The sequence below is a fragment of the Providencia burhodogranariea DSM 19968 genome (assembly GCF_000314855.2).
Lineage (GTDB): Bacteria > Pseudomonadota > Gammaproteobacteria > Enterobacterales > Enterobacteriaceae > Providencia > Providencia burhodogranariea.
Genome location: NZ_KB233224.1, coordinates 293,426 through 351,096, shown reverse-complemented (window position 1 = coordinate 351,096; position 57,671 = coordinate 293,426). Strand labels below are relative to the sequence as shown.

Annotated in this window: 48 protein-coding genes (1 of these 48 cut by a window edge); 18 read left to right on the top strand and 30 right to left on the bottom strand. The window is 39.2% G+C overall.

The features are described 5' to 3' along the window. A protein-coding gene (locus OOA_RS21305) for a glycosyltransferase family 2 protein (RefSeq protein WP_008913116.1) crosses the window boundary here: on the top strand, positions 1–817 show its 3' portion. The gene continues 98 nt to the left of window position 1, outside the view; 817 of the gene's 915 nt are visible here — the last part of the coding sequence; the start codon falls outside the window, past its left edge; its stop codon occupies positions 815–817. Positions 818–824: 7 nt separating this feature from the next. Next, entirely contained in the window at positions 825–1,607 is a 783-nt protein-coding gene (locus OOA_RS15530) for a glycosyltransferase family protein (protein WP_040691684.1), read from the top strand. 211 nt (positions 1,608–1,818) lie between these two features. Here OOA_RS15530 and OOA_RS15525 read toward each other — a convergent pair whose 3' ends face one another. Further along, complete coding sequence (locus tag OOA_RS15525; RefSeq protein ID WP_008913114.1) at positions 1,819–2,055, bottom strand: hypothetical protein; 237 nt, start codon at positions 2,053–2,055, stop codon at positions 1,819–1,821. Between the two features lie 142 nt (positions 2,056–2,197). On the opposite strand from OOA_RS15525, the gene OOA_RS15520 reads away from it, so the two are divergent. Next, positions 2,198–2,686, top strand: coding sequence for a cold-shock protein (locus OOA_RS15520; RefSeq protein ID WP_040691681.1), 489 nt, complete (start codon positions 2,198–2,200; stop codon positions 2,684–2,686). A 428-nt stretch (positions 2,687–3,114) separates the two neighbouring features. Here the strand turns inward: OOA_RS15520 and OOA_RS15515 are convergent, their stop codons facing one another. From OOA_RS15515 to OOA_RS15485, 7 genes are all read right to left on the bottom strand, one after another. After that, a complete protein-coding gene (locus tag OOA_RS15515) occupies positions 3,115–4,503 on the bottom strand; it encodes an amidohydrolase family protein (protein ID WP_008913112.1) in 1,389 nt (462 codons plus the stop codon). 93 nt (positions 4,504–4,596) lie between these two features. Further along, positions 4,597–5,547, bottom strand: a complete 951-nt coding sequence (locus OOA_RS15510; protein WP_008913111.1) for a carbamate kinase family protein — start codon at positions 5,545–5,547, stop codon at positions 4,597–4,599. A gap of 77 nt (positions 5,548–5,624) precedes the next feature. Then, positions 5,625–7,187, bottom strand: coding sequence for a hypothetical protein (locus tag OOA_RS15505; protein WP_008913110.1), 1,563 nt, complete (start codon positions 7,185–7,187; stop codon positions 5,625–5,627). Between the two features lie 245 nt (positions 7,188–7,432). After that, positions 7,433–8,848: a YlbE family protein gene (locus OOA_RS15500; protein WP_008913109.1), complete on the bottom strand. Its 1,416-nt coding sequence runs from the start codon at positions 8,846–8,848 to the stop codon at positions 7,433–7,435. Continuing rightward, the gene (gene fdrA / locus OOA_RS15495) at positions 8,848–10,398 is read right to left on the bottom strand and encodes an acyl-CoA synthetase FdrA (protein WP_008913108.1); all 1,551 of its coding nucleotides are present in this window, start codon (positions 10,396–10,398) and stop codon (positions 8,848–8,850) included. Before fdrA ends, OOA_RS15500 begins: the two co-directional genes overlap by 1 nt. Then, positions 10,388–11,311, bottom strand: a complete 924-nt coding sequence (locus OOA_RS15490) for an oxamate carbamoyltransferase subunit AllH family protein (protein ID WP_008913107.1) — start codon at positions 11,309–11,311, stop codon at positions 10,388–10,390. Before OOA_RS15490 ends, fdrA begins: the two co-directional genes overlap by 11 nt. A 134-nt stretch (positions 11,312–11,445) precedes the next feature. Further along, the gene (locus OOA_RS15485; RefSeq protein WP_008913106.1) at positions 11,446–12,051 is read right to left on the bottom strand and encodes an ankyrin repeat domain-containing protein; all 606 of its coding nucleotides are present in this window, start codon (positions 12,049–12,051) and stop codon (positions 11,446–11,448) included. A gap of 587 nt (positions 12,052–12,638) precedes the next feature. Here OOA_RS15485 and OOA_RS15480 point away from each other — a divergent pair. Further along, entirely contained in the window at positions 12,639–13,571 is a 933-nt protein-coding gene (locus tag OOA_RS15480) for a LysR substrate-binding domain-containing protein (RefSeq protein ID WP_008913105.1), read from the top strand. A 220-nt stretch (positions 13,572–13,791) separates the two neighbouring features. Here the strand turns inward: OOA_RS15480 and OOA_RS15475 are convergent, their stop codons facing one another. The 9 genes from OOA_RS15475 to OOA_RS15435 form a co-directional block, all read right to left on the bottom strand. After that, positions 13,792–14,877 (bottom strand): fimbrial protein, encoded by a 1,086-nt coding sequence (locus tag OOA_RS15475; RefSeq protein WP_008913104.1) that lies wholly within the window; start codon positions 14,875–14,877, stop codon positions 13,792–13,794. Between the two features lie 15 nt (positions 14,878–14,892). Further along, complete coding sequence (locus tag OOA_RS15470) at positions 14,893–15,537, bottom strand: fimbrial biogenesis chaperone (RefSeq protein WP_008913103.1); 645 nt, start codon at positions 15,535–15,537, stop codon at positions 14,893–14,895. Further along, entirely contained in the window at positions 15,530–16,051 is a 522-nt protein-coding gene (locus OOA_RS15465; protein ID WP_008913102.1) for a fimbrial protein, read from the bottom strand. Before OOA_RS15465 ends, OOA_RS15470 begins: the two co-directional genes overlap by 8 nt. Further along, positions 16,044–16,571 carry a fimbrial protein gene (locus OOA_RS15460; RefSeq protein ID WP_008913101.1) on the bottom strand — a complete coding sequence of 176 codons (528 nt, stop codon included), beginning with the start codon at positions 16,569–16,571 and terminating at the stop codon, positions 16,044–16,046. The genes OOA_RS15465 and OOA_RS15460 overlap by 8 nt, the downstream gene beginning before the upstream one ends. A 13-nt stretch (positions 16,572–16,584) precedes the next feature. Further along, positions 16,585–19,077 carry a fimbria/pilus outer membrane usher protein gene (locus OOA_RS15455; RefSeq protein WP_008913100.1) on the bottom strand — a complete coding sequence of 831 codons (2,493 nt, stop codon included), beginning with the start codon at positions 19,075–19,077 and terminating at the stop codon, positions 16,585–16,587. A 20-nt stretch (positions 19,078–19,097) separates the two neighbouring features. Further along, entirely contained in the window at positions 19,098–19,781 is a 684-nt protein-coding gene (locus tag OOA_RS15450; protein ID WP_008913099.1) for a fimbrial biogenesis chaperone, read from the bottom strand. 69 nt (positions 19,782–19,850) lie between these two features. Continuing rightward, positions 19,851–20,408 (bottom strand): fimbrial protein, encoded by a 558-nt coding sequence (locus tag OOA_RS15445; protein WP_008913098.1) that lies wholly within the window; start codon positions 20,406–20,408, stop codon positions 19,851–19,853. A gap of 126 nt (positions 20,409–20,534) precedes the next feature. Then, positions 20,535–20,786, bottom strand: coding sequence for a helix-turn-helix domain-containing protein (locus tag OOA_RS15440; RefSeq protein ID WP_008913097.1), 252 nt, complete (start codon positions 20,784–20,786; stop codon positions 20,535–20,537). A 1,263-nt stretch (positions 20,787–22,049) separates the two neighbouring features. Further along, positions 22,050–22,937, bottom strand: coding sequence for an aldose 1-epimerase (locus OOA_RS15435; RefSeq protein WP_008913096.1), 888 nt, complete (start codon positions 22,935–22,937; stop codon positions 22,050–22,052). A 68-nt stretch (positions 22,938–23,005) separates the two neighbouring features. Here OOA_RS15435 and OOA_RS15430 point away from each other — a divergent pair, with 68 nt between their 5' ends. Next, complete coding sequence (locus OOA_RS15430; protein ID WP_008913095.1) at positions 23,006–24,217, top strand: ROK family transcriptional regulator; 1,212 nt, start codon at positions 23,006–23,008, stop codon at positions 24,215–24,217. A 24-nt stretch (positions 24,218–24,241) separates the two neighbouring features. Here the strand turns inward: OOA_RS15430 and OOA_RS15425 are convergent, their stop codons facing one another. Beyond that, positions 24,242–25,645, bottom strand: coding sequence for a sugar porter family MFS transporter (locus tag OOA_RS15425; RefSeq protein ID WP_008913094.1), 1,404 nt, complete (start codon positions 25,643–25,645; stop codon positions 24,242–24,244). 381 nt (positions 25,646–26,026) lie between these two features. Between OOA_RS15425 and OOA_RS15420 the strand changes: the two genes are divergently transcribed. The 8 genes from OOA_RS15420 (at position 26,027) to OOA_RS15385 (ending at position 35,705) form a co-directional block, all read left to right on the top strand. After that, a complete protein-coding gene (locus OOA_RS15420; RefSeq protein WP_008913093.1) occupies positions 26,027–26,806 on the top strand; it encodes an SDR family oxidoreductase in 780 nt (259 codons plus the stop codon). A gap of 14 nt (positions 26,807–26,820) precedes the next feature. After that, positions 26,821–27,708, top strand: coding sequence for an SMP-30/gluconolactonase/LRE family protein (locus tag OOA_RS15415; protein ID WP_008913092.1), 888 nt, complete (start codon positions 26,821–26,823; stop codon positions 27,706–27,708). Beyond that, on the top strand, positions 27,705–28,607 hold the full coding sequence (locus OOA_RS15410; protein WP_008913091.1) for a 2-dehydro-3-deoxygalactonokinase: 903 nt from the start codon (positions 27,705–27,707) through the stop codon (positions 28,605–28,607). Before OOA_RS15415 ends, OOA_RS15410 begins: the two co-directional genes overlap by 4 nt. Next, positions 28,591–29,205 (top strand): 2-dehydro-3-deoxy-6-phosphogalactonate aldolase, encoded by a 615-nt coding sequence (locus OOA_RS20520; RefSeq protein WP_008913090.1) that lies wholly within the window; start codon positions 28,591–28,593, stop codon positions 29,203–29,205. Before OOA_RS15410 ends, OOA_RS20520 begins: the two co-directional genes overlap by 17 nt. Further along, a complete protein-coding gene (dgoD, locus tag OOA_RS15400) occupies positions 29,206–30,354 on the top strand; it encodes a galactonate dehydratase (protein ID WP_008913089.1) in 1,149 nt (382 codons plus the stop codon). It begins immediately after the preceding gene. Between the two features lie 772 nt (positions 30,355–31,126). Continuing rightward, positions 31,127–33,922, top strand: a complete 2,796-nt coding sequence (locus OOA_RS15395) for a xanthine dehydrogenase family protein molybdopterin-binding subunit (protein WP_008913088.1) — start codon at positions 31,127–31,129, stop codon at positions 33,920–33,922. Beyond that, positions 33,919–34,470 (top strand): (2Fe-2S)-binding protein, encoded by a 552-nt coding sequence (locus OOA_RS15390; RefSeq protein WP_008913087.1) that lies wholly within the window; start codon positions 33,919–33,921, stop codon positions 34,468–34,470. The genes OOA_RS15395 and OOA_RS15390 overlap by 4 nt, the downstream gene beginning before the upstream one ends. Then, positions 34,467–35,705, top strand: coding sequence for a c-type cytochrome (locus tag OOA_RS15385; RefSeq protein WP_008913086.1), 1,239 nt, complete (start codon positions 34,467–34,469; stop codon positions 35,703–35,705). Before OOA_RS15390 ends, OOA_RS15385 begins: the two co-directional genes overlap by 4 nt. Positions 35,706–36,109: 404 nt before the next feature. Here OOA_RS15385 and OOA_RS15380 read toward each other — a convergent pair whose 3' ends face one another. From OOA_RS15380 to OOA_RS15370, 3 genes are all read right to left on the bottom strand, one after another. After that, positions 36,110–36,304, bottom strand: coding sequence for a hypothetical protein (locus OOA_RS15380; RefSeq protein WP_008913085.1), 195 nt, complete (start codon positions 36,302–36,304; stop codon positions 36,110–36,112). A gap of 713 nt (positions 36,305–37,017) precedes the next feature. Beyond that, positions 37,018–37,911 carry an alpha/beta hydrolase gene (locus OOA_RS15375; protein ID WP_008913084.1) on the bottom strand — a complete coding sequence of 298 codons (894 nt, stop codon included), beginning with the start codon at positions 37,909–37,911 and terminating at the stop codon, positions 37,018–37,020. An 85-nt stretch (positions 37,912–37,996) separates the two neighbouring features. Continuing rightward, entirely contained in the window at positions 37,997–40,048 is a 2,052-nt protein-coding gene (locus OOA_RS15370; protein ID WP_008913083.1) for a TonB-dependent receptor domain-containing protein, read from the bottom strand. Between the two features lie 527 nt (positions 40,049–40,575). Here OOA_RS15370 and OOA_RS15365 point away from each other — a divergent pair. Continuing rightward, positions 40,576–40,839 (top strand): SemiSWEET family transporter, encoded by a 264-nt coding sequence (locus OOA_RS15365; protein WP_008913082.1) that lies wholly within the window; start codon positions 40,576–40,578, stop codon positions 40,837–40,839. A 53-nt stretch (positions 40,840–40,892) separates the two neighbouring features. Here OOA_RS15365 and hdeA read toward each other — a convergent pair whose 3' ends face one another. After that, a complete protein-coding gene (gene hdeA / locus OOA_RS15360; RefSeq protein WP_008913081.1) occupies positions 40,893–41,195 on the bottom strand; it encodes an acid-activated periplasmic chaperone HdeA in 303 nt (100 codons plus the stop codon). A 603-nt stretch (positions 41,196–41,798) separates the two neighbouring features. On the opposite strand from hdeA, the gene OOA_RS15355 reads away from it, so the two are divergent. From OOA_RS15355 to OOA_RS15340, 4 genes are read left to right on the top strand one after another with little or no spacing between them, the layout of a single operon-like run. Next, positions 41,799–42,509: an ROK family protein gene (locus tag OOA_RS15355; protein WP_008913080.1), complete on the top strand. Its 711-nt coding sequence runs from the start codon at positions 41,799–41,801 to the stop codon at positions 42,507–42,509. Then, the gene (gene gnd / locus OOA_RS15350; RefSeq protein ID WP_008913079.1) at positions 42,506–43,558 is read left to right on the top strand and encodes a phosphogluconate dehydrogenase (NAD(+)-dependent, decarboxylating); all 1,053 of its coding nucleotides are present in this window, start codon (positions 42,506–42,508) and stop codon (positions 43,556–43,558) included. Before OOA_RS15355 ends, gnd begins: the two co-directional genes overlap by 4 nt. Beyond that, positions 43,555–44,997, top strand: coding sequence for a glucose-6-phosphate dehydrogenase (gene zwf, locus OOA_RS15345; RefSeq protein ID WP_008913078.1), 1,443 nt, complete (start codon positions 43,555–43,557; stop codon positions 44,995–44,997). Before gnd ends, zwf begins: the two co-directional genes overlap by 4 nt. Continuing rightward, complete coding sequence (locus tag OOA_RS15340) at positions 44,997–47,306, top strand: glycoside hydrolase family 15 protein (protein ID WP_008913077.1); 2,310 nt, start codon at positions 44,997–44,999, stop codon at positions 47,304–47,306. Before zwf ends, OOA_RS15340 begins: the two co-directional genes overlap by 1 nt. A 297-nt stretch (positions 47,307–47,603) precedes the next feature. On the opposite strand, the gene OOA_RS15335 is transcribed toward OOA_RS15340, so the two are convergent. The 8 genes from OOA_RS15335 to OOA_RS15300 all read right to left on the bottom strand — a co-directional run. Beyond that, positions 47,604–48,257: a hypothetical protein gene (locus tag OOA_RS15335; RefSeq protein WP_008913076.1), complete on the bottom strand. Its 654-nt coding sequence runs from the start codon at positions 48,255–48,257 to the stop codon at positions 47,604–47,606. 163 nt (positions 48,258–48,420) lie between these two features. Continuing rightward, positions 48,421–49,794 carry a VasL domain-containing protein gene (locus OOA_RS15330; RefSeq protein WP_008913075.1) on the bottom strand — a complete coding sequence of 458 codons (1,374 nt, stop codon included), beginning with the start codon at positions 49,792–49,794 and terminating at the stop codon, positions 48,421–48,423. Positions 49,795–49,833: 39 nt separating this feature from the next. Next, complete coding sequence (gene tssE, locus OOA_RS15325) at positions 49,834–50,262, bottom strand: type VI secretion system baseplate subunit TssE (protein ID WP_008913074.1); 429 nt, start codon at positions 50,260–50,262, stop codon at positions 49,834–49,836. Between the two features lie 3 nt (positions 50,263–50,265). Next, complete coding sequence (gene tssJ, locus OOA_RS15320; protein ID WP_008913073.1) at positions 50,266–50,808, bottom strand: type VI secretion system lipoprotein TssJ; 543 nt, start codon at positions 50,806–50,808, stop codon at positions 50,266–50,268. Between the two features lie 16 nt (positions 50,809–50,824). Beyond that, positions 50,825–51,919, bottom strand: a complete 1,095-nt coding sequence (gene tssG, locus OOA_RS15315; protein ID WP_008913072.1) for a type VI secretion system baseplate subunit TssG — start codon at positions 51,917–51,919, stop codon at positions 50,825–50,827. After that, positions 51,883–53,646, bottom strand: a complete 1,764-nt coding sequence (tssF, locus tag OOA_RS15310) for a type VI secretion system baseplate subunit TssF (protein ID WP_008913071.1) — start codon at positions 53,644–53,646, stop codon at positions 51,883–51,885. Before tssF ends, tssG begins: the two co-directional genes overlap by 37 nt. A 28-nt stretch (positions 53,647–53,674) precedes the next feature. Further along, complete coding sequence (tssA, locus tag OOA_RS15305) at positions 53,675–55,291, bottom strand: type VI secretion system protein TssA (protein ID WP_008913070.1); 1,617 nt, start codon at positions 55,289–55,291, stop codon at positions 53,675–53,677. A 20-nt stretch (positions 55,292–55,311) separates the two neighbouring features. Next, a partial coding sequence (locus OOA_RS15300; RefSeq protein ID WP_008913069.1) for an ImcF-related family protein occupies positions 55,312–57,671 on the bottom strand: 2,360 nt, incomplete at its 5' end.

Genomic DNA, 57,671 nt, shown 5'->3' with positions numbered 1-57,671 from the left:
GATTATTGTTAGCGATGATGGATCTACGGATAACACGTTATCATTAATTGCTGATTTTGCGACAACTACGGAAATTCAGATCAATGTACAACAACGCACTACGGGTCTAAAGGGGCCTGCATATAACTTTTTGTATGCACTTTCTTTGACGACAGCTGCTAATGTTTTTTTGAGTGATCAAGATGATATTTGGGTAATAGACAAAATTGAGTATTATCAAAGGGAAGTAAATAGAATTGACGATGATTCTCAACCATTATTAATTTTTTCAGATGCTGAGTTGGTCGATAATGAGTTACGGCCTTTACACCCTTCTTTTTTACAACATGAATGCCTCAATCCGGAGCGGCAGATGGCATTTTTTCAATTAGTTTTCCAAAATTGTATTCAGGGAGCCACTGTGATGGTGAATCGTGCTCTGATTTGCCATCTGCGATCTAGTCAGCATATGTTGATGCATGATTGGTGGTTAGGTTTGATTGCTACGTCCTTTGGACGACTAGTTTTTATTCCTGAACGATTGATTAAATATCGCCAACATTCAAATAATGTGGTTGGTAGCCGTGGATACGGATTAAAACGAATTTTAACAAAATTTATGCTGTTATCTTCAGTTTCACGTCAAAATCGACTGGTAATTGAGCAAGCAGCAAGCTTTTATGAGCTATACAATGACTGTCTCAAAAAAGAGAATAAGAGATTTTTAGAGAAAATGTTAAAATCTCGACGATTTGTATTTTGGCAGCTTTTCTTGCTAAAATTCTCGGTTGCAAGAACAACTGTTATGAGAACCATCTCTTTGTATTTCTTATATTAGAGTTTTTATGCCTAAATCATCAGTAGATCAGTGTCATTGCTTTATTTCAGTTATATCACACGGTCATGGCGACATGATTATTGCAGGTGGATGCCTAGAACTACTGGTTTCACATAATTACACTGTTGTTTTGAAAGATAATAAACCGCAACGTGAGCTGCAAGAGTATTGCGCAAAATCTGGTATTCATTACCTTGTCGATCAACCTATGGGGTTTGGCGCGAACAATAATTGTGTTTTCAATTGGTGTCAGAAAGAACTTGGAATGCGAGACGAGGATCGTTTTCTGGTGTTAAACCCAGATGTTATCATCGAGCCTTCAGTGCTAGCTGCATTACTATTACACGCTGAGCTTCACGCATATCCATTGGTCGCGATTAATCTTTTTAATGATCGAGATTTTACTTTGTATGACAATGGAATACGTCGTTTCCCGACGATAAGTAATTTTGCTATTTCATTCTTATTGCAGAAAAACAATACAAACTATGATAAGTCGAAAATTACACAGGATACTGAGGTTGAATGGGCCGCAGGATCGTTTTTGTTATTTACTGCTAAGTATTATCGCGAGCTTGGTGGATTTGATACACGTTATTATATGTACTGTGAAGATCTTGATATTTGTTGGCGAGCAAGGCGAAAGTTGAAAGTAAACGTTGTTTATTTACCGCAATTTAAGGCATTACATCTTGCCCAAATGAGGAGTCGGTCACTTTTTTCTAAGCATTTTATCTGGCACGCTACCAGTGCTTTACGTTTTTGTTTGAAACAAGCATTGAATAAATAGAATTGTTTTTTAATCTTTAGTTGCTGTAAAAATAAATGGCGTTTTGATTGTAATAATTTAAGCTGTGGGAAAGCTGCAATTTCACAATTGAAATTTAATTTATCTTGTACGCTATAATCATTGAGTGAACTATTTTTGGATGTAAAATAGCAACGACGTTACTTTCATTAAAAAATGATTGGCACTTCAACTACCTGAATTAGTTGCAAATTTAGCATCCGGTTGTATGGTTTGGTACACAGGCACGATGATTAAGGAAAGTTACCGTGAAGATAGAAAGTGGACACACTTCTGGTGTTAACGCATTGACATCATTACGGCCAGTCTTTTGACTAAAATAAGCGTAACGGATACTCGTGAGTAAAAGAGTAAATCCAAAAGCAGGCGTAATAAATTCATAAACAATTTCAACTAGAATATAGGCAATAAAAATCAACAAACTCATCATTTCTAGCTATTCATCTCATATTTTCTTTCATACACCAGAAATTTATCATCTAGACTTAAATCAAAGACGTAGTCTGTTCAGGAATTGTGTTTTATACTGCGCGTTGCAAAAAGTGAGCAAATAATTAATTAAGTAGGCGGTAATAGCGATGAATGGAACGATCACAACGTGGTTTGACGATAAAGGTTTTGGATTTATCAAAGATGAAAACGGTGATAACCGTTATTTTCATGTGATTAAGGTCGCTAACCCTGATCTGATTAAGAAAGATGCAGCGGTGACTTTCGAACCTACTACGAATAACAAGGGTTTGTCCGCTTTTGCTGTGAAAGTCATACCAGATAGCAAATACATGTATATCGCGGGTGAGCGTCTTAAGCTTACATCGATCAAGTCTTTCTTGGTTTATAGCGAAGAAGTACCAGCCGATGCCCCTATTGATAAAGAAAATACCGTGCTATCTATCGGTATCCTGATGAACAGCATCAGGCCGAAATCGGCGGCTGAACCTAATGAAATGCGCTCGCTGAAAAAACTGGCGATCACCACCTTCCAAGGAACGACGTTAACTTTTTCGGAAGATGAGATAGATGTAGAAGCGACAGTGAAAAAGCTCCAAAGTCTAAAATAATTCGAATTGCTACTGTAACCTTGATAAGCATAATGTTATCACCGCATACTGACCTCAGTGCGCGGTGATATAGGGCTATTTCACCAATTCTGCCAGCAATTAAATCCGATAAAAGATAGGATATTTTCTCTTTTTGTTAGGTTCAAAGTAGCCAATATTAGAACTTAAATTCTTTCTTTTCTTTTAATAATAATATCATTACTCATCAAGAGTGACTTGCTTGATCGCTCAATCCATCTCGACTAACGTTAGCTTATTTTAATCTCAGTTGAAGCGCTAAATGGGGTGAGGATATTGTATCCAGAAATATAAATATTAGTAAGGTAAGCCATTGGATAAATCAGACAAGCTTTCTGCTTCAGGTGAAGCATTTATCAGGTTAGTCGCAATGGCTCTAAATATTGTTTTACTTATCAGTTAATTAAAAATCAAGCTACCTGTTTTTGAATTGTTCCATGAGCTAAATTACCTTTGTGGAACGTAGCATGTTTTGGTGAAATACGCGCTACGGCTTCCGCGGAACAAGATGCATCAAGCAGGACAAAACTGGCATCATCGCCTTTCACTGGCCACACCTGATTACCTTTATCATCAAGAGGTAACTTATTTCCTGTGGCGATAGCTAAAGAGCGGGACAACGATAATTCATCTGGGCGAATATAAAGCTGAGCATATAAATTCGCTTTTTCCAACATGTCACCTAGCCCAAATGGTGACCAATGGTCGATGACACTGTCGGTTCCGGTCATCACAAATACACCATTTTTATTGAGAGTTTTTAATGGCATATGCAGTGTGCCAATTGGAACGGTTGTCGCAATAGTAATCTGTTGCTCAGCAAGCCTTTTTGCCGTTTCATCTGCTTGTTCTGGGGTGAGTGTTGCCAAGGCAAATGCATGGCTAATAGTGACATTCCCCCGCAAACTTCTATTCTTATCGACGGTTTCTATCATATATTCAATCGCAGCTCGCCCCGCTGGGCTGGTTTCATGCAAATGAATATCAACACCTTTATTATAATCCAGCGCGATTTGGAACATGGTGTCGAGAGATTTTTCCATGGCACCATCCACGTTAGTTGGGTCTAACCCACCCACGTAATGAGCACCCAATTGCATGGCCTCACGCATTAACGGCTCTGATTTTGATAGTAATAATCCATGTTGTGGAAAAGCCACAATTTCACAGGTGAAATCTTGCTGATGTTCGCTTAGTACTTTTTGTAAGGCTTCTAAATTTTTTAAACCTGATACAGGTTCAATATTGCAATGGCTTCTCGCAATGGTTGATCCTTGTGATTGGATCAGTTTGATCAATGCATGTGCACGATCTTGAGTGTAGGGTTGAAGTTCAGGTAATATTTTTTGTTCGAGCGCGATCATATCCATAATCGTTTTACCTTCACGAGACTCCGGTGCTTGCCATGGACCACCGTAAAAGGTTTTATCTAAATGAATATGCATATCACGAAATGCAGGCAACATTAACTTACCTTGGGCGCTATAAGCCTTAAGTGAACTATTTAAGTGCTGTTTATTAGGTAAGATAGCAACGATTTTACCGTCATTAATCTCAATGGTCTGTAAGGCTGTTTTAGTACCAATTACCGTTGAGTCACGGTAATCAAAACCCGTTTCGAGCAAAGTATCATCCAGATAATAATGTTTGTCAGTGATGCTCGAAATACCTGTGTCTTGTGAAGTTTGGTTATCCGCTGACGCTATCCCTGACATCGCACCAAATAAGGTGCAAGCAGCGGCAACTTTAGCGCTAGTTGAAAGAAACTCTCTTCTGCCGGATGGTATATCTACCTTCATAGAAACTCCTTGTTATACTTTTGATACTTCAACTGGCATTAACAATGCATGTGGGTAACGTTACCGACATGCATCTTGGATGACCTTATATCTTTAACCTGAAATAATATGTGTTCCAGTTTCACCGCGTAGGGCTTCAGGAAGCTTTTCAGGGGTCGTGATGATCACTCGCTTGCCACCATGAGCAAGGAAAGACAAGCTAGCCTCAATTTTGGGTAACATGCTGCCCGCAGGGAAGTGACCTTCCTCCATATAGCGCTGCATATCCGTTGTATTTATTTCTCCAAGGGCTCTTTGTTCAGGTTTTCCAAAGTGAATACACACTTTTTCTACACCCGTCGTAATAATCAAAATATCAGCCTGTAGTTCTTTTGCGAGTAGTGTAGTGGATAAATCTTTATCAATGACGGCATCAACGCTTTGGTAGCCGCCATTACCATTACTAATTACTGGTATTCCACCACCACCAGCAGCCACCACAACATAATCATTTTCAGTTAAGGTGCGAATAGCGCTAGATTCAACAATGCGCTTTGGTTCAGGAGAAGCAACAACACGGCGATATCCGCGGCCTGAGTCTTCAATAAAATGCCAGTCTGGATTGGCTTGCTTCAACTCTTCAGCTTGTTCCTCAGTGAAGAATGCACCAATCGGTTTAGTTGGTGCGCTAAATTTAGGATCGTTTTTATCCACTTCAACCTGTGTAATCAGGGTTACTGCTTGGCGATGATGGCGTTTAGCCAGCGCGTTAGTGAGAGCCTGCTGGACTAAGTAACCAATCCCACCTTGGGTGTCTGCAACACAGTTGGCCAATGGCGTTAATGGTAAACCTTCTACAGAATGAGCAATTTCTGCGCGGCGTAGGTCAAGCCCGACTTGGGGGCCATTTCCATGAGTTAAAACAATGTTGTAATTTCCCTCAAGCATATCGCAAACATGTTGTGCGACTTCTTGCACCGCTTTTTCTTGAGCTTCAATAGACTGGCTGTTGTTATCTTTAATAATACCGTTGCCCCCGATGGCAACAACCACGAGTTCTTTCATTATGACTATTCCTGATACAAAGAATTTAGCTGAAGAGTAGGTATGCTGTGCATACCTACTCTTCAAGATTGACTTGATTATACGGACTTACTGATTTTTTCAGCATTTTCAGGTTGTTGTTGTTCTACCGATTTACGGCTATCCAAAAAGTATTTTAAAACAAAGACAGCAGTCATCATCAGGTAGGCATAAACAAACATCAATGCTGGGCCATGAGCAATGCCCACGACTGGTGAATGGATAATGCCAAAGAATACTAATAGCGCACCAACTGCCGCTGCAATCGCACCACGTAATGGTTGATTGAGGATGGCGAAGATTGCAATACAACCCCACAACATACTTGCCAGTGGTGCACCACTACCAAGATGAACAAGACCTTGATAATAAACACCTTTATGTAACAGTGTTTCTATACCGATTGCGCTTGCAGAGGTACCCGCTGCACCTATCACGCTATTAACCATTGTTAGTGCCCAGTTAGCAATCCACGGGAACAGACAGATAAAGATAACCGGTACTTCTATCTTCGGTGTTTCCCTCACCACTTGGTTTGCGGTCACGACACCGATAAACACCAGTATTGGAACGATGGCAGTCATTGGAATGATGGCTAACATAAATGCGCCCAAACCAAACAGTGGGACAATAAACATGGTGACACCTGATGCCAGTGTGTATCCAATGCTTGCGCCCATTGCTTTCCAGCCTGCGTGACCGACATAGACTGTCACAGGGAATGGGTTACCCAGAAAACAACCAATAGTAGAGGATAAACCGTTAGCTAACATAACATTACGAGTATTGTATTCATCACCTGCAGCGTGAGCACTTTCAATATTTTCAAGGTCAAAAATATAGTTAGCTAAACCTAAAGGTACCGCCGATGCTAAGTAAGGCAATGCATGAGGTAAACCTTGTAAAAAGCTATCAATATGAACGCCCGGAGGGTTGAACCCAAATGAAGACACAGAGGCTTGGATCGCCGCAGGACTTTGTAGACCGGATATCCATGCTAGCGCAGTACCGGCAATCAGTAACAATAAGCCAGTTGGAATACGCGCAAAGATAGGTTTTTTACCGAACCAGTTAATGAAGATTAACAATAATACGATAAAAGAAACTGTTGGAGCTTCAAAAGCTTGTAGCATTGGGTTCATTGCGAGTAACAGCAATCCAAGCCCAGATAGACAGGATAACAGTACGGTACGTGGGATCATCTTACGGATAGATTCACCGAGAAATGACCCGCCTACTAAGATCATGGATTCAACGAAACACCAAACCAGCGCAATTTGAATTGCAAACTCAGCATCCTGCGTTGTTTGGTACACAGGCATGATGACTAAGAACGTGACAGTAAAGATGGAAGGTGCGCTTGGTCCTGACGGTAAAGCGGTAACATCATTGCGGCCCGTTTTTTTCGCTAATTGTTGGCCAAAGTAGGCGTAACTAATACTTGCAAGTAAAACCGCAAACCCGAAAGCGGGGGCAATACGTCCATAAACAATTTCAATTGGGATACCGACAACAAAAATCAATAAACCCATCATTGTGAGTAGATTGGTTAAGTTATTGGTCATCAGCCCGAAATAAGCCGCCCAGTCACCACGTTTCCACTTTATATTTAGTACACTCATAGAATGCATCCTTCAAGGAAAGACTGCGAGGGCAGTCATATTTAAATTCTATTGCTCTGGTGAAATTATCCCCTGCATAGTTTGAGCTATAGCCTTGTTGGCTTCATTCCACTTCCCCGATGCATATACATCAGGATTGTGTCATCTTGTGCCTACGGGTGACTCAAATTATTTGGGGCGTCTGTTGCTTGTTTCTATTTTTATAGCCCAACCGAAGTTGGGCACTATTTTGTTATCATTGAAAACTAGGCATATTTTTCCGCGTAAGACAGCATTGCTTTTTCAAAGCACTCAAACGGTGGATGAACAATCCCGGCACCAATCATCCCGATCCCTGCATCTTTATGAGCAATAGCGGTATTAATGACAGGAAGAATGCCACTTGCAGCGACTTTAGTAATATCAATTGCAGTTGGTATTCCCATAAAACCAAGTAATGGAATAGTCACGTTCGGGTTTTCACCAAGCGTGATTTCACGCATTTGACGAGAGAAATCAACGGCTTCGTCAACCGTACCACCGACTAAGGCAACAATTGCGGGTGCGGTTGCCATCGCAAATCCACCGATACCGTAAGTTTCAGTAATTGCAGAGTCACCGATATCTAAGCCAGAATCTTCAGGCTTATAACCTGCAAACATCGGGCCGATAACTTGCTGAGCTGGACCTGTAAACCAATGACCCGGCAAGCCACTGATACGTAATCCAAATTCATAGCCGTTACGCGCCATTGTGGTGACGACAGTACTGTATTCAATACCATGAGCGGCATCCATCGAAGCTTTACACATTGCCATCCACGTGGGGCCTGAGAAGTAGTCACTACTTGCTACGAAATCGAACACTTCTTTTTGCTGTGCTACGGTGAAATTTGTTTGAATTAATCCTGTCGTCAACGCTTGGATCAATAATGTGGTTCCCGCATTGTTACGGTTATGGCACTCATCGCCCATATGTAGAGCTTGAGCAAGCATTAAACGTAGATCAATTTCACCGATGATTTTCATTGCATCGCGCAGCATTGGACCTAAAACATCGCGCATCCAATTTAGGCGGTCGATAACGCTTTGGTCGTTGGCACCCATACGCAGAATTTTTGCCATTTGCTCGCTGAGGTTAGTGAACGCACGGTTGCCATAAGTTTTGTTCTCAACGATGTGCATAAACATCGAGGCTGATGTCACCCCAGCCATTGAGCCAACGCAGTCGTGTTCGTGACATGGTGAAAAAATAATGTCACCAGAGGCAGCAACATGCTCAGCATCGGCCAAGTCTTTGGCTAAGCCTTCAAAAACTAGCGCACCTGTGACTGCGCCTCGCATAGCGCCACACATATTTTCCCAAGCAACAGGTGGACCTGCATGCAAAATGGTATTTTTAGTCATACCGGGAACGACATTGATAGCTTGGTCATAACCAATCAATACCGGTTGTGATTGAATAATGCGTTCTAGCGCTTGTACATTAGCAGCAACAATTTTTTCCTGTAGTTGCGCACTACCTTCGATTTGGTCGAGCGCACGAATGACCTCAATATTACCTTGGCCTGGTGGCGTCCAGCTTAAATGAGTGACTGGAACATGTTGTTTTTTCAGGTCATCACTGAACATTTCGATGCCAATATTAATAACATTTAATGGTTGCTTAAATAATGAAGTCATTATGCATTTTCTCCTTTCCAGACAAACTCACGACCTAATAAACCCGTATTGGTGCTACTACTTGCCCAAATCACGCCAGCATCCGTCAACATTTTGACCTGTGCATCCATAGATGGGGTATCTTGGTCGGTACCCAGTACGTAACCTAAAATTTCGAGTTCACGGCCATCTTGTTTAGCGATATTTTTTGCCTCTTTAATGGCATCAATCATTACGCCGACGGGATCTTCGTGAGAACCGTAACCAAGAACAAAATCCATCATGATGACACCGACTTCAGGGTCACGAGCTTCTTGCAATAAACGTTCAATACGGTTAGTTGGGTCGATCATTGGATGTGGCTTACCGTTGGTAAAGTCATCATCGCCAAAATCTAAGAAGGTATGAGCGATACTTTTGCTAACATCTTTTAAGCGATAGTCAGGATTTGGCTGAATATTGCTGTAAACATCATCATATTTTTCGAGGGTAGCAAACATCGCTTCGTCACACAGAGTTCCACCACAGAACAGCCCACGAATATATTTTTGCTCGGGTTTCAATTTGGCTCTAACTTCTTCAATCAATGGCCAATTGAGAGAATGTAAATTCAAATCTTCTTTTTTGATACCAGTGAGCAACACTGATTTCAATGCGGCTTCTTTAGTGCTTTGAGCAAAAGTCAGACCCGGTTTATCTTCTGGTAATGGTCCTCGACCCAAGAAGCAAACAACGACAGGTTTATGGCATTTTTCTGCTTGTTCTAATACTTTTTTGGCAACGGCTGGTGCTGGTGGCTTGGAGATAAGCGTAATAACCTGAGTTTCTTCATCGGCATCGAGCATTTTGAGTGCATCAATCATCATGATGCCGCCAATTTTTTCACTTAGGTCACGGCCGCCTGTACCAATCAACTGAGAAATCCCCGCACCAAATTCATGAATACGTACGCTGAGTTCTTGGCTACCGGTGCCTGATGCACCAATAATGCCGATATTGCCTCGGCGCACACTGTTTCCGAAACATAACGCAGTTCCATTGATGATGGCGGTGCCACAGTCAGGGCCCATCATTAATAAACCTTTACTGCTGGCGAGTTTTTTCAGTGCTAATTCATCTTCAATAGAAACGTTATCAGAGAACAACATCACGTTAAGATCGTTTTCTAATGCAATACGCGCTTCACGAGCCGCAAATTGACCATTAACGGAGATAATTGCTAAATTGCTATCGGGGATATGTGTTTTAGCGGAATTAATCGTGGCGTATTTCGCTTCATGCTGACCACCACCTTGATTTTTCTTATTAAATAAATCTTCAATAGCAGTTAAGATTTCTTCGTTTGCTTCATCGCTGGGGCCTTTAATTACAATCATTAAATCGCCATTTTTTGCGGCTTCTAACGCTGGGGTCAGTAATCCTAAATTTCTTAAAACGCCTTTATTCATCTCTGTTGCCATGGCGACAAAAGCTTGCTCCACATTATTGAGTTGGTTTGCTTTGGTCGAAATAGACATCAGTGAGACAGAATCAAAATAGGTATTCTTTTTTATGACAACTTTAGTCGACATACTTTTCTCCGAAATAATGGGTGAGATACAGGGCATCGCGAATACCGAATAGCATGTCGCTACCTGAACTGGACCCGATATTGAAAACCTCTAAAAACTGTGAATAAATTTCTGTTTCATTCGCTTCAACTAATGATTGGATTAATTGATGCATATTTTCGCGATATTCCTTTTTCAGTGCTTTTTCTAAGGTAATGGCACTGATGGGCGTTGTTCTGTCCTTGCTCTGTACTATCCCTTGGTAGAATTCAGGGTAAAATGAATGAGCAGGGTGATTTTCCAGCAGTAAAAATGCCATCAATCCAACAAGATAATCATCGCCTGAAGGTGTTAGCCCGATTCCTAGTCCAACAAGCTGGTTAATCACGCTAACCAAATTTTCATGTTGTTCCATCTTTAATAAATTAATTAAATGTGTACGTAGTTGAATTAATATCCTCGATGAGGATAAGTAAAATACGTTATCGCCCAGATAGTTAAAAAGAGAGCGTTTATCATTACTTAAAATCAAATCGACTGTATTTAATTGCGCTAATAAAAATGATTGATAACTTTTTTGTTTTATTTTATTAGGGCAAAAAATAATATTTGGTTGCTGCCATTTTTTACACAAAGAAAAAGACAGTGAATAACCCTCATTAATTAAAATTTCGTTATCTAATAAATAAAAGTCGTCACCGCTCTTTATCTGTAAAAGAGAAAAATCTTTATTTATTAATCGACAACTATTTGGCGCATTATCTAATTGAGAACTTAGTAAAGTAAAAAGGCTATTATTAATAGAAATATTAATTGCTTTATTAAATACTTGTTCCACTTTTCCTATCATATTGGGCTGATTTAAAAGATTAAGAAAATGAGAATCAGCCGTTAGCCCATATAATATTTGCCGATGAGATGTGGATATCTTCACAGGCCTCCTTATCAACGATGTTTCTTATGTTATAAATAAGGCGTTTTCACTTAGCTACCCGAATCACATATTGGTGAACATATCGGGATAGCTTTGCTTACTGCTGTCATTTCACTTAAATTATTTTAGGTACTTTATGCACCTGCTGCGATGAGGAGATCAGCAATTTCGTGGTAGCCTTTTTCTCTCGCGAGCTCTAATGGTTTTTTACCATATTTATCAGTCATATGTGGATTTGCACCATTATCGAGTAATAGCTTAACGATCTGCTGTTGTTTCTCGCCACCATCGTTAAGGACGATAGCTTCAAGTAGTGGAGTCCAGCCAACAAAGTTTGTATGATTGACGTTAATTTCTGTTTTTTCCAGTAATTCACGCACAATTTCTACATGGCCTTTTTCACTTGCTGGTGTAATACCAACGCCACCAAAACGGGTTAATAAATCTAAATCAGGTTTTGCAGGTAAAATAATACGCAGTAAAGTCAAATCATTATTTAGACAGCTAAGGAGAAAAGGGTTAAAACAAGTTTGATCTTGTTTATTAATATCAGCACCTGCACTAATTAAAAAAGAGACGCATTCATAATGTTTGTTGAGGCTTGCATTAACGATAGCAGTGCGTCCTTGACGGTTTGTAACATTAATATCAACGCCATTTTCTAGGCTATTTTTTAATATATCTAATTGACCTTTTTCTGCTGCATCTAAAAATTCTTTATTTAATGAATTTGCTGTCATGGGATTTTCCTTAATAGGTTATTTAAATTTATTTAAAAATAACCAAAATGGATAAAGACTATTTTTTATGGACTAAGCATACCAATTGTCACTAATAAAAAGAATCCATTTAAATTTAATTCATCAATAGGGCCATCAATTGTTGATTTAAATTCAATAATCCTGTGTTTATGTGCGCGTAAGCATTCTTTTTTGTTCTTTTACGCTACATTCTGTCTGTTTTATGAGCAATATTATGCGGTTTTTTTTATCAATCCTTAGAACGATAAATGATTTAATCAATTCCGTGACAGAGTTCAAATTGAAAGTTTGTAAAATGTTAATATTGTGATTTTTTTGTTCGTTAAGTGTAAGGGTGTTAATAATAGGTTGGCGTATTTAATTCAATAATATTAAGTATCTTGAAGATTCAACATTGTTATATCATCACATTAGTTTTACCTAATAGAATGGAGCACATTAAACATGTTACTCTGATGAATATGACGGTTAAGCGCTGCGAATAATGGTCGATAAATTAGGCTATTGAATATTATTCACATAACAGCTTAATTTGACTGATTTTTATCCAATGTGGAAAAAATAAGATGCACTCAATTTTTACAGAAGAAAACTTGCTCACTTATACAACAGCCGCTAAATTTGCGAGTTTTAGTAAAGCGGCAGAAGAATTGGGGATAACAACATCCGCGGTCAGTTATACAATCAAACGTATAGAAACCTATTTAGATGTGGCGTTATTTATTCGTGATACGCGAAATATGGAGCTAACGGAGGCTGGTTACTACTTTTATCGCAAAGCGACAGATTTGCTCAATAACTTTCATTTAATCAAAAAAAGTATTTACTCTATTGAGCAAGGGATTGAGGCAAGAGTGCGTATTTGTATTAACCAGCTATTGTATACCCCATACCACACCGCAAAATTGCTACAAATACTCAAAAAGCAATTTCCCACCTGCCAGATTACCGTGACGACTGAAGTATATAACGGGGTATGGGATGCAATTATCAATAATGTGTCGGATGTTGCGATAGGTGCTCCCGGAACTTTAATGGATGGCGGTGGGATCGATTATACTGAAATTGGTGCTATTCATTGGGAATTTGCCATTGCACCTACCCACCCTTTAGCGCTAATGCCAGAGCCGATCGCAGAAAGCCAATTACGTTTATATCCCAACATTATGGTGGAAGATACTGCGCATACTATTAATAAACGAGTTGGCTGGCTATTACATGGTCAAGAAGCTATCCAAGTTCCTGATTTTAATACTAAGTGCCAGTGTCAGATATTAGGGGAAGGGATTGGTTTTTTGCCTGATTATATGGCGAAAGAGCATGAAAAAAATGGCTTATTAGTCACGAAAAAAATTCAAAATCCAAGACAAGATTCCCATTTATTATTAGCGACACAGCATTCGGCTGTCGGGCTTGTCACTCAATGGATCCGAAAAGAATTTATGGATAACGGAATTTTAACTCATCTTTATAGTGATATTCTTAAACCGATTAGTTAGTTGTCTTCTAGTATGTAGGTTTGAAGCAGGGAGATATTATTCTTAAATCGTATAAAAAATTAAAAAATATATTCAACGTGAAAATCATTAAACTCTCAGCTAGTTAAATAATGAGTGATTTAGCTAGGCATAGAGAGTTTATTGAGAAGTTATGTGTAATTATAAAATAAACGTCATAATTATTTAAAGCGAAGCTATTTTATTATTGTCATTCATTCAATCATTGATAAGAGTAAGTTATACCAATCATTGATTTAGCGGTACCTGCTTTTATTGTTTCTTCAGGTTTTCGCACATAGCTAAATCCAAGATCAACGCTCACTGGGTTGTTTGCAGCCGCATTACCTGCACGGCGTATTAATTTTTTTTCTTGGCCCGGTATATCCGCAGCAGAACCATCTGGCCCGAATGATAGTTTTTGGCCTACTGGGTATGTAATAGCAAATCCAACGCCAGAAGCAGTGGATTCATCAGTTAATGACGATATCTGAGTTCTATTTGTTTTGTCAAATAAATCAACGACTGAAAAGTATACAGTAACATTAGGGTCACAAAGTAGCGAAAAAGTAGATTGTTTTGTACCTATAAGACTTGATGCGTCCGCATTTTCAATAGAACCAATAGGGATTTTATCCATCTCAATGAAGGCTTCCTTGCTGGTCGGAGTACAAGTATCTACAGAGCCATTAATTATTACCTGTTTTAATACTACATTTGTAATTTCTTGTGGAACACCACTTGGATCATAACAGGTATACCTAGAAATAACTTGCTGAGGAATAACAGTTTGGCCTACCAGTCTATCAGGACCTTTATAAATATAGGCAGCAGATGATAAAGGAATAGGATTATTAACCCTATCATCATTACCTTTAGACCCTTTCCAAGCAATCTTTCTTTGTGGTGCCAGAGAGATTAGATCCTGCCCTGGATATACTGGGGATAATTCAGCATTAAAAGAGCTAGATCCACCCTTAGGAACGATAGATAACCCTGAAATACCTGAATCATATAAATAAATTGTTGGATGAGATGGCGTTGCTTGATATGTATTTCCTGTCCATTTCAACGTTGGTTCATAACTAATACTAGCAAGTGTGTAATCTAACTCTCTACTATTACATAGTTTACCCGACCATAAACCTGAATTAGCAATAACAGTGCCATATGACGTTCTATCTGCCGGGCCAGAAATAAAAATATCATTAATATTGACATAAATTGAACTTTCTGTAATGGAATATGCTGATGGAAATTGAGAAAATAATAAAATGAACACTAATGATTTATTTTTAAATGATTTCATAATAATAACCTGATTTTAATTATAAGATAAATTTATTTTTTTAATTACATCATTGTAATCATTATAGATGTTAACCCATATGTTGCATTTATCCATTGCACTACAATTATCTAGTATTATCTTTTGTGCTGGTGAAATGTTTTTTATTTTTTCATTTTTATAATTTTCATTAATTGATGTTGAAATTGTAAATACAAAATTTGATTTATTTTCTAAATAAAAATCATTATTATACCTAATTATTTTTAATTTTGAATACTCATTTTCCGTTAATTTGTTATGTCTATAAATGACTTTGAAATGTGATCTTACAGCTAATGAAATGTTGCTGTTTCCATTATTTACTTCCGATTTTGGAATTGCAGTAATAGTTAAATCTAATAAACTATCTTGATTGCTGTTAATGACATCAGTAGGTATTATTGTTACTATATTACTACTATTTTTAGGGAGCATAAACAATGGTGGTGAAACAATGAAATTGTTATCACTAATATTACTTTTAATTAAATAATCATTTTCATTATCATTGATTATTTTTATATTAATAGATTTTTTTTCATTGTCTATTATAAACCGTGTTCCTACTATCGTTATTCCAGCTAAGCTAGTGGTAGAAACACATAAAAGTAATATAAAAGTTAATATTTTATTAATCATAAGTTAGCTCGAAATTGGCAATACTTATTATTTTTCCAGCAGAGTACTTATCACTCGTTTTTACATAGTAAGCATAAAATTTAAAAATATTACTTTGTAGGTTATGGTCAATAGTAATAGAATTTAAATTATTCTGGATATTTATATTGCTATTGTTACTGTCATATAAACCAATTGCAATTCCTTTTGCACCAGAATCGGTTTCGTTAAGATTTGCTAGTAAATTATTCATTACTAAATCAGATTCGCCAGTAAATTTAATATGTGCAGATGATAAATTATCAGGGCATGATTCTAATGATATTGAAAATGGAGTCTCAGTAAATGGCATACCGATTTTTTTTCCTCTTAAATCACCAGTGTCCAACTTTACTGAAAAGTTAGATGAACTACTAGAAATAGTGCAACTTCTTTCAATAACGTTAGCAGATATATTTATTTTAACTCGTTCACTATAACTTACATTTGAAATGAAAATAAGTAAAAAAAACAAGTTTATGATGACTTTATTCATAATATATATCCAGATAAAGTAATGAAGATGCATCACCAGAGCCAATATCTTTTTGAGTGGATTTGTATCTTAAATTAAATATCAAATCATACGTTTTACTATTTATGATTTCATTTAATGTTATTTTTGTATTTAAATTTATTTTTTGTTTGTTTTCATTTGCAATTTCAATAGCTAATCCACTAGCGGTTATATTTCTAGTATTATTAGGCTGGCCTAATACTTTTAATAAAGTAGAATCAAGCTCATCTGCTTCACCTGAAAACTGATACGACATATTATTAACATGACCAGTACAATTTTCTAAATGAATGGTCACTGGTTGAAATTCGCTCACAGATCCAATAGTTGTAAAATCTTTTGGATTTAAGTCATCAAACACAACATTTTTAATCAAGTCATTGCTCGAGACATTACAACTTTGTGTTAATATACCGCCATTAATATAAACAGTTACATCAGATGCAAAAGTATTAAAACTTAATAGAGTCGTGAATATAAGGCTACATATAGGCTTCATTTAATATATCCTGTTATTTGCAGACTGCATTGATTTTATTAATATTTTTCATTTCTGCGTTATCATCATAATTAATTGAAAAATCACAGGTTGTATCACTATTAATTTTTATGGAGTAACTTGAATTACTTTTAACGCCTGTTAGATAAACAGTACTATCATCGTTCGCTATTGATGTTGTTTGATCTGAATTATTAATAACTAATGTACCAAACTTAATAGGTTTTCCTTGATATGTAACTGATACTAAAAAGTTATATCCTCTACGGACATCAAAAACAACTTTACTAATAGCACCTCTAGTAGGTGCCACTTTTATTATTTTGCTATCAATATCATAACCTACACCAAAACTATCTGGTGATAGTCCGATATCATTATAATGATAGGCTGTTGCATAGGGAATAAGTGCATAACCATTATTACTAATAGTAATGTTATCACCATTTTTATCAATTTGGGCGCCTGCAGCACCTTTAGCTTCAATTAATATTGCAGTATCATTTGCTTCTCTTGAGAAAATAACTCCTCCGGAGTGAACCAATACTGCACCGGCCATACCATAATCAAATTCTGTTGATTTTGAAGAATACGTTGTTCCGGCATTAAATTCAGCAACATTAGCCTTATAACGTAAGTTTAAATTAGATTGCTCATTAACGTTATTGTTATTAACAGTTTGATATATATTGTAATTCAATCTATTATCTAATGCATTTCCATATAAGCTAGTTAAATTATTATATTTTGAATCTGTATATGTAGTGCTATTTGATAAGTACATTCTATTATTATCCATACCATTTGATAAAGGCATAGATAATGATAAGTAAAATATATTGTCAGTGTTTCCACTATAAGTATTTTTATTATAACTGGCGGAAACCATTATGTTATTTAACTCTTTAAATGTTTTATTCCAACCAATTTGTATGTTTTTAGATTTTGAGTCGGATCCCCAATATGAGTCTATATTACCCCATACATATAATTGACCTAAATCACCTAAGCTTTGTGCTACGTTAACTTGAAAGCTATTCTTTTTCCTTCCACTATAATAAGAATAATATGAAGGATCATTAATATCACTATTATGACTATTTCTATAGTTAGCTTCACTAAAAGTATAATAATCAGAGGTTGAATATCTATATCCAGTTAATTGGATATTAGTTCCCGTATCGCTAAATGATTTAGCAAATAATATTCTATAAGATTGCCCATTATAGGTGTTATTATCAATTTTAGCTTGAGCATAAATAGCATCTACTGATAATGCACCAAATCTTCCGATATCTTTACCTACTCCTAAACCTGTCGCAGTATATTCATTTGCAATTTGATAACCCGCGTATAGAGTAGTATCTAGCGCTAAACCTATTGCGAGTGATCCTTGAATAAATTTATTTTTTTTAGCAGAATCAATATCAAGTTGGCCTAACGATACAGAATAATTATAGCTGCCTTTACGAAGTAGATTTGGTAAAGATGAATAAGGTACAATATATTTAGTCACTGTACCTTCAGCAGAGGTTAATTCTACTTCATAATCACCGCTGGTGCCGACCGAGTTCAAGTTATCAATATTATAAGGGCCTGGATTTATATATTCTTGATATAGAATATTTCCATTCTGCTTAATTGTGATTTTTGAACGAGATTCAGCTATACCTTTAATTGTTGGACTATATCCTCTTTCGCTATCTGGTAGCATTTCATTAGCTGTAGCTAATGTAATTCCAATGTATGGATTTGAATCAAATAAGATAGAACCTAAAACATTTTGTCCAGCTATAAGAGTACTTTTGATTGAATTAAAATTTCTTGATATATAAGTGTTATTAGACTTAAAATCATGATTTGTAGTAGAACCCATTTTACTTTGGTTATAATATGAATTTGAAAATAACCGCCATGGACCAATATTTAATCTATTGGTTAAGTTTATGAATGAAGAAGAATAGTCATCCATATCTTTATTCTTTGAAAACGATCCATTAAATCTATAATTCATCATTAAAGCTGAAATTCCATCATCCCAATCACTTTCATTAGCCAATGTTGATCTTATTGATTTTAGATATATTTGAGGTATGGATAGCTTTAATGTTAATTTAGACAAATCGACATCATAGCTAAAATCATTGATATATTTACTAATGTCAATGCATTCATTTGAATCTTTAATTTCTGAATTGATTTTATTCTTTATATCATTAATGAATGGTATTGAGTCAATGATATTACTTGTAAAACATGCATTAACTTTTTTTTCTTCTTTATTTTCTATAAATTCTATATTGGTATTGCTGATGTAACTTTCACCGACATAAACATATAATAAGTATTTGCCAGGTGCAATATTATTCCCTGATGATATATAAGATAAATCTTCAATAGATGCAACATCTTCGCCTAAGAATAAAGGGTTGAAGTAATCTTGCGAATATGATTCATTTAAATTTAACAATAAACTTACGAGTAAAAGTTTTTTCATTGATCGCATAGAAATACTTCCAAAATTAATTATAATTTACATTGCTTATTTTTTATCTGAACACCATAATCATTAATGAAATTAAACGTTAATCCATTATTTTTTTCATTTGTATTTAAATATACACTTGTGTTGGGTGCTATGGTTTCAGCTTTAGATATTTCTTTTCCATTCATTGTTAATGAAACTAAATTCATATAAAATGGTGTTGGATTTTCAATTTTAACCTTGTTGTTTTCATAGCTGCATTTCAATTTTTCATATGATTCAAAAGAGCTTTCTTTAATTCCGCTAGGCCTAACAAATAGTTTGATTTTTGTTGTTGTTGATATTAATAATGCATTATCAATTTTTTGTTCTTCTTCTGATAAAGATGGAATAACTTTAGAGTTTAAATAATATAATTTCTCCTTATCAGTTGGTAAATTGTTTTTATCAGAAGAATATACAATATTCAATAGATTATCTGTATTTGATTTAATGACAAAAAGCGGCGGTGTTATTAAGAAATCTGATACTTTATTATCATTTTCATCAGAGATCCATGATTGAATAAGATAATTTCCAGTTTTATCTGTATTGTATATTTTTAAGGAAATTTGATTTTTATCCGTTGGATATATTAATCGAGTAGCGCCTAGTGATATGCCATCGGCATAAACTGTTTGGCAAGCTAATAATATAGTTAAAGCGAATGTAGTTTTTTTAAACATGAGCAAATACTCCGTGAAATAATGATTGGCCAAGCATGGCCAATCATTAAAAAATAAACTATTTAATTATTAGTTATAAGTTAGCATAAAGTTAGCAACAGATTGCACTTTACCTGCAGTAACATTAGTCGCTGTAGATTTATAATCCACAGATAATGGAATAGTTGTAGTTGTCGTTAAATTAACTTTTGAACTTAGTGCGCCAACTTCTAACTCAGTACCATCTGGATTAAATAATTGTAATGCTACATTACCTGCTGAACCTGCACCTGCTGTATTTGCTAATAAGCCTGGTTTTCCTTCAACAGTCTGGCCACTAAAGCTAATTTGAACTGATTTACGGGTATCTGTGTCACAATTAAGTAAGCTGATATCAAATGGTTTTTTTGCATTTGCTAATTGATCAGCTGCTTTAAATACTGATGTTTGAACTGTATCTAAAGTTACGAGTTTATCTGTGTCAGCACCAGAAACAGCACATGCGCCAGTAGTAACTTCACCATTAAATGTGATTTTTCCGCCGTTGACTGTAATTGGTTGCAATGGCTCATCAGCTGCAAAAGCTGATCCACAGATAATTGAAGATGCTACTAATGATAAAACAGCAAGTTTATTATTGATTTTCATATATATTCCTTAGTTTTTTAATATAATGTTTTACTTTAAAATAATCTTTTATAAAAACAATCATATGTATGTTTATAATTGCTCATATAATATGATTAAATATTTTCATACTTCATACTTCATACTTCATACTTCATACTTTTTAGTGCTTTTGATTAGTTCACTAGAAAAATGTTCCCAATTTATTCCAAACAGCTCTAGGTATTGATTAATTCGTCCTAATGTTAATTGTGTTTTTCCATTTTCATATCTAGAGACTTGCTGTTGGCTAACCTTTAATAATGTTGCCAATTCACCTTCCGTGATACCATGCTGCCTTCTTACCTTCTTTAAAAATGAAGATGCTGCATTATTTATAATATCATCTGTAAATTTCATTTTTATCACCAGAAAAATTATTAAACTATTAAATTAATTTCCTGTCGCCGGTAGAGAGATTATTAATCTAATTTATTATTTTAAAATAAACAAATCTAAGATATTTATAGATTACCCGTTTTACGAGTTTTCTTTGTGAGTAATGTGTTCTCTTACCTTAAAACATATAAATCCACCACCATTTCTTTGGTTACAAAAAAATAGAATGAAACAATACTTAACAAAATGAAATACTTTAAAGGTATTTTATTTTGGTCATAAAAGCAGTTTGTTAATCTGTATGACTTTAAGCTATTTCGACGTATCTTTTCTTTATTTACCAGTCTGTGTGGTATGGACGGAATTATTAATTAAATAATGAGAGAATAAAAGTAAATGAAGTGATTATTTAGGAGGGTATTATAAATATAACTATATGTATATATGGTTTTTTTGACATTCTGAAGATTTTATCGCTATTTCAGTATTAAATTTTATGACGTAGTTACAATGTTTAATGCTTTGATACAGGAATACACTAACACACGGGTTAATAATGATCTATATCAATTTATTTATTTACTTTTAATGACGATTTATTTTCTTATTAATCATTTTAAATACACGATTTAATTAATTAATATCAAAAATTTAACTGGATTAATCAAATTTTTACATTTTTAATACAATTAATAGTGATATTAAAAATGCAAAACCCCATTTGGTGGTATTTGCATACCTACAAAGTGGTAGTTTTATGTTTTTAAGTATAACGCAAACCACAGGCAATTAACATTAATTAATTATATTTAGTAGAGTGACGCTACATTGTATTTTATATTTAAAACTTATTTATGGCAAATTTTTTTGAACCTTACAGAATATAATTTTGAGTTAGCATATGTAGCTTGCGTGGTTTGTTGAAATTTAACTTATGCTATTTGAGTTGGCTAACATGATACTACAGTTTTTTTATTCATATTATTACTTGTTATTTGGGTAATTTAAGTGTTTTGTGCTGTGGTGATGCTTAAAGTAATGCCGTAACAATTTGAATTATAAGTAAATATATGTCTTTATTTAATTAAGTGAGATATTGCCAGTATGGTTGCTCAAGCGATATTCGCTCAAAATATCATCATACGAGGCTTCGTATGATGATATTGCAGAAAAATCGTTAGAGCTTAAAAAATTTGAACGTTTCTTCTATCTTCATTTTTTGGGCATCATGTCGTTCAAGGTTGTCCTATTCACAATAGCCAGTTGGCAATACAGAATTCGCAATCAGGCAATCAAGGGCAATTCAATACCAATTTTCATCCATATTGCTGTTGATTGCTCAGGTTCTAGTATCTTCAACAAACCATAGTTAGGATTATTATGATCATTTACTGCATGTGATTGTGGCTCTAAACAAATAAAGTTATGTTGCTGGTTACTAACTTCGTTATTTGCAAATTTAAATACTTGAAGAATAGGACAATCACTCGTTAAGGTGATATTGATTCCATTGTCATGTTGTAATGTTGCGGTTCCTGACCAATTGGTATATCCATTATTTATCCAAATGTTAGGTATTGTCCTTTGTTCGTTACAGCTAAAGGTATCGGGAATGGGGGTAATAAATTCAGTTGGTAAATGCTTACTATCTTCCAGCCATAAACCTGCCGCATTAAACTGGATTTTGGTATTTGGTAACACAGTAAAAAAAGGGTGTAATCCTAAGCCAAAAGGAAATCGGGTTTTACTTTTATTAGTGACAGACAATTCAATAAGTAACTCTTTATCTAATAGTTGGTAATTGATGGTTGCCTGATAATGGCATATGTCATTGATAACCGAGTTAACTTCAAAGGTTAGTTGGTTAATGCTTTGTTTTATGATTTCCCAATTTTGTATCCAGCCATTACCGTGTAAGAAAAAAAAGGCATCCAGTGCATGCTTCGGCCAGTGTAATTTTTGCTTTTCCCATATAAAACAGTTGCCTTTAATTCGGTTTGCAAAGGGCACAAGCGGAAACATCGCACTTTGACTTGCATTAAAATCAGCAGATAACTCGACGGGGCGTAATAGTGGAAATTTCGAGTCAACAGTTGATAATTCAATAATTGAAGCACCCAATTCAGATACCGTTAAAATAAGATCATGGTTCGCTATTGAGTAATTTTTCATTTTTGTTATACCTTTATCTATCAATGGCACTTAATTGCCTTTTCTCTACAGATTAAGCAAATTGTTTTATGCTGAAAAAAATCAACTCCGTTGGGCTTAATGTAAAACAAGTTCGCCTTCATAATCGCAAAGTCATTATGACTCTATTGTATAAAAATAAAGCGATGAGAAAATCGCAACTCGCTAATGCCGCAAAGCTAACGATTCCGGCAATTAGTAAAATTATTGCTGAATTACTGAGTGAAGGGCTTATCGCACATAAGATGAATGATAAGCCGATACGGGGTAATTCTGATGGTATTTATACTATTGCGGATAAGCCGTACGATATTCTTTGCCTTAGCGTCACACCAACACGCCTAGCCGGTATTGTGGTTGATGGGCATATTAATCAAAAGTTTGAGCCTTCCTATTGGACCATTATTCCCTCGACGGGGGCTGAATTGGTTGGAGAAATAGTTCTTTTTTACCAACAACAATATAAGCAAAATCAACAACGCTCGCTAAAATTAGTTATGGGGATCCATGGGCAGGTGGATACTCATACTGGAACATCACTGCATATGCCTCAAGCGCCTTGGCATGAAGCCATCGAATTTAAGTATTTACTTGAAAGTCGTTTAAATACGGAAGTCATTTTAGATAATGATTGTGTCATGCTAGCGTTAGCCGAAAAATGGCTTTCCTTGCAAGCACCTAATGATTTTTGTGTCATGAATATCGATTACGGTATTGGTTCATCATTCATCATTAATGATGAAATATACCGTGGTAAACAATTTGGTAGCGGGCAAATTGGTCATACGATAGTCACTCCCGATGGTAAAAAATGTGGCTGTGGTCGCTATGGTTGTTTGGAAACAATAGCGTCTTCTGAAGCTATGCTGACGGATATCCGTTCATTAGTGAAACATTCAGTTAATCAGCAACAGGAACTTGACCTTGATGCCTTAACGTTTCACGATTGTGTTCACCTTTACCATCAACAAGATAGCCGAGCCGTTAATGTTGCAGAACGTGCAGCCCGTATTATTGGTATCAGCCTTTATAATTTCTTACTAACGTTAAATATTAATCAAATCATTATTTACGGTAATACAACTCGATTAGGTACTGTTTGGTTAAATAAAATTACTGAGCAAATGTGTCTAAATCCATTTGAAAATCCTAATAATTTATACAATCAACGGATGTTAGTGAAATTTGGACAGCTTTCAGATATTGAGCGATTGATGGGAATTGGTTTCCTATTAGTCGAGCAAGAACTTGAGGCGGGTTAAAGTAGATTAACCCGCTGGTTGTTTTTATTTGTTACTGATTAAACGATTTTCTAGTTCTTCTAATGAAACACCTTTTGTTTCTGGTACGCGTTTGAATACAAATGCAAAACCAATTAAACAAATCACACCATATAATAAGAAACTACCGGATGCACCTAAATTGGCATTCAATAGTGGGAATGAATATGTTAATGCGAAACAAGCTATCCAAAGTGCTAAAGTTGCGACTGACATTGCAATGCCACGAATTCGGTTAGGGAATATTTCAGATAAAAGAACCCAAGTAACAGGCGCTAATGTCATTGCATAAACAGAAATTGCAGCGAGAACGAGTGCTAACACGGGTATACCTAATGTTCCTGTTGAATAGGCTAATGCAATCAAAATATAGATAATACATAGGCCCGCTGAACCGATTAACATTAATTTTCTACGGCCCAGTTTATCGACTAAAGGTAATGCCAATACAGTGAAAATAAGGTTAATAATCCCTGTTGCTACAATTGATTTTAATGTGTCATTAATATCAAAACCCGCTGAAGCAAATATTTCCTGTGCGTAATTAAAGATAACATTAATCCCGCACCATTGTTGGAAGATAGCTAGCACGATGCCAATCACCATGATAGGTCTAACATCTGCAGCAAAAATTGCGGAGAAAGGAACTTTAGCGGATTCTTGCCCCATTGATTGTTTGATCGCAGAGACTGTTTTATCTGCGTAGTGGGCATTTCCGATCTTTAATAATGTTTCGCGAGCTCTCGACTCTTTACCTACTTTAATTAACCAACGCGGTGATTCTGGCATAAATAGCATTAATACAAAGAAAATCACTGATGGAATGATTTGTGCAGCAAACATATAGCGCCAACCGGATTGCCCATTCCATGTTGTGGCGATTTCAGCCAGTGTACTACCTGTTGCAACAGGCTCAGCAATTAATAAATTGATGATTTGTGCAGCTAACACTCCGATAACGATAGTTAATTGGTTAACCGCAACAAAGCGACCACGCTGTTCACTTGGGCTAATTTCTGCAATATAAATAGGTGATAAGGCGGAAGCAATCCCAATTGCAATGCCACCTAGAATTCTAAACCAAATAAAATGGTCAAATGATGAGGTTATTGCAGTTCCTAGTGCGGAAATTCCAAATAATATTGCAGCGAGTATTAGCGGTAATTTACGACCATAACGATCAGAAAGTGTGCCTGATAAGATGGCACCAAGAATACAGCCGACTAAAGCGGAGCTCATCGCCCAGCCGATTAATGCGGGATCGGTAATATTAAAATAGGCTTCATAAAAAGGTTTTGCACCACCAATAACTACCCAGTCATAACCGAATAATAATCCACCACAAGCGGCAACTAGGCACATCACCCATATATTTCTCATCTTAAGCAGTTGGGCTGAAGAATTTGTCATTATAAATCCTCACTGTTTTATTTTTTTATTGCCATTGCTAAAAACAGGCTTAATGGCATTTCAAGTGATGCCAGTCTAATTAATCTATTTTTAGTTCTTTGACAATCACATCACACATAAAACTAAACAATGATTAGTATTATATTTTTAGCGTGCCATATTTTTTTCTTTAATTATTATTTATCAATGCATTAAATTTTTATTTTTATGCGCGAATAGGCATTCCGCTAAAAACACACTTTTTAAGTAAACTTAGTTCACTTTATAGAGTGAAGAGACTCACAGATCCTCCATTTTCCTTCTCGATATACTTCCATCAAATTATTGCTTCCTACCCAATAGAGTAGATGCACCTTACTTATATAGAAGGTATCTCTAAATATGTGTAATCGAGTTCTTAATAAAAAAATCATTGTAACAGGAGCCGCACAAGGAATTGGTGCCGCTATTGCAACGTTATACGCGAATCAAGGTGCTGATGTTTTACTTGCAGATATTCAATTAAATAAAGCTCAAATCCTCGCAGATGAGTTAAATCAAAAGACAGGGCGTCACTGTATTGCTGTTCAGGTCGATGTCAGCCAACAACATGATATTAGTACCATGATTGAAACTGCACTTTCAGTATTTGGTCGAATTGATGTTTTAGTAAATAACGCAGGAATTAATGTGTTTAATGATCCCGTTGCACTATCTACTGAGGAATGGAAGCGCTGTTTTTCTGTTGATTTAGAGGGCGTGTGGAATTGCTGTCAGGCGGTATTACCTCATATGTTAGACAAGCAATATGGCAACATCATTAATATTGCTTCCGTCCATGGACATAAAATCATTGCCAATTCATTTCCTTATCCTGTTGTAAAGCATGGACTAATTGGATTAACACGTGCGTTAGGGATCCAATATGCGGCTCAAGGGATTCGTGTTAACTCGATTTCCCCTGGATTGATAAAAACGCCAATTGCTGAAGATTATTTTAATAGCTGCGAAAACCCAGAGGAAGAAGAACGCCGGCAAACAGAAATTCTTCCATGCAAACGTATTGGTCGACCTGAAGAGGTCGCTTATACCGCATTATTTTTAGGTTCTGATGAAGCCGCATTTATCAATGCAACCGATATTCTCATTGATGGTGGTCGTTCTCAAGTTTACTGCGATTAACATAAGGAGGCGTCATGACCTTTATTATCGAAATGGCAGACTCTCATTGCTATACGTTGGGTGAGAGCCCGATTTGGTGTGAGAAAAATCAGCGTTTATTTTTTCTCGATATTATCGAGAAGAATCTGCTTATTTATGATCCGATAACGGGTTTGACACAAAATAGAGAATTACCTTATTTAACGAGTGCCATCACATTAACGACAGACCACCATAAATTACTACTTATCACAGTTAATGGTATTTATTTATATGACATTGCTAAAGATAGTTTAGAGCAAAAATTAGCTGAATATCCCGATATTCCTTGTGTGACTCGCCCTAATGAAGCGGCTATATCACCACAAGGAGAACTTTTTTTCGGCACTATGGGTTATTTAGAACCGGAAAAAATGGGTAATTGGTATAAATTTTGTCATGAAAAACAAATCGTTGAATTATGTGGTCAGCCTGTTGGCATATCAAACACGCTATGTTGGGTAAATCAAACATTATATTTTGCTGATTCAAAGCTGAATATTATCTACCAAAGCAATGATCAGATGAAAACACAGCAAATTTTTGCTCACGCGGAACGTGGTTCTCCTGACGGTTCCACCTTATGTGTTGAAAATAAACTGTGGAATGCCAGATGGGGAGCTTCTGAATTAGCAATTTATTCGTTAGGGAATCAAGCCACAACGCAGATTGATTATATTTCTCTACCGGCTATCAATCCCACCAGTTGCTGCTTTGGTGGGCAAGACCTGACAACTCTTTATATCACTACTGCTTCTTTAGGTTTAACCGTTGATGATAAATGGCAAGGTCGCGTGCTAGCAATTCCATTTGCAGGTAAAGGCAAATTTATGAATCGATTTAAATTATCAAATATAAATGGCATTAAAGGAATATCAGAATGACTATCAAATTTATTGCTATTGATTGGGGCTCAACTAATTTTCGCGCTTATCGTGTGGAAGAAGGTCAAAATACCGATGTTATTACCCTACCAATTGGTATTACACAATTAAAGCACCCTAATTTTGATCAATTACTCAGTGACGCACTATCTCCTTGGCATACGTGGATAGAGATATTTCAAGTTCCCATTATCCTCGCAGGTATGATTGGTAGTGATCGTGGTTGGGTTGATAGCGGTTATCAAATGTTGCCGCAGCCAATATCCGCAATAAAACGTGGTTGCATACAAATTAAATCATCCTTATCAACACCGATATATGTGCATTCAGGTTTAGCAATAAATACATTGAATTTCACCAATGTTATGAGGGGTGAAGAGGTTCAGCTATTAGGTGCGATTTCATTAACGAATGACGATTGCTATGTTTTCCCTGGCACGCACTCCAAATGGATTGAGCCAATCGATGGGCAGATCACGTCTTTCAATACCATCATGACTGGTGAGCTATATTATATTTTGATGCAACATAGCTTACTGGGGCAGTCAGTCCCTAAAGCTGTGTTGCCTGAAGGCTTTGCCCTTGGTTTGAAAGAGGGAACTTTAGCGGGTAGCGATATCATTTCTAAACTATTTATTGCACGATCAGCCCGAGTATTACATCAAATGCCAGCTGAAATGGTCGCAGGTTGGTTATCTGGTTTATTAATTGGTCACGAAGTTGCAACTCAATTAACACATTTTAAAAACGCCTCATCCTTTTCAATTATTGCCGCCCCAGCATTGGCAAAATTGTATCAACAGGCATTTCAATTAAATCATATCGAAACCACAGCGATCGATCCTGAACAAGGGATCCTTTATGGCTTCAGGAGCATCTACGATGAACTTTATTCCTAAAATTCCTTTAATTGCTATTTTACGTGGTATTACACCAAAAGAGGTCCTTGCTCATGCACAAGTGCTTGTTGATACGGGATTTGAAATGATTGAAGTACCGACTAATTCACCAAATTGGTTGGAAAGCATCCAATTATTGCAAAAAGAATGGGGCGATAGAATTCTCATTGGTGCTGGTACTGTTACACAACAGGCTTATCTTGATTCGCTGATTAATTGTGGTGGCAAGCTGATGGTTACGCCAAACACGAACCCAGATTTAATTCGCCAAGCGAAATTGGCCGGGTTACAAACCTATATTGGCGCTTTTACACCATCAGAAATTTATCAAGCCATTGATGCAGGCGCAGATGTCATTAAAATTTTTCCATGTGTTGGGATTGATATCGCTTATATCAAAGCTGTTCGTGCAATAGTGCCTAAACAGCAGGCGATCTATGCAGTTGGTGGTGTAACCACCCAAAATCTATATCAATTTATTGAAATGGGCTGCCAAGGCGCAGGTTTAGGTTCCGATCTTTATTGCGCTGGGCAATCAGTAGAAGCAACCAAAAAAGCTGCGGAAGATTTTGTTCGTGCTTGGTATGAGATTAATTAAATGAAAATTACCGCGCTACGACTTTACCATGTTGCTCCACGATGGCAATTTTTAGCCATCGATACGGATGAGGGCATCACTGGATGGGGAGAACCTGTACTAGAGGGGCAAGCAGAAACCGTTGCTACCGCGGTTAAGTCATTTGAATCTCTCCTTTTAGGGAAAAATCCACTTAATATCAATGCTATATGGCAAACTCTTTATGCTGGTGGATTTTATCGTGGTGGTCCGATTTTAATGTCTGCTATTTCCGGTATTGACCAAGCACTTTGGGATATTAAAGGAAAATATTTGTCTCAACCTGTTTATGAACTGCTAGGTGGTAAAGTTCGAGACAAAATGAAAACCTATACATGGGTTGGTGGCGATGATCCATCAGATGAAATTGCTCAAATAGAAACATTAGTTGAAGCAGGGTGGGATACATTTAAACTAAATGGTTGTGGAAAGTTGAAGTTTCTAGATTCACATCGGAGCATTGATGCTGTTGTTGAGCGTATTGCTGAAATACGTAGCCATTTTGGTAATAAAATTGATTTTGGTCTTGATTTTCATGGTCGTGTTTCCATGCCAATGGCTAAGGTTCTATTACATGAGCTCACTTCTTATCGGCCATTATTTATTGAAGAACCCGTACTTCCTGAGTTTTCTGGATACTATTCAACATTGTCTCAAAGTACGTCTATTCCGCTGGCAGCTGGTGAAAGAACCTTTTGCCGCCATGATGTAAAAACCATCTTAGAAGCTGGAGGATTGGCAATCCTTCAACCTGATATCTCGCATGCAGGTGGAATTACAGAAGGAATTAAAATCGCCAGTATGGCTGATTGTTATAATGTGGGTTTGGCACCACATTGCCCGTTGGGACCAATAGCTTTGTCTGCTTGTTTAACGGTTGATTTCATTTCACCGAATGCAGTATTGCAGGAGCAATCGATGGGAATTCATTACAATCAAGGTGCTGACCTTTTAGACTATATCTTAAATAAAGAGGACTTCATCATCACAGACGGTTATATCAAACCTTTAGATAAGCCTGGTCTAGGTGTGGTTATCGATGAAGATAAAGTTATAGATGCTGCTCGTATACCACCTAATTGGAAAAACCCTATTTGGTATCATGAAGATGGCTGTTTTGCAGAGTGGTGATTTTCCATCTTTCACAACAATAATCTGTTATTGATACGATTATTTACGGTAATGGCCAATCATCATTGGCCATATTTTTAATTCTTGGTTGACTATCAACTCCCGATGAGTAAGGTCGCCAGTACTCCTGTATTAAAATTCACCAAAAATATTATTAAGTAAATAAAATATTTTTATTCGCTTAATAATCAATATCCTTAACAAGAATATTGTAGTTTATATTTAATTCGGAATTAAATAATGGTGTAAATCTTTTTTCTTCTATTACTTAGCTAAGTAATTATTCTTATTTTAAACGTCTTTAAATATACCTTAATTTCTAACTGCTAAGTACGAAGCATGAGCGGAATAAATATTGATACTTACAGAATTGTAAAATTGTAAGTAATTATTAATATCAATATGAATTTTAAATGTTTTGTTTTCTGTATAAAAACCATCTTGTTATTTGAATTTATTGATAAATTTATTAACTGCTATGCTGCCTATAAAATAGGCATTAGTGTAATCAATGATAAAATATCTCATTGAAAAAATAGTATTATTTGATAAATGAAGTTCTAATGGAAATTATTTTGATACCAATTATTCGTTAATATATATTTTCATCTATAATAACTAAGGGATATTAAATATTATAATAAGTATTTATTATCTATGGTTAGTTTTGTTGATATGAAAAAAGATAGCAAATTTAGTTTTTGTTTTACAAAACGATAATCGACAAAAGATTGGTTATCGAAATAATAAAAATAAGTATAAAGGTGTATTTATGAGCAATAGCAATGTTGGACTCTCTCGACGGCACTTTTTGAAGTGTGCTGTCGTAGCGGGAATTTCAGTATATTTAGCCCCCTTATATAGCCGCGCTTTTGACGTGCTATTTGAAGAAAAAATCCTACAAGCCCCTGACTGGGATCCTGCCGATAAACGTATTAAATTCCGAATAGATGGTTATGCAAAAGTTCAAGGTGAAAAAGTGTTCGCGCGGGATATTCGAGCTCGCGACATTCCACACTGGCCAAAACAGCAAGGTCACGCATTTTTACTTCGAGTGACACAAGCCGATAAAATTTATGAAGGTTTTGACCTTAGCCGACTCAAAGATGGTTTGATGCCAGACCGTATTGTTACTGCGGAAGATTTGGAAAAGGATGGCGTTGCTTTTCCTGAATTTTACGGTGATGACTTATTATTGCCGACAGGAAAAACACCAGCCTATCTTGGCCAAGCTGTCGCTTTACTTATTTATCATGATTTCGCCAAATTTCGTTTTGCGAAAGAAACCTTAAAATTCCGTGATGATGTTATCAAATATGGTGCAGAAACAGGCCCGATCCAACGTGACCCATGGGGCAGCTATCGTGGAGTACGTATAGGCGGAGAAACACCGTTTACGCCGGATATCTACTCGAGTATGAAAGATATGCCGATTTCACCGATTGGCATGAAAAAACATCTCCCTATTTGGCCTGAAGGTAGAGAAGGTGGAAAGCTTGATGAAGAAGGTATGTATTATGCGGATGAGCTTGCAAAACAATTAGAAAACCCACCTGAAGATTGGTTGATAATTAAACGTAATTATTTTTCACAATCAATTGATACTTCAGCACTTGAACCGGATAATGCAAATGGTTGGTATGATGAAAAAACGCAGTCTTTCCATTTAGTCGTTCCGACACAGTCACCACAAGAAATATCAGGCTCTTTGCCTGAAATGCTCGCAAAATCGAAATTCCCGATTCAACGTATTTTCCTACATCCTTGCTTTACTGTGGGTTATGGTTCTAAAGATCATACACCATTTCCTTATTATGGTGCGATGGCAACCTTATATGGTGATGGTGTTCCAATCCGTTTAGCTAACGACCGCTATGAACAGTTCCAATCAACAATTAAACGGCATTCATTTGATATGGATTACACGCTTGCCGTCAATAAAAAAACACACATGATCGAAGCACTTTCCGCATCATTTATTGGTGATGGTGGCGGTCGCTGTAATTTTACACCTTCAGTTGTGATGGTTGGTGCGACAGGTGCTCAAGCCATTTATTATATTCCCCGTAGTGATTTATCTGCCGTTGGTATTGCATCAAGAGCAGTTGATGCAGGTTCTGCACGAGGTTATGGCACACTTCAAGCGATGGCGGCGACCGATATGATTATGGAAGAAGCTGCAAAATTACTGAATGCAGACCCTATCGAGTTTCGCCTTAAAAACCTGATGAAATCGGGAATGAAGAATACACAAGGTGCGATACCGGGAGGGGCTATTCGTGCAGATGAAGTTTTATCTCGCTGTGCTGAACATCCAATGTGGCAAGAGAGAGCTAAGCGCAAATCAGATTTTGAAGCTAAAAATGCAGGTAAATTGTTTGGTACGGGCATTTCTTGTGTTCAAAAAGACTTTGGTACAGGCGCAGAATCCTCTTTTGCGCGTGTAGAGCTGACGCCAGAAGGCAAGATTGCAATCTATCATAGTGGCGCTGAGATAGGGACAGGAATGTCAACATCACAGTCAGTTATTTGCGCAAAATGGCTCGGTAAGCCAGCGGAAGAAGCCCATTTTTCAGTTGTCGATTGGTCTATCTTACCGATGGTTTCAACGGGAAATCCGTTTGCCATGTCCCAAGATGAGCAAGATCGCTTAGCACAAAATCCACTCTGGACGCCTAACTATTGTTCTCCTGCCAGCGCCAGTAATTCTGCTTATTATTTCACCCATAGCACTGAAGAAGCGGCTCGTTTAGTCTTTGAATATGGTTTATGGCCAGCAGCTGTTTCAATTTGGAAAGAAGGGATTGGTGGTGGTCAATACACACCTCTTGTTGTCCGTCGTGAAGATGCACGCTGGGTTGATAAAGGGCTTACTGCCGATGGGTTAGAAGTTTTGAGCTTAGCGCGTTTAATCGAACGCACGTTTGAGATGGGCGGATTAACGGGAGCAGTTTGCCACGTATTTAACCGTTGGCAGTGGGCTGAGTCTGATTATCGAATTAATGATGAGACTCGCCGTTTACCTGTAGATGGGCTTTCATTACGTTTCGCGGGTAAAGAGTATCAAGTTTGGAAGCGAGAAAAAGCGTATTATCCTGATACACAAAGAAATAATGCGGGCGTGACCTATTATAGTGCAGTTGCCACTGTTTCTGAATTATCCATCGATAAAGCAACTGGGCACGTCGAACTCCTTGATCATCACAGTGTGGTTGAATGTGGCAATTTAATTGTGCCTCAACTGGTATCAGGACAAATTCAAGGAGGGCTGGCTATGGGTATCGGTCATGCTCTCCATGAATATTTACCTCTTTATGAAGATGGTCCGGGTAATGGAACGTGGAATTTCAATCGTTACCGCTTGCCATTAGCGAATGATGTTGCGGTCTGGAAACAGACGAGTGAGGTACTACCGGGCTTATCAGAAACCGACCCACCGAAAGGTGTGGCTGAGGTTGTGATGATCCCCGTCGTTTCATCTATCGTAAACGCAATTGCAGATGCAACCGGACATCATTTCTTGCGCCTGCCTGTTCGTCCAGAAGACATTTTAGAGGTATTACCATGAGCTTAAACTTTATCCCACTAACGGTAACCATTAATGGTCAACAATATGGGCCAATGGATGTTCCTGAAGGGCTCATGATGATTGATTTCTTACATGAATATGTTGACCTCACCGGCTCTCGCCTTGGTTGTGGGCAAGGAATTTGTCATGCTTGTGTGGTGATATTAGATCACCCATCAGGCACGAGTGAAGAAATCCGAGTTTGTATCACGGGCGCACATTTCTTCAATAACAAAAACATTCGAACCATTGAAGGGGCAGCCACCAAAGATAAAGAGGGTGAGGTGACATTATCGCCTGTGCAACAAGCCTTTGTTGAGCATTTTAGTTTCCAATGTGGCTATTGCACTCCAGGTTTTGTTAATGCAGCCACTATTTTTATCGAAGAATTGCAACGGAACCCTATCGCTCAAGAAGATTTGGAAGAGGCAATTAAAAAGGCACTCAATAACCACATTTGTCGCTGTACTGGTTATGTACGTTATTACGAAGCGGTACGTGATGTTGTCCTTAAAACGCCGGGCTTACTCAAGGAGGCTATAAAATGATTAAACGCATTTTATTGGGACTCATCGCGATTGCGATTATCGTGTGGGCTGTGCTTTATTGGTCTGAAAATCGAACACCAAGTGGCCCTGTACAAAAAGTGACGGCTTCTGCACAAGAGATTGAACATGGTCGCTACCTGACACTCGCAGGTGACTGCGCGGCCTGTCATACCAGCGCAGATGGTGCTCCTCTTGCGGGAGGATTTCCACTAGATACTCCTTTTGGCACTATTTATAGCAGTAACTTAACACCTTCTGCTGACTTTGGTATTGGTCGCTGGACAAAGGATGATTTCTATAAGGCATTAACTGAAGGGATCTCACCACCAAGTCGTCATCTTTATCCGGCCATGCCGTATACCTCATATAAAGGAATGACACGCGAGGATTCAGATGCGATTTATAGCTATTTGATGAGCCGTCCTGCGGTAGATGTTGCACCACCAGAAAACTCACTGCCTTTCCCATTGAATCAGCGTATGGCAATGATTGGTTGGAACCTACTGTTTTTCAATGATAAGCCTTTGCCAAATAGTTCTCAGGGAAGTTCTGAGGAGTGGCTTAGAGGGCGATATTTAGTCAATGTTATGGAGCACTGTGCTGAATGTCATACTCCTCGAGGTATCATGGGTGAAATGGAACTCGATAAGTTTATGCAAGGTGGTTCTTTGGGGCGTTTTACTGCACCCGATATTACGCCTGAAGCGCTTGCATCTAGAGGCTGGACAAAGGAAGATTTACAGCAATTTTTCATGACAGGTCTTGCTCCACAAGGTTCAGCGTACAGTGATATGCATCCGGTTATTTATCTAAGCTCACAGCATTTGACTCCAAAAGATAATCAGGCTATTGCCACCTATCTTATGGGTGATAATCCGCCGAAAACATCGCCACTTCAAATGGGTAACGGCAGTGCTGCAGGTCGGCAGTTGTATCTTGAATCTTGCTCAGGTTGTCACTCTTACGATGGCAGTGGTAAGCCAAATGTGGCTGTTGCGATGAAAGGGAATTCCACTCTACGAGATAAAGACAGTACTAACTTAATTAATGCGATTTTGGATGGTTTGCCTGAACAAGCATTTCCAAATAACCAGAATATGCAGAGTATGCCTGGTTTTGCTAATAAGCTAGATGACAAACAAATCGCAGAGTTGGCTAATTTTTTACGAGTTCAATGGGGTGGACAGCCAGCTGACATCAAGCCTGAACAAATAAAAGCACTGCGCAACCACTAAGTTAGAGCTGAGCGCCAAATAATTTGAGCGTTTAACGGTAATAAGCAAAGCTATCTTGGGGAACATAGAGAAATCACTATGTGAACCAAGGTAGCAGTATATCTCGTTACTGATGTGGCATACTCTCATGTTTTAAAAAATATTAATTTTGGCATTAGTCTTTGATTGAAAGTTTCAATTAAAGCTGCCCTAAATATAATCATATTAACTTTTGTTTTTGTAATAGAAAGTTCATTATTTTAGTACTATATCAAGGATTATTAGTTAAAAATTATATGTATTTTATACTCGGTATTATATAGACTATATTGAATTTATTTTCTCAATAATAAATTTAGTGTTAACGTTTTTAAATTACGTTAGTTTTAATAATGTGGAAAATTTAATTAAATTATCAATTTACTTTACGTCTGTTTTTTATGGGAGAATAATTCAATAAAATCATCTTGTTGAATGTTATTTGAAGTTGATGCAGGTAAATATCTCTCTTTTCCATCAAGTGTAAAATACCCCAGTGATACCATTTCTCGAAATTCCTCAATTTCAGACTCAAGGGCTTTATTTTTGTTATCTAAATGAATGATCAATGCGGCTAACATAGAGTCATTTATTTCTTTTTTACTTACTAATTGGTGCCATTGATTATTTCGTTCATAGAAATCATTTATTAATTCATTTTGTATTGAATTTTTTTGTACAAGTTCAGAGCAGAGAATAAATAATGAATTTGTATCGATGCTAGCAACGCATTGATTTTTTTTCTGTATTTAATTCTGCTTGCAGCTTAAGATATTTCGCAATGTCTAAAGTTTTTCTTTTCATATTGCTCGTTAAGAATGTTAAATTTTTATTGATAGCTATTATATAATAATTTAAATTGTAGATTTTTATTGTTGAATGATAATCTATCATATTTTATTTTAAATTAAATAATTTTTATTTTATTTAATTGAATTGTTTTTTTTAATATAAAACTCAATAGTATATGACTTAACCAAATGATTTAGTGTGGGTTTGCCATCTAAATAATAAGGTTATTTGTGCTGAACATAAGTATAAAAATAAAATGAGTAATTTACTGCGGGTTTTAATATGAATATATTAACAATATTTTTAAAATATTAAGAAGTAACTAAACGATAAATAGATTATTTATTATAACTTATCTATCTAAAGGGGAAGGAAATCATTGTTTTTTGATATTAATGGCATAGATAGACAGGAACAATGATGTTTATACAGTAGGGAAAGTACCCGCGATTAACAAACGTTGATATGTTAATCGCGATTGAATGACATACAGAATTATTGATTAATGTTCACTAACTGTTTGTGTAACCACGTCGAGCGCTTTATTAATGGCATCTGGTATGACTGCGCCATGGCCTTTATCTGGGTAGAGTGTGAATTTACAAGTACGACCATGATTTTCGATCTCTGTGCAAATCTGGCGTGTTTTTATCCAACTGCTACGTGTTTGATAATTTTTAACTTGTTCATCTGTCAGACGTGATAAATCAGCCTTCTCTTCTAAGCCGCCTAGGGTGATATACAAAGGTGAGGCCATCTGCTTATTGGTCAGCTTAGTTAAATCGACCATCTCACCTTTTCCCCACCATAATGAAGGGCTAGCAGCAACAAAGGATTGGAATGCAGTTGGGTTATTTTGATAGGCCATCAATGTAAATAATCCACCAAATGAGTGACCAAATAATGTTTGTTTTTGCTTATCGAATGCAAATTGTTGTTCTGCCCATGGACGAATTTGACTATTAAGAAACTGATACAGCTCATCAAAGCCACCACCATGCTCAAATTCAGTACCGGATACGCGAGGTGTATAATCATAATCACGCAATTTTTTAGGAAAAGCTTCATCTATTGGGTAACCAATACCAATAATAATCGGCAGATTATCGGCTGAGAGTTTTTGCACCGCGTGGTTAACCATTAATGGAAATAACCCATTACCGTCAAGCATATATAACACGGGCCTTGATGTGCCCGCAGAGTGAGGAACCGCACTAAAAATTCGATAACTTCGCTCACCAGTTGAGCTATTTTTATTTTTTATATCATGATGCTGGATATCATAAAATTGGCTAACTTCCTCGTTCAATACAGGAATAGTTTGTGAAGGACGAGCAAAAGCAGTCGTTAATGTCATGGATAGCAACAAGCTAGAAAATAAGAGTTTATTTATCATAATTTCATCATAGTGCAGTTAGTATTAATAAAAAGCGGATAAACAGCGATTGGTTGTAATGTTTATCCGCAAATTTTTATATTTATTAGAAGCTTATATTGACGTTAGCCCAGTAACGGCGTCCATCTTCAACATCCCAGTTGCCACCGTTGGTATCGATTTTCGGCCCTTTTTCATTAGCAATGTTTAGTACTGCCAAATTGAGCTTGGTATTTTTTAGCATTTGATAGGTCATGCCTAAATCCATGGTGGCAAAACCGCTGCGATAACGTGTTGCTGTAGAACCATTACGTTGAGATGCCCACACTTGCTTGCCTTCATAATGAGCGCGAGTATATAAGTTTAAGTCTTCGTTATATTGCCAATCGAGTTTTGCGTTAGCAGTATGTTTTGGTGTTTTATCGAGAGGATAGCCTCTCAGTGATTCGCCACTTGCCAGTCTTTCTTCATCACTTTTACGTTCAGAATCAACATAGGTATAGTTCAAGTTCAACTTCCAAGCTTCAGCAAGTGGGATACCTGTTGCGACTTCTATCCCTTTAATATTAGCTTTACCCACGTTGTCATAGGTATAAAGTTTTAGACCTGTTAATGGGTCGTTCTCCCCTGTGTTATAACTGGTGAGTTTATTTTTAAAGTCTGTATTAAAGAAGGTAAGGCTAGCATTGAAGCCTGATTCATGGTCATAAGCGATGCTGATCTCTTCGTTAACACTTTTTTCAGGTTTGAGGTCGCGGTTACCGTAGATAATCCCTGCACCTTTTTCAGTCGATGTCCCATATGTCGGGCTGATTTCACGCAATGTTGGAGCACGGAAGGCTTGTGATACGCCCCCTTTAATGGTGATTTCATCCGTTAAATAATAGATGGCATAACCACGAGGGTTTAAGTGATTACCATAGAATTCATGGTGATCTAAACGTAGTCCACCCGTTAGGATCAGGTTATCTGTGGCCGTAAATTCATCTTCTAAAAACAGAGCATACTGATCGGCACTGAGAGTTGCATTAGTAATAGTTGTCGAACCTGTTGCCGACGTGTCTTTGAGTTTCGCTTTTTGGTATTGACCACCGACAGTAAGAACATTATCTGGTAGGAATGCAACGACCTTACCATCAACAACCGTATTGGTAATTTCAGGGACACGCGCTTCATATCTGAAGTTATAAACGCCTGTTTTAGGGTCTTTTGTTTCTGATTTGGTATTTCGCTTGGTTTGCTCTTGGTACACGCTTAATTCAGTTTTCACTACATCCCAATCACCTTTATATGTCAGTGCAAAATGGTTGCGGTCATTATGAATTTCCGTTTTGGTATTTGCCTGTTTAGAGGTTCCGCGCATGGTGTATTCTGCCAGAGATTTACCCGGTGTTGAGGTTCTTTCTTGGGTCGTTCTGCCCGCTTCGAATAAGAAGGTTTGGTTTTCGAGTGGAGTGAAGGTGAATTTTGCAGTCAGACTACGATTATCATTCTTGTTATGGCCTTCTACAATCTTATCTTCTTGGCGATAGTCTCCGCCACCATATAATTGTAGGCCTAATTTATCTTGAATCAATGGACCAGAGAGATAGAAATTACCATCAGTTGAGTTACCGCTATCACTGCTTTCTTGCAAAGTCCCACCCATTGCAACATTACCATGCCACTCATTTGAGACTTTTTTGGTGATAATATTGATAACACCACCCATAGCATCTGAACCATATAAAGAAGACATTGGTCCACGGATCACTTCGATGCGTTCGATGGCTTCAACGGGCGGCATAAAGCCCGCTTCAAAACCACCACTACCATTTGGGCGTGATTCACGGCTATTTTGTCTACGCCCATCAACCAAAATTAAAGTGTATTCGCCGGGTAATCCTCGAATATTAATATCTTGTTTATTTGCGCTACTACCCACGACACTAACACCTTCGACATCTCTGACGGCATCCGCTAAATCGTGAACGGGTTTATTTTGTAATTGTTCTTTAGTAATAACAGTAATACTGGCAGGCGCATCGCGTAATTGTTGTGAATATCCCGATGCGGTGACAATCATTTTATCTGAATCTTCTGCTGCAAATGCATTAAAAGATGAAATGGCGGCAATAACACCCGCCGCTAGCCGTGTGTAGTGATAGTGCGTAGACATAATATCCCTCGGTGAATGCAAATCTAAATCTAAATGTAAATGATATTGAGAATCATCTTCTGGCTGAATGTTACCACTTAAATACGGAGTAAATAAATATGTATTCGCGATTGATTTGATTTGATCAGTGTAAATAGATAGAGGTCACAGCAATAGAAGTGAAGGTAAATGAAAGATTCATCTCATACCTTGAAATGTTGTTGTTTGTACATGTAAATATGTAGGCCTCAATTCGAATTATTTAGGATATAACATCCTAAATGTAATATTGGCGTAATTAGCGAGAAAATAATAATTTTCAAATAGTTCGGCTATAAAATGCCATCTCGCTAGCAAAATATTAATTTCATAATTTACATAATTGACATTATTTATTCGCTATCCTAAGGTCGGTAAATCGTTATTACAAATTGCTGCCAAGAAGGGCATCCTCCAGTTATTGTTAGATCAGCCTAAGCCTTTCAGATGCCATTTTCACAATAACCAGAGAACAAAATGAAAATAGGTTATCACTTAGGAGAAAGAAATTGACGACGGAAACGGTACCAAAATATATCAGTTACCTTGGGTGGATTGCGACAATCACTGCATTTAGCATGTATGTGTCGTATATTCCACAAATCATGGGAAATTTGGATGGGAATAAAACTCACCCACTGCAAGCCGCAGTGGCATGTATTAACTGCACTTTATGGGTATGGTATGGTATTAAATTAAATAATAAACCCGTTGCCATTGCTAATGCACCGGGTGTTGTTTTTGGACTTATTGCTTTTGTGACCGCTCTGTAATTGAAAATGCGTAACCAATAGGCTACGCATTGATTCGAATTAAAGTTTAGTGATTATTTGGCTTTTTTAACCTGCTCGACAAAGTTAGCTTTAGCATCTTTTTTACAGGCTTCAAGTACAAGCGGAGTTAGAGTTTGAATACCATCAACATCCAGTACCGTATCTTCGACTTTATCTTTTTTGGTTAATAATTCACCGAAACCGACAGCGGTTGGATAGAAGCTATCATCAATTGCTAAAAACTCTTCACAAGTCCATTTAGCGAGAGGTTTGTGATCTTCTTTTTTATCGGCGGCCATCGCCGATAAACTGGTCACTGATGCTGCAATAAGACCAATAATAAAATATTTTTTCATAATTTCACCTTAATATTTAAATATCATTAAATGAATTGTTCAAAAAAGTTCTAATATTGTTTCACGCAATAAAGGTTTATTGCTTAATAAGCATAGACCATAAAAAAATTTAAACAAAGAGCGTAACTTGATGGTAATCATACGATTATTATCAATATGTCTTTTATGGGTTAATTATCTGGACTGATGTTGTATATAAGATGAATAATTTTATCAATCACAGGTATTTACGTAACTATACTTATTTCGATGGTTTTGAGTATTATCTGTATGTTAAGAAAATATTTAAAAATAGCAGGTATGCTTATTTAATAATTGAATCGTAATGTTCGTTTAACGATGGTCTAAATTATAAAATGATTAAGTTTTATTTAATATAAGTGGTTTTTACTTTTATAAATAGTATTTGCGAGTATACTTTTTAGTAAATAAAAGAATGTAACTATCTATTATGACTGGTAACAGTGTCAGTCGTTTCAACACCAAAAGGAAGAGAGTTGTTCGCTTGGATTTATTCGTTGTTCAGTTAACGAAGCCTAAGCTCGGGAGTTTCCTGTAATACAACATCCATTGCCTGATTTGGCAAGACGGAGAACTTTTTCTATGTCATTTACAAGTAAAATGTCCAGCGTTCTTACAATTTCTGAAGCCCCCACAACGAAACGGATTTTGGTGATCGATGTTGGCGGTACTCATGTCAAACTTTATACCGATCCCAATAGCTCTGCGATTGAGTTTGTGTCTGGGCATACCATGACGCCAGAACAATTTATTCAAGATATTCATCAGAATGTTGACCCCTCCATGTTCGATGGGGTCAGTATTGGCTTTCCTTCTCCCATTTCAGGTAATCGTATCTTAAAAGAGCCTGTTAATTTAGGGACTGGTTGGGTCGATTTTAACTTAGCAAATGCATTTCCTTGCCCTGTTCGATTGATTAATGATGCAGCAATGCAAGCCGTAGGCAGCTATGAAGGTGGCAGTATGTTGTTTTTAGGACTTGGCACTGGACTGGGCACCACATTAGTGGTTAATCAGCAATTACAGCCGATGGAAATAGCACATCTACCTTACCTAGAACACGATTATGAATATTATGTTAGTGAGCATTATCGTGAATCAGCCGGTGATGAACTTTGGCGGAAGAACGTTTTAAAAATTGTGGATTATTTTTATCAAGCATTAATGCCAGACTATATTGTGATCGGTGGCGGTAATATTCATCAATTTACCGATTTACCAGAGTATGTCAGGCGTGGAGATAACGACAAAGCCTTTCTTGGTGGGCTCAGAATTTGGGGAAATAACCTATGAATCAATCATCTATAAATCAGCTTCAACTTGGCTTTATTGGACTTGGGAGAATGGGTGCTGCGATGGTACGCCGTATCCAACAAGCGGGCGTTTCATGTGTTGTTTATGACCAAAATGCCGCTATTCGTCAGCAATTACCCGGCAGTGTTATCTTTAATAGCTCACTCGAAGAATTAGTTAAAAATATGAAGGCACCTCGACATATTTGGTTGATGTTGCCTGCTGCTGTGGTCGATTCTGTGATTGCCCAGCTCAAACCTTTATTAGAAAAAGGCGACACCTTGATTGATGGTGGAAACTCACATTTTACCGAAGATATTCGTCGTGCTAACGCATTGAAAGCAGAAGGTATTCACTATATGGATGTGGGAGTGAGTGGTGGTGTTTGGGGTGAAGAGCGCGGTTATTGCCAAATGATTGGCGGCCCAAAAGATCATTATGAATATCTGGAGCCTGTTTTCCGTGCATTAGCACCAGGAGCCGATGCTGCACCTCGTACAGAGGGCAACAAAGGAGAACCTTCCCCTGCAGAGCAAGGCTATTTACATTGTGGGCCTAGTGGGGCTGGTCACTTTGTTAAAATGGTACATAACGGCATCGAATATGGTCTGATGGCAGCTTATGCCGAAGGTCTAAATATTCTAAAGCATGCAGACCAAGGTTTAAATCCGGTTGCTGCCGACGCGGAAACGGCTCCTCTTGAGCATCCGGAATATTATCAATATAAGCTACCTGTTGGTGAGATCAGTGAACTCTGGCGTAGAGGTAGTGTGGTGGGATCGTGGTTACTCGATCTGATCGCCCAAGAAATGCACCAATCTCCTGATCTAGAAAATTATGCGGGGCGTATTTCAGATTCAGGCGAAGGTCGTTGGACGTCAACTGCCGCAATTGATTTAGGTGTACCAGCACCTGTACTGACAAGTGCGCTCTATTCTCGTTTTGCTTCTCGTGGCAATGACTTGTTTGCTGACCGCGTGCAATCTGCTATGCGTCATGCCTTTGGCGGTCACAAAGAAAAAGCTGCTGACCAAGGAGAGTCTGAATGAGCCGTCTTTCATTAGTCATTTTAGGTGCGAGTGGTGATTTGACTAAACGCCTATTAATGCCCTCTTTATTTCGCTTACATCGTTTAGGGCTGATCCCTGACCTGAATATTATTGGTTATTCGATCGATAAATGGGATCGTGATGCATTTTTGAAGCACATTCATGATTCTTTGGCAGAATTTATTGCTGATTTTAAAGAAACAGAATGGACCGCATTTAGTGAGCATTTGGATTTTGTCAGTGGCACACTCGAAGCTGATGCATTACGTGCACTTGAAAGCAAACTAACGCCTTCAGCACTCTTTTATCTTGCACTGCCACCCACTCTATTTGGGCAAGCGGCACAAGCTATTGGTGAAGCGGGCTTATCTGAAGAGAATGGCGATGATTGGCGACGTATTCTGATTGAAAAACCGTTTGGTACAGATCTTGAGTCAGCTAAGGTTTTACGTGAGCAAGTTCATTCCCATTGGGATGAAGCACAGGTTTACCGTATCGACCATTTCTTAGGAAAAGAAGCAACGCAAAACTTAATGATTTTCCGTTTTGCTAACCGTGTACTCGCGCCTGTTTGGAACGCTGAACATATTGAGCAAGTACAAATCACCTATGCGGAAACACTTGGCGTGGAAAATCGTGCAGTTTATTACGATCACTCTGGTGCGATGCGCGACATGCTGCAAAATCACTTGGTGCAATTACTCACCCTCACGGCCATCGAGCCATTAGGGCGTTGGGATGGTGAAATTTTGCGTGATCACAAGGTCGAAGTCCTAAAATCTGTGCGTCCGACTGACGACATGAATGCTAATGATTGGGCTGTTCGCGGCCAGTATTGTGCGGGAATGGTTGAAGGGGAAACAGCGGTTGATTACTGTAATGAGCCGGGTATTCCAATGGATACCAATACTGAAACGTTTGCTGCTTTACGGATTGAAATCGACAACTGGCGCTGGAAAGGCGTGCCTTTCTATCTGCGCAGCGGAAAACGACTGGCAAATAACTACGCAGAGATTGCGGTTCAGTTTAAAGCACCCGCGGGCGCATTGCCGGGGGGAATTGAAGTTGATAACAACTGGTTAGTATTTAGATTGGCACCGACAATGGGCATGGATATGCACATGACCGCAAAATTACCGGGTATGCACTTGAATACACACGGTATCACACTGACAGCTCCTTATACTCAGCCGGGGCAGTATGAAGTCTCCGCGTATGAACAGCTATTGATTGATGCACTTCATGGTGAACGTGCGCATTTCCTACGCTTTGATGAAGTTGAATGGGCATGGCGAATTATCGACCCTGCACTAAAAGCGTGGCAAAAAGGCATGCCTGACCTGTATAAAGCAGGAACACAGGGGCCAGATACGCAATCAAGAATTATGCGTAATGGGCACCAATGGCGTTCACTCTTCGAGCAGAAGGATAGCGAATAATGATAGAACCAAAAGCGCCTGGAGCACCGGGCAGTACAGCGACATGGACCAGTAGTGCAAAAGACATGGTGGGTACGGCCTTAGGCCAAGGGCGAGTTTGGTTCACAGTCGGTTACGGTATCTTAAATGAGGTCTATTGGCCTTCCTGTAGTACGCCACAAATTCGCGATTTAGGTTTTATTATTGCCGGTGACGATTTTTGGTCAGAGGTAAAGCGGGTTCATCAATACAGCTTAACCACACCATCATCGTCTCTGCCACTTCCCAAAATTGTTCATCAACATGAACGTTATCGGCTAGAAATTGAAATCATCACTGACCCAGTACGTGATGTTTTGCTGATTAATTATCATCTTGAAGGAGAAGGGCTAAAGTTATATCCGTTATTGGCGCCACATCTTGGTGGTGATGGCGATAACAATTGTGGATCAGTCACAGCGCAAGGACTTGCAGCAGAAAAAGAAGGGCGCTATTTAATTTTGGCGACTGAAAATGGTTTCTCCCGAGGCAGCGTGGGTTATGTTGGTAGTTCTGATGGATGGCAAGATTTTAGCCAAAATGGGCACATGAGCTGGGAGTATCAGCAGGCTGGCCCCGGTAATATTGCCATGATGGGAGAGCTAAGCCATAACTCAGGCGTGTTAGCGTTGGCATTCTCTGACACTGCACAAGGTGCAGCAACATTAGCGAATAGCTCACTGGCAGCAGGTTATCAAGAAGCGAGACGTCAATATGCTTATTTATGGGCTGCCTGGAATGAAACGGTTAATTTTCCCGATTTAGATAAATTACCAAAGGCGTTATCAGATGCGATTCGTATCTCTGTTGCGGTACTGAAAACACATGAAGGCAGAAATTTTCCCGGTTCGCTGGTGGCCAGCCTAAGTACTCCATGGGGCGACACGCATAAAGATGCCGGTGGTTATCACCTAGTTTGGCCGCGAGACTCAGTTGAGGTCGGTTTTGCGATGCTAGCTTGCGGTTTGATTACCGAAGTTCGCGCTATGTTGGCTTATTTGATTGCTATCCAGCAACCTGATGGGCACTGGATGCAAAATAACTTCACTGATGGACGTCCTTATTGGCAAGGGATCCAGCTTGATGAAGTAGCATTACCGGTTTTATTTGCCGCCAAATTGCATGAACGGGGATTACTCGGCGATATGCATGGTGCTGCCACTCATATGGCGCGCAAGGCAATCGCTTTTATTGCGCAATATGGTCCAGCCAGCCCACAAGATCGCTGGGAAGAAAACTCAGGGATCAACCCATTCACATTATCTGTTTCCATAGCAGCACTAGTGGCTGGAGCGAAAGCAGGTTTCCTTGAAGAAAGTGACAAGCAGTATGCACTGGATTTGGCTGATGATTGGAATGAGCGTTTAGAGTCGTGGGTATATGTCGCGAATACTGAGCTAGATAAAGAACTGGGTATTTCTGGGCATTACATTCGCCTCAACCCTAATTGCCATTCGGCACGCTTTGGTGATGTCACATTACGCAATCGCAATAATGAAACCATTAATACTCGTGCATTATTGGGTATGGAATATCTTTATTTGGTGCGTTTAGGGCTGCGAAAAGCGGACGATAAGCGGATTGAAGAAACGACTCGACTCGTTGATCAGCAGCTATGTGTTAACCTACCCGCAGGTCCCTATTATTATCGTTATAACGAAGATGGTTATGGTGAGCATGAGGATGGATGTGCGTTTGATGGTAGTGGTATTGGACGTCTATGGCCGTTATTGAGTGGTGAACGAGGGCATTATGCAGCGGCTCGCAAAGAAGATATTAAGCCCTATTTAAATGCGATATTGGCCTCAGCGAGTAGCGGAGGCATGTTACCTGAGCAAATCTGGGATAAAGAGAGTATTCCAGAGCGCGGTTTATTAACGGGGCGGCCGAGTGGTAGTGCAATGCCACTGATTTGGGCGCATGCCGAACTGATCAAACTGATTTATGTGCAAAAAACACAAGTTCCGATCGAGCAATTGAAGTCCGTTGCGGAGCGTTATAGTGAAAAATCCTCTGTACCACGCGCACGACATTGGCGCGATAGCCAGCCTTGTGGTGCAATACCAACCGATCGTGAATTATGGATTGAAGCACTAGAACCGTTTGTTTTGCATTATGGATATGACAATTGGCAAGACATTAAAGAGCAAAGTAGCCAGCCCCTAGGTTTAGGTTTATATGGTGTTGCATTGGACATTAGCGCTCTTGCTGGTAAAACAGTGCAATTCACCCGCCGCTTCGACGCATCTGGCTGGGAAGGACATGATTGGCATGTGGATATTAAAGCTTAACTTATCGATGAGTTGAGTTTGTAAGTAGGTTGAATATATCCACCTCCCATTAATTAAGATATACCAACTTATATAATACTCCCAACGTATCTTTGACTGACGTCGATGATACTGATTTTGGAATGGCAATCGTTGATGTAGAAATAGGAATAGGCTGAGCAAAAGCGAGAGGTAATACTCTTGCTTCCATAAAAAATCGTAATTTTGGTACAGAGATATAAACCGTGGTAATGGCGTCCCTGAATTTGTTCTGCTTATTGCGGTATTATTTCCTTTTAAGATACTTAATTTCTAATCCTAGTTTAGAAAAATAATATCAACACCCACATCCCCTGGGACATTTCGCCATAAACAACGCGCTAACCATTTTTGGATGTTGTCTTGCCCTTCAATCGCAATCCAAACCGCCGAAATCAACATCATAGCAAGCGCAACTAAGGTAATAGCCAGCCCAAGAGGGGACAGTGTTGAGGCAAAAATAATGCAAGTGAGCCATGCACCAGATGCTGCCGAAAGGCCATATGCAGCCATCAAACTAATATTACCTTTGTTCCATTCTTCTAGTGCATGGTACGAATCAAATCCAACCGTGACGATACCAGCAAATAAGCCCAAGCCCCGCCCAACCACTTTTGATGCAGCCTCTAAGGCTTTTAGCTGATTAAAGGCTCGCGCATTAAATACATTCGGGGTTTGTACAAAATCCTTGATCCCCGTTTCAAGTACCCCAAAGAATCCACCGACAGCCCCGGCAGCGCCCGCTACAAAACGGCTGTTTTCCTCTAATTGATCGTCGGTTAGCGTTTTTTTATTGCCAAAATCCGCCGACACCAACACCGCAACACCCTGTAAAATACTGGACAGAATACCGGTTCCCATTAACGTTAACGTTTTTCCTGTACCACTCGTTAATTGAGAATTCCACTGGGCTAAATATTTATCAATTTTCATTGCTTGTTTTTTAGTGGTGCTAAGTAATATGCTAAAGGAATAATGAACCCTTCATTCAATTTATGTATTAACTAGGTTGAGATAACCCCGCACAGTAATAAAGAAAAAAATCATTACTGTGCGATTCATTCAACGATCAAAATTTATCAGTAATCCCAACGATTCAAGGTTGCCCTTGGCGTATCAGTGCATAGCGATTCAGTAACTGCTTAAAATGATTATCAATGCGCTGATACTCAGATTCAGCAACTGAACCCTGTTTTTGCAATTGTTCTAACAAGCGCAACTCCTCTTCTAGAGGCAGACCTTGATTAAAATGTTGTCGCGCATTGAAAATCACGGTTTTTAATTCAGAGCCAGTGATATAGCTGCGAGGCTTCCCATCAAGGCTGTCTAATCGCAGACTTAATGCATTGAGTTGCGCCATGCCTTCTGACCACTGATTAAGACGATTTACGGGCAGAGCATTGGTTTGCATACCTTGTTGCCACTGTTCGCTTAACGTCTTGATTTCGTTGTTATCGCCATACTGTTTAGTCAGATAATTCACCATATTTAGGCCGTATTGCTGTGCCCAAATGGGGGAGAGTGATTCAAGCTCAAGCAGATAATGGTCAATCGCAGTGACATTTTCGGTTGATAACACGGCAGGATTGGCTTTATCGGCGGGTAGCTGTTGCTCAAGAATTGACTCAGTATGATGTGTAAACTCAGGCACCGTTGGAAGTACTTGTTCAATAGCGTTTGCTGTTTTCCATGGCGATAACGTATAGAACGCTGCGGCACCGGAAACGCCAGAGATCAGTATTCCAACCAAAAGGCCAATACCTAAGCCCAAACCAAAATGCCGTTTAGGTGCAACTTCTGGTGGTGGTGAATTTGGAGCAGCGTTAGGCGTTATCGTGGCATTGGCCTTGATGGAAATTGGCGTAGCCGCAGTTCGGACATGAAATGTCGATGGCGACGATTTAGGTATATGCAATGGGGTTGGCGGCGTAAAACTACTGTCAGGCGCATCTGTATTTTCTAGTTGTCTCGCGTGGGTTGTCAGCAAATTTTGCAGACGGTCAAGCTGCGTGAGATGCTTTAACTCAAGTGTTTGTAGCTGTTGACTAATCTTCGCGAGTGTTGATTCTGCTTGATATAGTGTCGCTAAATCTGCATATACGGGGGTAATACCGCGTAAACCTGCGATTAATTGTTGGCTCAAGGACGATAGAATTTCTACTCTTGCATGGGTTTGTTGAGGCCAAATCACTTGCCAATGTTGGCTCAATAAAATTTGGATTAATGATAACCCTTCGTTTAACCCCTCAATCCCTGCTTGGTGCTGGCGGATCAAGGCAAACCAAGCCGCAGTTTGGAGGTCAGCCCCATTTTGATTGAATAAAGACAGGCATAAACCATGAGCTCTAGCCCAATCAATATCAGGGCGAGCAGGGTGAAAACGTTTATTAAGTTCTTCTTTTAATGCAGCAAAATCACTGAATGTTCGAGGGTCACCACCGGGGCGAAGTGTTTTTAAATCAGAATTCATAGCAGTCTCACAGAATATCAATATTGGCCTAAAAAAAGATTAAGATTGGTTAAATTGTTTTTTTAGGTGATGAAGTAAAATGCGTCCATCCGGAACAAATTCAGTACCATAGCGGATAAGTCCTCGCTCATGGAGCTCGACATCTAATGCGTAACGTAGCGTTCCAAACTCATTTTGTGGAAGTAGCACAATCGAAAGTGATTTTATTCTGGGCTCGTATTTCAATAAGGCCGTGGATAGAACGGTCATCATATTGTGAGCTGAGCCAGGTAATCCCTGAATAAGTTTACTCATGTCAGGTAAACCATAATCCGGTAAATGGTCGATTGTGCCTGCGCGTGAATTCAAAATGCGGCGAATATTATCCATCACAGAGAGAATGAACTGATCTTCCTCTGGGATTGTCTCGATGGGCAAACCACCCGAGAAATAGCCAGTTAGCATTTCATATAAGGAAGGTTGAGCCATGGTTTATTTTTTCTCGAGTGGAGTGAGTGTCATGGTATTTTCAGAGAGAACGAGTCGACGCGGGTCATCCGGCAATAAGTATTTTTTAGGAATAACAACTCGCCAATTATCAGTGATCAGATCAGGGTTATTAAACATAACCGCGATAGCAACATATTCTGCGCCATCTTCCATTGGTATATCGAACGAGATAGCTTCCCCAGGGCGAATACGAATATCTTTTTGTGCTACCAATGTTGATTTAAGGACTTCGCTATCTTTAGCAAATAAAGAGGGATAGTCGCTGTCATTGAAGTTATCTGCTGTTTTTAATTGATACACGCGAATGATTGTGGAGAGTGATGTCCCGTTGTCATCGGTGTTTAACGCCTCACGTGCGACAAAATCTAAATGCACAACCTTGATTTGTTTATAGAAAATAGATTTTGCAATATTACTCGTGCCATCACCAATAGTTTGCGTTAACCCACAACCTGTCAGGCTTAAAGCCGCTATCAGTAATAATAAGGTTGTACGTGAGTATCGAGTGGAATAAATTGATTTCATCGAGAGGGCCTTATTTTTAGAATCGGTAGTTAGCATAGTCATCACTTTGTTGACGTCGATATTGAGGTTTGAGGCGTAGGTAGTGACCTAGAACCAGCGTAATTTCTGTATTGGATAAAGTATTTGTTGGAGTAGAAGGGCGCATAACTGCTGTTCGCCCTAGCTGCACGCCTTGATGAGATTTGGCGCTTAACGAAGCATCCGGCAGCAAGGCTCTCGGAAGTGTTAAACGTAAACGTGCATTTACTCGTGATCCCAAATACACATGCAGTAGCGCCATTAAATCTTGATAAATTTGCCCGTCTGGCAACCATCCGTGGGCTTCAGTTAAGTCATCAGTACGTAAGGTGATCAGCACTTGGCTATTAACATCTGTCGCGTATTGACCAAGAACAGGTTTATTTTGCAACGTGGTTGGGTGCTTACAGGATAAAACCGTTGGATTTTCCAGTTCAATTCGCCTCGGGTCATGCGCTTTTACTTGTGCCTGAGTCTTCGGGGCTAATAATTTAACCAGTGAAATGATCCCTTCAGCCGTCCGTGTTGGTAAACGCAACGTGCCTAATAACGCTAAAAACCGTGAAAGTGGTGCTTCAATGTGATTTGCACATCCGGGGATACCTAAACCTATAAGCCCATATAAGTATTGTGACGTTTCATCTTCTCCCCCTTTGGCAAAGGTGGCAGGATACGAATATTTACGCCAGATACGATAAAACTGTGTGGTCAGCCGATGGTTGAAAATATCGAGAAAATCGGTCAGCGAATTTGTACCATCGCGCTGTTGGGCAATATCATCCAAATATGAAGTTGGAAGTGGCGAGGTGATGCCATACAGCCCTAAAAAGGTAGTACGAAGACTGGGAATATTGCTATCACGGTAGCTGTCATCCTGATCAATACCTTTAATTTCGGTAACAGGAAATCCCATTCCACGATGCGGACGAAAACGAATCGGGTCATGTTTCGGATCTTGCGTGCTGCCTAGTGGCGGTATTTGTGGATTAGTATGCTCAAGTAATTGGCAAAGACGATAAAAATTGATGGAGGAAATTTTATCGCCAAGTTCTTCAATTACCGAGGTAACTGAGGATTGTGATTTTCGGTCCATTGAAGGCGTTTTCCTGAAGGTAAAATTTGCAGTGTTAATTGATTAAAAAGATGAACATCAGTGTAGAGTTCAAAGAAACGGTTGAGCATCTCACCAAATAAATGGATATCACCCTCACCATTAAACCCATTACTATCTAGCGTTATCTCAATGTCGATGCCGCGTTGTAAAAAACCTTTCTCGAAGCGCTCAATTAGGTGATGTTTGACTTGAATAATGCCATCCAATTTGCGGCTGTTCATATCATCGTTGCGCCAATCATAAAGCGCTAATGTGCCTCGTAGAACTTCCGCGTTATCCATCATATTGAGGAAACTTGAACCTAAATGGCTCAGCACGCGCCAATGGAATCGATCTTCCGCGGGAGGATAGCTCGGTAACGTCGGTTTACACAGATTACGTACTGTGAGCGGGACTTGTACGGTTTGCTCGGTTCTATCCAGCAACGTGCTTTGTAGTGCTTTACGTGGCAGTTGCCCATTGGTACCTGTAAGTTGAAGTGAGAGTGTTTCGCTTTCTAATGTTGCATTAGTATTGCGACGATCGCCCCCAAGAATCAGCCATGTATCATGTAGCCCAGTCACACCGCGCTTTACCCTAGTATGATAATAATTTTCTGGTGCATTATGACGAAGCATGCCACCGCGATGACGGAAGCTAGTAAAGGGCACATAGTGAATTTTGTCATCACGTGTTGAGCCATTCACATTATCGACAGAATAGATTTCGGTGTGCCCATCTTGAATACGACGTGGACGTAGCAGATATTCACTCTCCAATCCATTAACGGTTAACGGGTCTGCTTCCACATTAAACAGGTTTATAACAGGCGAGCAATTCAGTTTTAGGTTATCGGTATTGAGGGGTAAGTCGTTATCCCATAAGGTATTTAATACAATATCGAGTTCGAATTTAGGGGTTGTTACTGGAAAAGAAATATCACCAAGCCCATGTAAATTCACAAATAGGAATTTTTCGCGAAATGAAAAATATTCGAGAAGTAACTGATAACCGCTAAATGTACTATCACCTTTAGGCCACAGACGGTCATTTTCAGCAAATCCACCGGGTGAAAAATAGAGTGGAATTGCAATCCGATCAGGTGATGAAGGTAATTTTAAATAGGTTGCAGCGACCTGTTTAGTTAATGCTAAATGGAGAGCATATGAGGTCGGAATATCCCCCGCTAGATAAAACGATAACGTATTGAGATCAACTTGTGTCCAATCAATCATTTCACTACATTCAAATTGTAAGCGGATCACTGAGCGCCCATCGGGTTCAGTTGTCAACTTAACCGTTGAAAGTGTAAATGGGTTTAACTGAATATCTCTTGTGGTTCGGTAACGGCAGACTGTTTTTTTCGGGCCAATTGGGCGCGAAAGCACTTCAAAATTGGCAGGTAGATTGTAAGTTATCTTCATGTTTTCGATAAAAGGTGATAACTCGACGACAGATAACGATGGGATAGTCTGTAAATAATGTGGCCACAATAAGCTAACTAGTCCTTCGGTAAGTTCAGGTAAGTCATCATCAATTTTTTGACGTAATTGCCCCATTGAAAAAGCAAAGCCTTCAAATAATCGCTCAACAAACGGGTCAGGCGTACCCGCTTTATCTAAGTCGAGCATAGCTGCGCGATCGGGGTGTGCTTGCGCAAACTCTTTGGCGGCTTCACGCAGATAACGCATCTCGGCATCATAGTAACGGAGGGTTAAATCATCCATTGTTCATTCTCTGTTTTTCTTTGAAAGATTAAGGGTACAAAACGAGGGCTCGAACTGGATCTAAGCGAGTTAATTCCGCTAATAAATCCGTCATTTGTTGCTGTAAACCTGCCTTATCGGCGGTATTACGCTGTGTTTTGTTGCGTAACAATTGCAATTGGCGTGCTTTAATTTCAAAAATATAGTGAGGCTCCCAGTCCGATAGACTCATCTGGTTAGCTGTACTGTCTAATTCACGCAATAAATTGAAGGCGAGATCATGTCGCGAAAATTGTTCAGCGACGCGTGCCATTACCAGATGTAATAGCCACTTTTGTCTTGGGCTACGAATATCGGGACGATTTATTAACCAAGCTAACGCGGCTTCAACGCCTTCGCTATCGGCTTGGGTAAGGGCTTCTTGCTCTAGCGCAAGTACAGACTCTTCATCGGCTTGAAGGGCATGTTGTGATGGCAAATCGTGTAACGAAGAGTGATTTTCTTCGAGGATATTCTGTTTAATCCAATTGAGTGTCACTTCGTCTGCAAAGGGGGTACCATCTTCCCATGCCAATGACTCTATACCGGGTAAACGAGTGAGAAATTGCTTCAAATCTGATGCTATCATCTCCGCCCAGCCATCCCATGGTGCTGGCGATTTGCTCAATGCTTGATGTAAATACCATTGCAAGTCCAACCAAAAATGGTTAACACCTTCAGCGAATAATCGATCTGCTTGTTCCGTTAATTCCAACCAACTTTGCTGCAAGTACAGACGTTTTAATTGAGCTCTGGCATCAGTTCGCGGAGGGGTTAATCGGGTACAGCCTTGCTGGTTTTGAGGTGGGGATTGATGCAAAGTATCCCAGCGAACCGATTTCATTAATCTATGGCCTGAAAGCCAGCCGTTGGGTTGACTACGCAGATAGTTTGCAAGCACTTTAGCTTGATCAAGTAATTCACGGCCTGACTGAATTGGTGCTAGTGAGCCGTTTTGCCCCGATGAAAGTGCAGATGTTGTACGAGTACCTTCGGAGGAACGTATATTTTGTGGAACTAAGCTATCCGCACCACCAGATTGCGCAAGACGTTTTTCTAATGCTCGTAATAATGGTGCTAACTGTGGGCGGCTAGATTCATCCCAAGTTGTAAATTCATCAAAGATCGTGCCCAGTAATGCCACGATACGTGAAAATTCATTGCGATCCACTTCAGGGTATAGCGATAAACTGTCTAAGACACGTTGACCCGCTAACCATTCAATCGCAGATTTACGGCTATTTGGGCGGGCAGGTAGCAAAGTGTCATGATAGCGACTGATCAATCCTGCCAGTAGTCCTAGCGAATCTGCCAGACCATTTTCGCCTTCTTTATGTAATCGAGCCCAAATGTAATACGTGACTACGCGGACATCTTTACAAGTCGTGGTCAGTAATTTTTCTGCAAGAGAACAAATGAGTTCGGTATCAGCGCCCGAAAGCTTATTAACTTCTTCTCGCATCCGCTCGAAGTCATCATCATAGCCGGGATCTTCGCCCACTGGGGATTCAGGTGTAATGGGTAATAGCCAGCGTTCCCATAGCGCGATTTGCTGCTCGCTCAGTTGAGTCGCAGCTTGCGGATTATCAGGAAAACAGGTTGTACGTAATGAGGTCAATAAGGGCATAACAATATTTCCTGTGGGATCTAATCAAAAAAGATTTTGTCGGGTAACACAAAGTTGCGCAGTTTCAGTAAGGCTAATGGGCCATCACCCATTTCGGTGCGTAACGTATAATTGAGGGAATAGCCCCCTAACGTTTGCCAGTCAATCGAGTAGCTACTGGTGCTGCCCGCGTAAGGGCTGACAGTGGCGGTTTCGAGCAATCGAATAAATCCCCACACCCCACGGTAATCCCCGTATAAACGGGTGCCGGTGGTGGTGGTCATCCAACTGAGGGTCGCGCCTGAAGCAATCGTGTCCGCCGGCCACGCAAATCGCTGCCACTGAGATTGCTGGTTATCGTAGGTGAGCGCTTGCTTATCAATCACCAGTTGGGTCTGCATGATGTTCTTGCGGGTACCCGGTCGCATTTCAAAATAGAGACGGGCTTCACCATTGGCGAAGGCGACATCCCCCAAATAACTCAGTGTGTTGAGGGCGTTTAAAAATTCAGGATTAAAGCGCAGCCCTTGTGCGTGTGTACTGTTTGGCACCCAACGGTTGCCCTCTTTGCGTAACACCCCTTGCAAGCGTGTTTCTAAAAAGCGTTGAATACGCCCATTGTCCGGTCGCAAATATTGCGCCATCAGGGGTAATGACACTTCACTTTGGGTATTTTTCAGCGGATAGCGTCCCCCAAACGCGGCATTCCATTCGTTGACCACTGCACTTTGCCATTCACTGTTAATGCCTTGGGCGGTTGGGGTGAGCAACTGTTGCCATGCTTGCGTCATCGGGTCAACCAATAAGGTTTCGCCCAACGCGTTCCATTCTTGCCCCAGACTGGCGGCAATCAAACTGCCGTAATCGCGGGTTTCAGACAGGTCAACGGTTTTGCCTTCAAAAATACTGTTAGCCAGCGCTTGTGACATGGCTTGTGGGTCGGTGGAATTGACCACTTGCTGCAATTTCAATCGCACGCGGGTGATACGCGTGAGGTAGGTTTGCAGATTCAGACTCTCACCGGCTTGTGGCGAAGTGTCGGGCTCGACAAAGCTAATCAGGGGAGCAAACACCGCTTCAAGCGGGCCGGAGAAGGCGGCTTTTTGGTTAATCACCGGTTTTTGTTCTTTATTGAGTAACTCTTTGGCCGAATTCACAAATGACTCGGTGAGTTTTTCTTGCTGACGTCCGGTTTTACCTTGATAGGCCACGGTGTTCATCAGGGCAATGAGAGGGGATTGGCGCACATCACTCATCAACGTCAGTTGGTCGATGGTGTCGGATAAATTCTCGGTGTGACGCCACTGCAAGGTGTTGAGGAAATTCAGCCAGCTGCCGGAAAAATCAGCAAAATAGCGGTCAGTCAACCGCTGTTTGAGTTGCTCAGGGGAGATGTCACTGTCGATAGCCTGTTGGTTATCGCTGAGCACCCAATCAATCTCATCACGACGCGCGGCCACGACCCGATTAATGGCCGGTTCAATCGATTCCTCCCACGCCTTACGGGTGAAGATACCGGGGATAAATTCGGTGGTGGTCAACAGAAAACTGACATCGGTCTCGGCAGTCATGTCATCCAGTGTCATGTCTGCAAAATTGTGTTTCGCTTGCTGGAGAATGTTTTGATACAGCGCGGATTCGCCGCTGCGTTGACCAATCTGCCGAATGAGCAGGGTGCGACTCCCGCTGATTAAGCTACGATTTGGGGAAATCGCCCAATCAGGGTGTTGAGGCAATTGCTGGGCATAGAACAGTAACAGCTCTTTGCCGAGGGTTTGCCACTCGCCATCCGCCACGCCGGTGCGCTGGGGCATAATGGTGAGTACGGTATCGACAAAAAACGTTGGCTCCATGCGTTCAGGGGTGCTCATCATTAAATAGGCTTTCAAAACCTGATAAGTGGCTTGTGAGGCATTGGCACGCGCTGGGCTATCCGGTGGCAGCTCGGCGAAGGTTTGCAGCTGCTGTGCCAGTTGTTGTCGCACGTGCTCTTGCAGTAACGGTAAAATCGTCTGGTGATAGACCGGCCACAATTGGGTTAACAATGCGTCGTTGGCGTTGAGCCCAAAACGCAGCCATAGCGGCACCGAGGTCTGTTCACGGTGGTTGAGCAACCCGAGTATTTGCTGAAAATCGAACTGGGCTTTCAGGCGTTCAGTGTCAGTGAGTGTGCTATCGGCAGCCACGGCAGCATGATGCTGACTGTCGATAACGAGCTGGCGATTGGCCAGATAAGAGACCACCATGCCTATTCCCCAGACGGTCATGGCGGTGGCGGCGGTGTATTGCACCACGCGCTTGCCATTGATACCCAGCGAGGCGGGTTTTAACGTGCTGGCGAGTGCGGATTGCGCCTCAAGCCAACTTTGCCAACGGCTCTCGGCCTGCCAACTGTGGGCAA

What these genes read in the sequence shown, in the direction of transcription:
- OOA_RS15530 (WP_040691684.1), top strand. Translation starts at nt 825, where the DNA reads ATGCCTAAATCATCAGTAGATCAGTGTCATTGCTTTATTTCAGTTATA.
- OOA_RS15525 (WP_008913114.1), bottom strand. Translation starts at nt 2,055, where the DNA reads ATGATGAGTTTGTTGATTTTTATTGCCTATATTCTAGTTGAAATTGTT.
- OOA_RS15515 (WP_008913112.1), bottom strand. Translation starts at nt 4,503, where the DNA reads ATGAAGGTAGATATACCATCCGGCAGAAGAGAGTTTCTTTCAACTAGC.
- OOA_RS15510 (WP_008913111.1), bottom strand. Translation starts at nt 5,547, where the DNA reads ATGAAAGAACTCGTGGTTGTTGCCATCGGGGGCAACGGTATTATTAAA.
- OOA_RS15505 (WP_008913110.1), bottom strand. Translation starts at nt 7,187, where the DNA reads ATGAGTGTACTAAATATAAAGTGGAAACGTGGTGACTGGGCGGCTTAT.
- OOA_RS15500 (WP_008913109.1), bottom strand. Translation starts at nt 8,848, where the DNA reads ATGACTTCATTATTTAAGCAACCATTAAATGTTATTAATATTGGCATC.
- fdrA (WP_008913108.1), bottom strand. Translation starts at nt 10,398, where the DNA reads ATGTCGACTAAAGTTGTCATAAAAAAGAATACCTATTTTGATTCTGTC.
- OOA_RS15485 (WP_008913106.1), bottom strand. Translation starts at nt 12,051, where the DNA reads ATGACAGCAAATTCATTAAATAAAGAATTTTTAGATGCAGCAGAAAAA.
- OOA_RS15480 (WP_008913105.1), top strand. Translation starts at nt 12,639, where the DNA reads ATGCACTCAATTTTTACAGAAGAAAACTTGCTCACTTATACAACAGCC.
- OOA_RS15475 (WP_008913104.1), bottom strand. Translation starts at nt 14,877, where the DNA reads ATGAAATCATTTAAAAATAAATCATTAGTGTTCATTTTATTATTTTCT.
- OOA_RS15470 (WP_008913103.1), bottom strand. Translation starts at nt 15,537, where the DNA reads ATGATTAATAAAATATTAACTTTTATATTACTTTTATGTGTTTCTACC.
- OOA_RS15465 (WP_008913102.1), bottom strand. Translation starts at nt 16,051, where the DNA reads ATGAATAAAGTCATCATAAACTTGTTTTTTTTACTTATTTTCATTTCA.
- OOA_RS15460 (WP_008913101.1), bottom strand. Translation starts at nt 16,571, where the DNA reads ATGAAGCCTATATGTAGCCTTATATTCACGACTCTATTAAGTTTTAAT.
- OOA_RS15455 (WP_008913100.1), bottom strand. Translation starts at nt 19,077, where the DNA reads ATGCGATCAATGAAAAAACTTTTACTCGTAAGTTTATTGTTAAATTTA.
- OOA_RS15450 (WP_008913099.1), bottom strand. Translation starts at nt 19,781, where the DNA reads ATGTTTAAAAAAACTACATTCGCTTTAACTATATTATTAGCTTGCCAA.
- OOA_RS15445 (WP_008913098.1), bottom strand. Translation starts at nt 20,408, where the DNA reads ATGAAAATCAATAATAAACTTGCTGTTTTATCATTAGTAGCATCTTCA.
- OOA_RS15440 (WP_008913097.1), bottom strand. Translation starts at nt 20,786, where the DNA reads ATGAAATTTACAGATGATATTATAAATAATGCAGCATCTTCATTTTTA.
- OOA_RS15435 (WP_008913096.1), bottom strand. Translation starts at nt 22,937, where the DNA reads ATGAAAAATTACTCAATAGCGAACCATGATCTTATTTTAACGGTATCT.
- OOA_RS15430 (WP_008913095.1), top strand. Translation starts at nt 23,006, where the DNA reads ATGCTGAAAAAAATCAACTCCGTTGGGCTTAATGTAAAACAAGTTCGC.
- OOA_RS15425 (WP_008913094.1), bottom strand. Translation starts at nt 25,645, where the DNA reads ATGACAAATTCTTCAGCCCAACTGCTTAAGATGAGAAATATATGGGTG.
- OOA_RS15420 (WP_008913093.1), top strand. Translation starts at nt 26,027, where the DNA reads ATGTGTAATCGAGTTCTTAATAAAAAAATCATTGTAACAGGAGCCGCA.
- OOA_RS15415 (WP_008913092.1), top strand. Translation starts at nt 26,821, where the DNA reads ATGACCTTTATTATCGAAATGGCAGACTCTCATTGCTATACGTTGGGT.
- OOA_RS15410 (WP_008913091.1), top strand. Translation starts at nt 27,705, where the DNA reads ATGACTATCAAATTTATTGCTATTGATTGGGGCTCAACTAATTTTCGC.
- OOA_RS20520 (WP_008913090.1), top strand. Translation starts at nt 28,591, where the DNA reads ATGAACTTTATTCCTAAAATTCCTTTAATTGCTATTTTACGTGGTATT.
- dgoD (WP_008913089.1), top strand. Translation starts at nt 29,206, where the DNA reads ATGAAAATTACCGCGCTACGACTTTACCATGTTGCTCCACGATGGCAA.
- OOA_RS15395 (WP_008913088.1), top strand. Translation starts at nt 31,127, where the DNA reads ATGAGCAATAGCAATGTTGGACTCTCTCGACGGCACTTTTTGAAGTGT.
- OOA_RS15390 (WP_008913087.1), top strand. Translation starts at nt 33,919, where the DNA reads ATGAGCTTAAACTTTATCCCACTAACGGTAACCATTAATGGTCAACAA.
- OOA_RS15385 (WP_008913086.1), top strand. Translation starts at nt 34,467, where the DNA reads ATGATTAAACGCATTTTATTGGGACTCATCGCGATTGCGATTATCGTG.
- OOA_RS15380 (WP_008913085.1), bottom strand. Translation starts at nt 36,304, where the DNA reads ATGTTAGCCGCATTGATCATTCATTTAGATAACAAAAATAAAGCCCTT.
- OOA_RS15375 (WP_008913084.1), bottom strand. Translation starts at nt 37,911, where the DNA reads ATGATAAATAAACTCTTATTTTCTAGCTTGTTGCTATCCATGACATTA.
- OOA_RS15370 (WP_008913083.1), bottom strand. Translation starts at nt 40,048, where the DNA reads ATGTCTACGCACTATCACTACACACGGCTAGCGGCGGGTGTTATTGCC.
- hdeA (WP_008913081.1), bottom strand. Translation starts at nt 41,195, where the DNA reads ATGAAAAAATATTTTATTATTGGTCTTATTGCAGCATCAGTGACCAGT.
- OOA_RS15355 (WP_008913080.1), top strand. Translation starts at nt 41,799, where the DNA reads ATGTCATTTACAAGTAAAATGTCCAGCGTTCTTACAATTTCTGAAGCC.
- gnd (WP_008913079.1), top strand. Translation starts at nt 42,506, where the DNA reads ATGAATCAATCATCTATAAATCAGCTTCAACTTGGCTTTATTGGACTT.
- zwf (WP_008913078.1), top strand. Translation starts at nt 43,555, where the DNA reads ATGAGCCGTCTTTCATTAGTCATTTTAGGTGCGAGTGGTGATTTGACT.
- OOA_RS15340 (WP_008913077.1), top strand. Translation starts at nt 44,997, where the DNA reads ATGATAGAACCAAAAGCGCCTGGAGCACCGGGCAGTACAGCGACATGG.
- OOA_RS15335 (WP_008913076.1), bottom strand. Translation starts at nt 48,257, where the DNA reads ATGAAAATTGATAAATATTTAGCCCAGTGGAATTCTCAATTAACGAGT.
- OOA_RS15330 (WP_008913075.1), bottom strand. Translation starts at nt 49,794, where the DNA reads ATGAATTCTGATTTAAAAACACTTCGCCCCGGTGGTGACCCTCGAACA.
- tssE (WP_008913074.1), bottom strand. Translation starts at nt 50,262, where the DNA reads ATGGCTCAACCTTCCTTATATGAAATGCTAACTGGCTATTTCTCGGGT.
- tssJ (WP_008913073.1), bottom strand. Translation starts at nt 50,808, where the DNA reads ATGAAATCAATTTATTCCACTCGATACTCACGTACAACCTTATTATTA.
- tssG (WP_008913072.1), bottom strand. Translation starts at nt 51,919, where the DNA reads ATGGACCGAAAATCACAATCCTCAGTTACCTCGGTAATTGAAGAACTT.
- tssF (WP_008913071.1), bottom strand. Translation starts at nt 53,646, where the DNA reads ATGGATGATTTAACCCTCCGTTACTATGATGCCGAGATGCGTTATCTG.
- tssA (WP_008913070.1), bottom strand. Translation starts at nt 55,291, where the DNA reads ATGCCCTTATTGACCTCATTACGTACAACCTGTTTTCCTGATAATCCG.